This window comes from Nocardioides sp. WG-D5 (genome assembly GCF_054031175.1).
In genome coordinates this window covers 449706-507228 of record NZ_CM132928.1, presented here as the reverse complement: position 1 = coordinate 507228, position 57523 = coordinate 449706, and the positions used below count along the sequence as shown (strand labels likewise).

Annotated in this window: 52 protein-coding genes (2 of these 52 only partly in view); 39 read left to right on the top strand and 13 right to left on the bottom strand. The window is 70.7% G+C overall.

Annotated elements, in window-relative coordinates; translation table 11 throughout:
- The 3 genes from ACWZJV_RS02500 to ACWZJV_RS02490 all read right to left on the bottom strand — a co-directional run.
- Positions 1-283, bottom strand: the 5' portion of a protein-coding gene (locus ACWZJV_RS02500; RefSeq protein WP_457180113.1) for a DEAD/DEAH box helicase. The gene continues 1016 nt to the left of window position 1, outside the view; only the first 283 of its 1299 coding nucleotides appear in the window; the start codon lies at positions 281-283; its stop codon lies off the left edge, out of view.
- Positions 284-415: 132 nt separating this feature from the next.
- Positions 416-1570, bottom strand: coding sequence for a zinc-binding dehydrogenase (locus tag ACWZJV_RS02495; protein ID WP_457180112.1), 1155 nt, complete (start codon positions 1568-1570; stop codon positions 416-418).
- 16 nt (positions 1571-1586) lie between these two features.
- On the bottom strand, positions 1587-2585 hold the full coding sequence (locus ACWZJV_RS02490; RefSeq protein WP_457180111.1) for a hypothetical protein: 999 nt from the start codon (positions 2583-2585) through the stop codon (positions 1587-1589).
- A 238-nt stretch (positions 2586-2823) separates the two neighbouring features.
- Here ACWZJV_RS02490 and thrS point away from each other — a divergent pair, with 238 nt between their 5' ends.
- The 5 genes from thrS (at position 2824) to ACWZJV_RS02465 (ending at position 9580) form a co-directional block, all read left to right on the top strand.
- Positions 2824-4803, top strand: a complete 1980-nt coding sequence (gene thrS, locus ACWZJV_RS02485; protein WP_457180110.1) for a threonine--tRNA ligase — start codon at positions 2824-2826, stop codon at positions 4801-4803.
- Between the two features lie 195 nt (positions 4804-4998).
- Entirely contained in the window at positions 4999-5994 is a 996-nt protein-coding gene (locus ACWZJV_RS02480; RefSeq protein WP_008356931.1) for an AurF N-oxygenase family protein, read from the top strand.
- Positions 5995-6039: 45 nt separating this feature from the next.
- On the top strand, positions 6040-7722 hold the full coding sequence (locus ACWZJV_RS02475; protein WP_457180109.1) for an FAD-dependent oxidoreductase: 1683 nt from the start codon (positions 6040-6042) through the stop codon (positions 7720-7722).
- 40 nt (positions 7723-7762) lie between these two features.
- The gene (locus tag ACWZJV_RS02470; RefSeq protein ID WP_457180108.1) at positions 7763-8470 is read left to right on the top strand and encodes a TetR/AcrR family transcriptional regulator; all 708 of its coding nucleotides are present in this window, start codon (positions 7763-7765) and stop codon (positions 8468-8470) included.
- 57 nt (positions 8471-8527) lie between these two features.
- Complete coding sequence (locus tag ACWZJV_RS02465) at positions 8528-9580, top strand: M36 family metallopeptidase (protein WP_196873851.1); 1053 nt, start codon at positions 8528-8530, stop codon at positions 9578-9580.
- A 31-nt stretch (positions 9581-9611) separates the two neighbouring features.
- On the opposite strand, the gene ACWZJV_RS02460 is transcribed toward ACWZJV_RS02465, so the two are convergent.
- Positions 9612-10274, bottom strand: a complete 663-nt coding sequence (locus ACWZJV_RS02460) for a response regulator (protein WP_457180107.1) — start codon at positions 10272-10274, stop codon at positions 9612-9614.
- Positions 10253-11527: a sensor histidine kinase gene (locus ACWZJV_RS02455; protein ID WP_457180106.1), complete on the bottom strand. Its 1275-nt coding sequence runs from the start codon at positions 11525-11527 to the stop codon at positions 10253-10255. The genes ACWZJV_RS02460 and ACWZJV_RS02455 overlap by 22 nt, the downstream gene beginning before the upstream one ends.
- 110 nt (positions 11528-11637) lie before the next feature.
- On the opposite strand from ACWZJV_RS02455, the gene ACWZJV_RS02450 reads away from it, so the two are divergent.
- From ACWZJV_RS02450 to ACWZJV_RS02440, 3 genes are read left to right on the top strand one after another with little or no spacing between them, the layout of a single operon-like run.
- Positions 11638-12429: an ABC transporter ATP-binding protein gene (locus tag ACWZJV_RS02450; protein WP_457180105.1), complete on the top strand. Its 792-nt coding sequence runs from the start codon at positions 11638-11640 to the stop codon at positions 12427-12429.
- Positions 12426-14309 carry an FtsX-like permease family protein gene (locus ACWZJV_RS02445; protein ID WP_457180104.1) on the top strand — a complete coding sequence of 628 codons (1884 nt, stop codon included), beginning with the start codon at positions 12426-12428 and terminating at the stop codon, positions 14307-14309. The genes ACWZJV_RS02450 and ACWZJV_RS02445 overlap by 4 nt, the downstream gene beginning before the upstream one ends.
- 40 nt (positions 14310-14349) lie before the next feature.
- Complete coding sequence (locus ACWZJV_RS02440) at positions 14350-14895, top strand: HIT family protein (RefSeq protein ID WP_040754967.1); 546 nt, start codon at positions 14350-14352, stop codon at positions 14893-14895.
- A 56-nt stretch (positions 14896-14951) separates the two neighbouring features.
- Here ACWZJV_RS02440 and ACWZJV_RS02435 read toward each other — a convergent pair whose 3' ends face one another.
- The 4 genes from ACWZJV_RS02435 to ACWZJV_RS02420 are packed head-to-tail and all read right to left on the bottom strand — an operon-like array spanning position 14952 to position 19980.
- Positions 14952-16340 (bottom strand): GntP family permease, encoded by a 1389-nt coding sequence (locus ACWZJV_RS02435; protein WP_008356914.1) that lies wholly within the window; start codon positions 16338-16340, stop codon positions 14952-14954.
- A gap of 34 nt (positions 16341-16374) precedes the next feature.
- Positions 16375-17013, bottom strand: a complete 639-nt coding sequence (locus ACWZJV_RS02430) for a bifunctional 4-hydroxy-2-oxoglutarate aldolase/2-dehydro-3-deoxy-phosphogluconate aldolase (RefSeq protein ID WP_457180103.1) — start codon at positions 17011-17013, stop codon at positions 16375-16377.
- A gap of 11 nt (positions 17014-17024) precedes the next feature.
- Positions 17025-18635: an N-acyl-D-amino-acid deacylase family protein gene (locus ACWZJV_RS02425; RefSeq protein WP_457180101.1), complete on the bottom strand. Its 1611-nt coding sequence runs from the start codon at positions 18633-18635 to the stop codon at positions 17025-17027.
- Positions 18636-18648: 13 nt separating this feature from the next.
- Positions 18649-19980, bottom strand: a complete 1332-nt coding sequence (locus tag ACWZJV_RS02420) for an amino acid deaminase (RefSeq protein WP_457180100.1) — start codon at positions 19978-19980, stop codon at positions 18649-18651.
- A gap of 126 nt (positions 19981-20106) precedes the next feature.
- Between ACWZJV_RS02420 and ACWZJV_RS02415 the strand changes: the two genes are divergently transcribed.
- Genes ACWZJV_RS02415 through ACWZJV_RS02405 form a run of 3 tightly spaced genes read left to right on the top strand, consistent with a single transcriptional unit; the run spans position 20107 to position 22312 of the window.
- Positions 20107-21135: a sugar kinase gene (locus ACWZJV_RS02415; protein WP_457180099.1), complete on the top strand. Its 1029-nt coding sequence runs from the start codon at positions 20107-20109 to the stop codon at positions 21133-21135.
- Complete coding sequence (locus ACWZJV_RS02410) at positions 21132-21881, top strand: IclR family transcriptional regulator (protein WP_196873859.1); 750 nt, start codon at positions 21132-21134, stop codon at positions 21879-21881. Before ACWZJV_RS02415 ends, ACWZJV_RS02410 begins: the two co-directional genes overlap by 4 nt.
- A gap of 26 nt (positions 21882-21907) precedes the next feature.
- On the top strand, positions 21908-22312 hold the full coding sequence (locus ACWZJV_RS02405) for a RidA family protein (protein WP_008356904.1): 405 nt from the start codon (positions 21908-21910) through the stop codon (positions 22310-22312).
- Here ACWZJV_RS02405 and ACWZJV_RS02400 read toward each other — a convergent pair.
- Positions 22309-24474, bottom strand: a complete 2166-nt coding sequence (locus ACWZJV_RS02400; RefSeq protein ID WP_457180098.1) for an acyltransferase family protein — start codon at positions 24472-24474, stop codon at positions 22309-22311. The genes ACWZJV_RS02405 and ACWZJV_RS02400 overlap by 4 nt on opposite strands.
- 193 nt (positions 24475-24667) lie before the next feature.
- Between ACWZJV_RS02400 and ACWZJV_RS02395 the strand changes: the two genes are divergently transcribed.
- From ACWZJV_RS02395 to ACWZJV_RS02385, 3 genes are read left to right on the top strand one after another with little or no spacing between them, the layout of a single operon-like run.
- Positions 24668-25789, top strand: a complete 1122-nt coding sequence (locus ACWZJV_RS02395) for a sugar ABC transporter substrate-binding protein (protein ID WP_008356901.1) — start codon at positions 24668-24670, stop codon at positions 25787-25789.
- Positions 25786-26535 (top strand): ATP-binding cassette domain-containing protein, encoded by a 750-nt coding sequence (locus ACWZJV_RS02390; protein ID WP_457180097.1) that lies wholly within the window; start codon positions 25786-25788, stop codon positions 26533-26535. The genes ACWZJV_RS02395 and ACWZJV_RS02390 overlap by 4 nt, the downstream gene beginning before the upstream one ends.
- Positions 26532-27806 (top strand): sugar ABC transporter permease, encoded by a 1275-nt coding sequence (locus tag ACWZJV_RS02385; RefSeq protein WP_196873861.1) that lies wholly within the window; start codon positions 26532-26534, stop codon positions 27804-27806. Before ACWZJV_RS02390 ends, ACWZJV_RS02385 begins: the two co-directional genes overlap by 4 nt.
- A 79-nt stretch (positions 27807-27885) precedes the next feature.
- Here the strand turns inward: ACWZJV_RS02385 and ACWZJV_RS02380 are convergent, their stop codons facing one another.
- Positions 27886-28917, bottom strand: coding sequence for a LacI family DNA-binding transcriptional regulator (locus ACWZJV_RS02380; protein ID WP_008356895.1), 1032 nt, complete (start codon positions 28915-28917; stop codon positions 27886-27888).
- A 159-nt stretch (positions 28918-29076) separates the two neighbouring features.
- Between ACWZJV_RS02380 and ACWZJV_RS02375 the strand changes: the two genes are divergently transcribed.
- From ACWZJV_RS02375 to ACWZJV_RS02360, 4 genes are all read left to right on the top strand, one after another.
- The gene (locus ACWZJV_RS02375) at positions 29077-30366 is read left to right on the top strand and encodes an ABC transporter substrate-binding protein (RefSeq protein ID WP_008356894.1); all 1290 of its coding nucleotides are present in this window, start codon (positions 29077-29079) and stop codon (positions 30364-30366) included.
- 147 nt (positions 30367-30513) lie between these two features.
- Entirely contained in the window at positions 30514-31383 is an 870-nt protein-coding gene (locus ACWZJV_RS02370; protein WP_457180096.1) for a carbohydrate ABC transporter permease, read from the top strand.
- On the top strand, positions 31380-32228 hold the full coding sequence (locus ACWZJV_RS02365; protein WP_196873864.1) for a carbohydrate ABC transporter permease: 849 nt from the start codon (positions 31380-31382) through the stop codon (positions 32226-32228). Before ACWZJV_RS02370 ends, ACWZJV_RS02365 begins: the two co-directional genes overlap by 4 nt.
- A gap of 14 nt (positions 32229-32242) precedes the next feature.
- A complete protein-coding gene (locus tag ACWZJV_RS02360; protein ID WP_457180095.1) occupies positions 32243-34669 on the top strand; it encodes a beta-xylosidase/alpha-l-arabinosidase in 2427 nt (808 codons plus the stop codon).
- Between the two features lie 7 nt (positions 34670-34676).
- On the opposite strand, the gene ACWZJV_RS02355 is transcribed toward ACWZJV_RS02360, so the two are convergent.
- A complete protein-coding gene (locus ACWZJV_RS02355; RefSeq protein WP_457180094.1) occupies positions 34677-35858 on the bottom strand; it encodes an ROK family transcriptional regulator in 1182 nt (393 codons plus the stop codon).
- A gap of 139 nt (positions 35859-35997) precedes the next feature.
- Between ACWZJV_RS02355 and xylA the strand changes: the two genes are divergently transcribed.
- From xylA to ACWZJV_RS02270, 17 genes are all read left to right on the top strand, one after another.
- Complete coding sequence (gene xylA, locus ACWZJV_RS02350; protein WP_457180093.1) at positions 35998-37152, top strand: xylose isomerase; 1155 nt, start codon at positions 35998-36000, stop codon at positions 37150-37152.
- A gap of 10 nt (positions 37153-37162) precedes the next feature.
- Positions 37163-38557 carry a xylulokinase gene (gene xylB, locus ACWZJV_RS02345; protein ID WP_457180092.1) on the top strand — a complete coding sequence of 465 codons (1395 nt, stop codon included), beginning with the start codon at positions 37163-37165 and terminating at the stop codon, positions 38555-38557.
- Positions 38558-38715: 158 nt separating this feature from the next.
- Positions 38716-39336, top strand: coding sequence for a phosphatidylinositol phosphate synthase (gene pgsA, locus ACWZJV_RS02340; RefSeq protein ID WP_008356881.1), 621 nt, complete (start codon positions 38716-38718; stop codon positions 39334-39336).
- Complete coding sequence (locus ACWZJV_RS02335; RefSeq protein WP_457180091.1) at positions 39333-40106, top strand: inositol monophosphatase family protein; 774 nt, start codon at positions 39333-39335, stop codon at positions 40104-40106. The genes pgsA and ACWZJV_RS02335 overlap by 4 nt, the downstream gene beginning before the upstream one ends.
- Before the next feature lie 90 nt (positions 40107-40196).
- Complete coding sequence (gene pdxS, locus ACWZJV_RS02330) at positions 40197-41093, top strand: pyridoxal 5'-phosphate synthase lyase subunit PdxS (RefSeq protein WP_196873869.1); 897 nt, start codon at positions 40197-40199, stop codon at positions 41091-41093.
- Positions 41090-41662 (top strand): pyridoxal 5'-phosphate synthase glutaminase subunit PdxT, encoded by a 573-nt coding sequence (pdxT, locus tag ACWZJV_RS02325; protein ID WP_457180090.1) that lies wholly within the window; start codon positions 41090-41092, stop codon positions 41660-41662. The genes pdxS and pdxT overlap by 4 nt, the downstream gene beginning before the upstream one ends.
- A gap of 107 nt (positions 41663-41769) precedes the next feature.
- Complete coding sequence (locus tag ACWZJV_RS02320; protein WP_008356873.1) at positions 41770-42537, top strand: YebC/PmpR family DNA-binding transcriptional regulator; 768 nt, start codon at positions 41770-41772, stop codon at positions 42535-42537.
- A gap of 116 nt (positions 42538-42653) precedes the next feature.
- Positions 42654-42896, top strand: a complete 243-nt coding sequence (locus ACWZJV_RS02315) for a DUF6458 family protein (protein WP_196873871.1) — start codon at positions 42654-42656, stop codon at positions 42894-42896.
- Positions 42897-43041: 145 nt separating this feature from the next.
- Complete coding sequence (ruvC, locus tag ACWZJV_RS02310; protein ID WP_008356869.1) at positions 43042-43590, top strand: crossover junction endodeoxyribonuclease RuvC; 549 nt, start codon at positions 43042-43044, stop codon at positions 43588-43590.
- Positions 43591-44193, top strand: a complete 603-nt coding sequence (gene ruvA, locus ACWZJV_RS02305) for a Holliday junction branch migration protein RuvA (protein WP_457180089.1) — start codon at positions 43591-43593, stop codon at positions 44191-44193.
- A 6-nt stretch (positions 44194-44199) separates the two neighbouring features.
- Complete coding sequence (gene ruvB / locus ACWZJV_RS02300; protein ID WP_008356866.1) at positions 44200-45282, top strand: Holliday junction branch migration DNA helicase RuvB; 1083 nt, start codon at positions 44200-44202, stop codon at positions 45280-45282.
- A gap of 87 nt (positions 45283-45369) precedes the next feature.
- Positions 45370-45747, top strand: coding sequence for a preprotein translocase subunit YajC (gene yajC / locus ACWZJV_RS02295; RefSeq protein ID WP_457180088.1), 378 nt, complete (start codon positions 45370-45372; stop codon positions 45745-45747).
- 8 nt (positions 45748-45755) lie between these two features.
- The gene (secD, locus tag ACWZJV_RS02290; RefSeq protein WP_457180087.1) at positions 45756-47471 is read left to right on the top strand and encodes a protein translocase subunit SecD; all 1716 of its coding nucleotides are present in this window, start codon (positions 45756-45758) and stop codon (positions 47469-47471) included.
- On the top strand, positions 47471-48709 hold the full coding sequence (secF, locus tag ACWZJV_RS02285; RefSeq protein ID WP_008356860.1) for a protein translocase subunit SecF: 1239 nt from the start codon (positions 47471-47473) through the stop codon (positions 48707-48709). Before secD ends, secF begins: the two co-directional genes overlap by 1 nt.
- Entirely contained in the window at positions 48706-49272 is a 567-nt protein-coding gene (locus tag ACWZJV_RS02280; RefSeq protein WP_196873875.1) for an adenine phosphoribosyltransferase, read from the top strand. Before secF ends, ACWZJV_RS02280 begins: the two co-directional genes overlap by 4 nt.
- Positions 49273-49334: 62 nt before the next feature.
- Complete coding sequence (locus ACWZJV_RS02275) at positions 49335-51650, top strand: RelA/SpoT family protein (RefSeq protein WP_008356856.1); 2316 nt, start codon at positions 49335-49337, stop codon at positions 51648-51650.
- A 131-nt stretch (positions 51651-51781) separates the two neighbouring features.
- Positions 51782-51943: a hypothetical protein gene (locus tag ACWZJV_RS02270; RefSeq protein ID WP_008356855.1), complete on the top strand. Its 162-nt coding sequence runs from the start codon at positions 51782-51784 to the stop codon at positions 51941-51943.
- 79 nt (positions 51944-52022) lie between these two features.
- Here ACWZJV_RS02270 and ACWZJV_RS02265 read toward each other — a convergent pair whose 3' ends face one another.
- Positions 52023-53261, bottom strand: a complete 1239-nt coding sequence (locus ACWZJV_RS02265) for a DUF349 domain-containing protein (protein ID WP_008356854.1) — start codon at positions 53259-53261, stop codon at positions 52023-52025.
- A gap of 187 nt (positions 53262-53448) precedes the next feature.
- Between ACWZJV_RS02265 and ACWZJV_RS02260 the strand changes: the two genes are divergently transcribed.
- The 4 genes from ACWZJV_RS02260 to ACWZJV_RS02245 all read left to right on the top strand — a co-directional run.
- Positions 53449-54144, top strand: coding sequence for an MBL fold metallo-hydrolase (locus ACWZJV_RS02260; protein WP_457180086.1), 696 nt, complete (start codon positions 53449-53451; stop codon positions 54142-54144).
- Positions 54141-55490 carry a histidine--tRNA ligase gene (gene hisS, locus ACWZJV_RS02255; protein WP_457180085.1) on the top strand — a complete coding sequence of 450 codons (1350 nt, stop codon included), beginning with the start codon at positions 54141-54143 and terminating at the stop codon, positions 55488-55490. Before ACWZJV_RS02260 ends, hisS begins: the two co-directional genes overlap by 4 nt.
- Positions 55487-57271, top strand: a complete 1785-nt coding sequence (aspS, locus tag ACWZJV_RS02250; RefSeq protein WP_457180084.1) for an aspartate--tRNA ligase — start codon at positions 55487-55489, stop codon at positions 57269-57271. Before hisS ends, aspS begins: the two co-directional genes overlap by 4 nt.
- A 246-nt stretch (positions 57272-57517) precedes the next feature.
- Positions 57518-57523 carry the 5' portion of an ABC transporter permease gene (locus ACWZJV_RS02245; RefSeq protein WP_008356850.1) on the top strand. The gene runs 1008 nt beyond the window's last position, so 6 of the gene's 1014 nt are visible here — the first part of the coding sequence; its start codon is at positions 57518-57520; its stop codon lies off the right edge, out of view.

Below are 57523 nucleotides of genomic sequence, written 5' to 3'. Positions count from 1 at the left end.
ACTCCTCGATCTGCCGGACCAGCTCACGGGTCGGTGCGAGCACGAGGGCCCGCGGCTTGCCCGCCTTCGCCTTCGGGCCGCCGGCGAGGCGGGCGACGAGCGGAAGCAGGAAGGCGTACGTCTTGCCCGACCCGGTCCGCCCGCGGCCGAGCACGTCGCGGCCGGCGAGCGAGTCCGGCAGGGTCGCTGCCTGGATCGGGGTGGGGGAGGTGATGCCGTGGTGGTCGAGAACGGCGGTCAGGTCTGCGGGCACGCCGAGCGCGCTGAAGCTCTGCTGAGACAAGGAGTCAACTTTTCAAGCGAGGTGTCTCGCCATAGGAAAAGAAGCATCCGAGAGCGGCCGGGGGCAAGACCGGAACGGGCCGCTGGTAAGCAGATACTACCGGTAGGTGACCCGTCTACCAGAATCGTGGGCTCACGCCCACGGGTCGACCAGGATCTTGGCGTGCGTCTCCGGGTCGGCGAGGTCGGCGAAGGCCTGGGCCACGCCGTCGAGCCCGACGGTGCCGGTGTGCAGCGGCGAGGGGTCGACCTTGCCTCCGGCGATCAGCTCGAGCGTGCGCGCGAACTCGGCCGGGTCGTAGCCGAAGACGAACCGCAGGTCGATCTCCTTGTGGATCGCGATCGCGGGCCGGATCGTGTCCGGCTCCATGCAGACCCCGACCACCACGACGCGGGTGTGCAGCGGAGCCGCGGTCATGATCTGCTCCAGCATCCCCGGCACGCCGACGCACTCGAAGACGACCGGACCGGTCGGCGACTGCCCGAGGCGGTCGGCGTTGAGCAGCACCGTCTCCCACGGAAGCAGCGGGATGCGGCGGATGACCTGCATCGCGTCGATCCCGAAGCCCAGGTAGGCGGTCAGCGAGCTCACCGGGCCGCGCTGCTTGTAGGCCTCCCACGGTGAGGACTCGCGCGGGTCGACGACCACGTCGGCCCCGCACTCCACCGCGAGCGCGCGGCGCGCGGGGGAGAGGTCGGAGGCGACCACCGTCTTCACCCCCTGCGCCTTGAGCATGAGGATGACGGCCAGCCCGATCGGGCCACAGCCGATGACCACAGCCGGGCGCCGTGCGGAGACCGCCCCGCGGCGTACGGCATGGAAGGCGACCGCGAGCGGCTCGGTGAAGACCGCCTGGTCGGGGGAGACGCCGTCGGGGACGGGGAAGGTGAACGCCTCCTGGACGACGCAGTACTCCGCGAAGCCGCCGGGGGAGTCGACGTCGAAGCCGACCATGTGGATCGCCCCGTCCGTACGCAGCACCGGCAGCGCCGCCACCGCGGTGCCCGGCTCCCAGCGACCGCGTGTCTCGGGGCCGTAGGCGACGACCTCGCCGAGGATCTCGTGGCCCAGCACGATCTCCTGGTCGGGCGTCATCGCGGTGGTGTAGCCGATCTCGGTGACCACCTTGTTGAGCTCGTCGCTGTGCTCGCGCACGTGCAGGTCGGAGCCGCAGATCCCGGTGCGCAGCACCTTGATCAGCAATTGGCCCGGCCCGGGCTCCGGACGCGGGACCGACCGCACCGACAGCTCGCCTTGGTGGACCACGGTTGCGCGCATCTGGTTCATCGGCGCTGACGCTACCTCACTCCGCGGGCAGCGATCCGGCGGAGCCGATCCGGTGCAGGTGAGCGGTGAGGGAGTGCTGGTGGTCGACGCGCGGCAGCCGGAGCGCGGCGCCGGTGACCAGGTGCAGCGTGATGTCGATGCGGGGATTGGCCTTGCGCTCGTCGACGACACCGGTGTCGATGCTGGTCACGTCCTCCCAGAGGATGACCTCGGTGTGCCGGGCGTACTCCAGGACCAGGCCGCCCTCGTAGAGCCCGAGGTCGACCGCGAGCGGGCGCTGCAGCCCGAGCCAGGTCAGCCGGAACCCGAGGATCAGCCCGGTGAGCGCGACCAGGCCCCCGGCCAGCACGAGCACCGTCGGCAGGTGTGGCCGGGTGGCGATCCAGGCGCCGAGCGCGATGAGTGCCGGGCCGAGGACCAGTCCGACGGGCGTCAGCCACGCTCGCCCGTGCGCGGGGTGGGTGCTCAGCCGGATGCCGAGGTCCTCGATGAGCGTCTCCTCGCCCGGCGTACGCAGCCATGCCCGCCGCGTCGGCAGCACCAGCAGCCCGAGCACGGTGAGCGCGATCCCGCCCCAGAGCACCGGGTCGCGGCCCATCCCGACGATGCGGGCCGGCCACGGGTTGATCGCATGCTCCCCGTAGGCATCGGCGTCGACCACCCACATCCGGAAGGTCGCCTTCGAGGGGTCGGGGTCGCGGCCGATGTCGCGCAGGGTGCCGTGGATGCTCCCGGTGACCTGCTCGCCGTCGCCGCGCCACCGGCCCTGGCAGGAGGTGATCTCGCCGGTGCCGCCGTCGAACTCGCACCGTTCCACCACGCTCACCTCCGCCCACTGCCCGCTGTTCCAGCGGTCGGCGGACTGCTGGGCCACGACGGTGGCCGGGAACAGCATCGCCAGCGTGCCGAGGCCCAGGGTGATCAGGACGGTCGCCACCGACGTACGTCGCTGTAACCGGGTGACCCGGCGAGACGGGTCGATGAGACGGGACTTGGGGCCGGTGGTGGGGAGCACGAGGCCTTTCACATCAAGGAGTGGGATGGACGTCGATCGAGGCGTCGAAAGTGTAGTCGCATGCCCCCACGGGTTCCGGCCGACCGTGCCGGAGCCCCGGAGGCGTACGCAAGAGGCTGCTCTGCGACCGTATCTGACACGGGTTCACCCATTCGCAGTCCGCCGCCGGCGGCGGATACGATCGGGACGCCGCGCGAGCATCGCGGTCCACCCATCACCGGAACCCACAGGAGCATCCGTGTCCGAGATCAAGATCGCCGTACTCACCCCCGACGGGCGCGAGGAACGGACGGTCACTACGGGCACGAAGGCGTGGGAGCTCTTCGCGGACAACTCCGACGTGATCGCCGCGCGCGTGGGCGAGGACCTCAAGGACCTCTCCTACGAGCTGGCCGACGGCGACGAGGTCGAGGGCGTCCTGATCGACTCCAAGGACGGCCACGACATCCTGCGCCACTCGACCGCGCACGTGATGGCGCAGGCGGTGCAGGAGCTCTTCCCGGAGGCCAAGCTCGGCATCGGGCCGCCCGTGACCGACGGCTTCTACTACGACTTCGACGTCGAGACCCCGTTCGTGCCCGAGGACCTGGTCAAGATCGAGTCCCGGATGAAGAAGATCATCAAGGCCAACCAGAAGTTCTCCCGCCGGGTCACCACCGACGACGACGCCCGCGTCGAGCTGGCCGACGAGCCCTACAAGCTCGAGCTGATCGGCCTCAAGGGCTCTGCCGCTGACGCGGCCGAAGGTGCCGACGCCGAGGTCGGCGGCGGCGAGCTGACCATCTACGACAACCTCGACCGCAACGGCGAGATCGCCTGGAAGGACCTCTGCCGCGGCCCGCACCTGCCGACCACCAAGCGGATCCCCGCCTTCAAGCTGATGCGCAGCGCGGCGGCGTACTGGCGAGGCGACGAGAAGAACAAGCAGCTCCAGCGCATCTACGGCACCGCCTGGGAGTCCAAGGAGGCGCTCGACGCCCACCTGGCCCGGATCGAGGAGGCCGAGCGCCGCGACCACCGCAAGCTCGGCCGCGAGCTCGACCTCTACTCCTTCCCCGACGAGCTCGGCTCCGGCCTGCCGGTCTTCCACCCCAAGGGTGGCGTGATCAAGCGGGAGATGGAGGACTACGTACGCCGCCGGCACATCGAGGAGGGCTTCTCCTACGTCGGCACCCCGCACATCTCCAAGGACGGCCTCTTCCACACCTCCGGCCACCTGCCCTACTACGCCGACACGATGTTCCCGCCGATGGAGCTCGAGGGCGCGAAGTACCAGCTCAAGGCCATGTCGTGCCCGATGCACAACCTGATCTACAAGGCCAAGGGCCGCTCCTACCGTGAGCTGCCGCTGCGTCTGTTCGAGTTCGGCACCGTCTACCGCTACGAGAAGTCGGGCGTGGTCCACGGGCTGACCCGCGTGCGCGGCCTGACCCAGGACGACTCCCACTCCTACGTCACCAAGGAGCAGGCGCCGGCCGAGATCAAGCACCTGCTCGACTTCGTGCTCGGCGTCCTGAAGGACTTCGGCCTCGACGACTTCTACCTCGAGCTGTCCACCCGCGACGCGGACAACGCCAAGTTCATCGGCTCCGACGAGCAGTGGGAGACCGCGACGAAGATCCTCGAGGACGTGGCCACCGAGTCCGGCCTCGAGCTGGTCGCCGACCCGGGCGGCGCGGCCTTCTACGGCCCGAAGATCTCCGTCCAGGCCCGCGACGCGATCGGCCGCACCTGGCAGATGTCGACGATCCAGTACGACTTCAACCAGCCCGCCCGCTTCGGGCTGGAGTACCAGGCCGCCGACGGCACCCGGCAGGAGCCGGTGATGATCCACTCGGCCAAGTTCGGCTCGATCGAGCGCTTCCTCGGTGTCCTCGTCGAGCACTACGCCGGCGCCATGCCGCCGTGGCTCGCGCCGGTCCAGGTCGTCGGCATCCCCGTCGCCGACGCGTTCGCCGACTACCTCTACGAGGTGGCCGGCAAGCTGAAGGCCAAGGGCATCCGGGTCGAGGTCGACGAGTCCGACGACCGCTTCCAGAAGAAGATCCGCAACGCCCAGCTGCAGAAGATCCCGTTCATGCTGATCGCCGGTGGCGAGGACGTCGCCCAGGGCGCAGTCAGCTTCCGCTACCGCGACGGCCGCCAGGAGAACGGCATCCCGGTCGACGAGGCGATCGAGCGGATCGTGGCTGCGGTGGAGTCCCACGAGCAGGTCTGACCTGACAGATCCCGAGGGCGGTGCGTGCATGTCACGCACCGCCCTCGCGGCATTTCCGGACGGTCCGGTGAGCGACAGAGAACTACGCGCGACACTAAGTCGCGCGTACTCTTGTTATCGGGACGCGTGTCCGGGTAACGTGGGTCACGTCGTTAGCAGCTCAACGTAGAACTCAACGGTGAAGGAGCGATCGTCATGACCGCCGTTCAGGATGAGAAGTCCACCGGATACGTCCGCCAGGGCAAGCAGGCCTACCTCGACACGCTTCGTACGCTGTCCGAGGCATCGGTCGAGGTGCACTTCGACCCGTTCAAGGACATCGACTGGGACTCCGACGAGCTCGCCGTGCTGCCCGATGACGAGCGCTGGATCCTCAACGACGCCGACGAGATCGGTGCCCACCCGTGGTACAAGGCGCTGCCCAAGCAGCGCCAGATCGAGATCGGGATGTACCGCTGGGCTCAGGTCGCCAAGGTCGGCCTGCAGTTCGAGCAGCTGCTCATCGGCGGCGTCATGAACCACCTGGTGTGGTCCGAGAACAACAACCCGGAGTTCCGCTACGCGACTCACGAGGTGACCGAGGAGACCCACCACACCCAGATGTTCCAGGAGTTCGTCAACCGGGTGAACCCCGACGTGGCGGGCGCACCGACCTACTTCAAGGTCCTGGTGCCGCTCATGGCCTCGGCCGGCGCCTGGTTCCCGGAGGCGTTCTTCACCGGCATCCTGGCCGGCGAGGAGCCGATCGACCACCTGCAGAAGGGCGCGATGCGCTCGGGCGGCAGCCACCCCGCGGCCAACCGGATCATGCAGATCCACATCGCCGAGGAGGCCCGCCACATCGGCTTCGCCCACCAGTACCTCGAGCAGCACGTGCCCGAGCTCGGCCGGGTGAAGAAGACCCTGCTGGCCTACGTCTTCCCAGTCATCATGCGACTGCTCTGCGACGTGATCATGGTCCCGAGCAAGCAGGCCCGCTACGACATGGGCATCCCGGACGAGGTCGCCCGCGAGATCTGGTGGAAGTCCGAGGAGTCCGAGAAGCTGCTGCGTGACCTCTTCGGTGACGTACGCCTCCTCGCCGACAACCTGGGCATCCGCAAGGGTCCGGCCAAGCTGCTGTGGAAGCTGACCGGCATCGACGGGCGCGCCTCGCGCTTCCGTGCCGAGCCGCGCGCGGCCTCCTACTGATCCCTCAGATCCCTTCAGCCCGTGGTCCTAGAACGGTAGTCACCAGTGCCTCACGTCGTCACCCAGTCGTGCTGTGCCGACGCCTCGTGCGTCGTCGCCTGCCCGGTCAACTGCATCCATCCCGCCCCGGGCGAGCCCGGCTTCGGTGAGGCCGAGATGCTCTACGTCGACGCCAAGAGCTGCGTCGACTGCGGAGCCTGCGTCACCGCCTGCCCGGCCGACGCGATCGTGCCGCACACGACGCTGTCGGAGGGGCAGAAGCCGTTCCTGGCCATCAACGCGGAGTACTTCGAGGTCTTCCCGCACAAGGACCGCACCCCGCTCGCCCTGGTCCACCCCCAGCGCCGGCTGGCCCGCACCGGGCCGTTCCGGGTCGCGGTGGTGGGGGCCGGGCCGGCCGGGATGTACGCCGCCGACGAGCTGCTCAAGCACCCCGAGATCACCGTCGACGTCTTCGACCGGCTGCCCACGCCGTACGGCCTGGTCCGGGCCGGCGTCGCGCCCGACCACCAGAACACCAAGCAGGTCGAGAAGCTCTTCGCCCAGATCGAGTCGCAGCCCGGGTTCCGCTACTTCCTCGGCGTCGAGGTCGGCAAGGACGTCTCCCACGCCGAGCTGACCGCCCGCTACGACGCCGTCGTCTACACGGTCGGCGCGGCGAGCGACCGGCCCCTCGGGATCGACGGCGACGACCTGCCCGGCTCGCTCAGCGCCACCGACTTCGTGGGCTGGTACAACGGCCACCCGGACAAGCATGACCTGCCCGTCCACCTCGACGCCGAGTCGATCCCCTCGGGTCGGGTCGTCCTCGTCGGCAACGGCAATGTGGCGCTCGACTGCGCCCGGATCCTCGCCGAGGACCCCGAGCGGCTGGCCGGCACCGACATCGCCGAGGGACCGCTGGCTGTCCTGCGCGACAGCGCGGTGCGGGAGGTCGTCGTCCTCGGGCGCAGGGGGCCCGGGGAGGCGGCCTTCACCGTGCCCGAGCTGGTCGGGCTGATGGGCCACACCGGCGTCAACGTCGTCGTCGACACGGGGGACCTCCCGCTCGAGGAGGCACTGGCCGGGGGTGACACCACCGTCCGGCTGCTGCGCGAGCTCGCCGGCCGCGAGGTGCGTCCGGAGCTGCGTTCGATCGTGCTCCGCTTCCTCAGCTCGCCGGTGCGCGTGCTCGGCGAGGACCGGGTCACCGGCGTCGAGGTCGGCCGCAACCGCCTCGAGCGCGACGCCGACGGCGTCGTCCGGGCCGTGCCCACCGGCGAGACCGAGGTCGTCGAGACCGGCATGCTGCTGCGCGCGGTCGGCTACAAGGGCCTGCCCGTGGCCGACCTTCCCTACGACGCCGCGACCGGCACCGTCCCCAACGAGCGCGGCCGGGTGCTCCCGGGCGTCTACGTCGCGGGCTGGGTCAAGCGCGGCCCGAACGGCTTCATCGGCACCAACAAGACCGATGCCGAGGAGACCGTCGAGCAGCTGCTCGACGACCTCGACGCCGACCGGATCCCGGCGCCCGTGGGCGACACCCGCGAGATCACGGCGATCGTACGCAGCCGCCAGCCCGGCATGGTCGACCTGGCCGGGTGGCAGGCGATCGACCGCGAGGAGAAGCGTCGCGGTGCCGAGTCCGGCCGCCCGCGGGTCAAGATCACCGATGTCGAGGAGATGCGGGGCATCGCGGCGAAGTCGCGGAAACCCCGATACGCTCTGGGGCGTCGCAAGGAGCGCTGAGAAGCTCTCGGCACGATCACGGGATCAGGGGGAGACGCGGGTGGCCGGCGAGAAGCGGGATGGCCGTCAGGACCGGTGGAGCAAGCACAACGAGCAGCGCCGCCAGCAGATCATCGATGCCGCGATCGCGGTGATCGAGGCCGGTGAGCCGGGGGCTGACGTGCAGGTGCAGCAGATCGCGGTGCGCGCCGGGCTGTCCCGTACGGTCATCTACCGCCACTTCGAGGACCGCGCCGACCTCGACCGGGCCGTGCAGCAGGCCATCCTCGACGGCCTCTGGTCCGACCTGATGCCCGGGATCACCCTCGACGGCACCGTGCCGCAGATCATCGAGCGGATCATCGGCACCTACGTGCGCTGGGCCCGGGCGCATCCCGCGCTCCACCTGGCCGCCGACCACGACATCGACGGCGGGGACGACGGCCCCCTCCAGCAGGGGATGGAGCAGCTCGCCGGCCGGCTCTCGACCATCGTCGGCACCGCCGTGATCGCCCTCGGCGGCAACCCCACCGAGGAGGAGGCCGAGGCCCTCGACCCGCTGATCTACGGCCTCGTCGGCGCGGTCTTCGGTGCCGTACGTCGCTGGCTGACCCGCACCGGCGAGCGCCTGCCCGCCGAGACGCTGGAGCGGCTCACCGCCCAGTCCATCTGGTACGTCATCGACGGCCACGCCCGCGGTTTCGGGATCGAGCTTGACCCCGACCTTCCTCTGGAAGAACTCCTGTCCAAGGACATCCTCGCGGTATAACCTCCCGGTATCACCCGGCCGCACGGCCGATAAGTCCAGGAGAAGACCATGCCCCACATGCGCAGACTCTCGATCGCCGTCACCGCAGGCCTGGCGGCCACCGCCGGGCTCGCCGTCCCGCTGAGCACGGCCACCGCGGCCCCCGGAAGCGGCTCCTCCGAGGGCTCCGCCCGCGTCTTCATGGTCAACCCGGTCCAGTCCAGCAACGACCAGGACCTGACCGACCAGAAGGACGCCGCGAGCGCCGTGCCCGAGAGCGCCTACGCCGAGGTGCCGCTGACCCACCTGGACGGCTCGGGCTACCTCCGCGGCGACTACGCGGTCGTCGAGTCGAGCACCGGCACACCGGCGTACTCCACGACCAACACCTACTCCTACGACCGCCACCAGGACCAGTTCGAGCAGGTCATGGGCTACTTCTGGGTGACCCGCGCGCAGACCTACCTGCACACCCTCGGCTTCGGGGAGACGCTCCCGGGCGTCCTGAACGAGCCGTTCTCGGTGAAGATCAACCAGTACGGCGGCGACAACTCCTACCAGACCGACAAGCCCTTCCGGATCCGCCTGGGCAAGGGCGGTGTCGACGACGCCGAGGACGCCGAGGTGATCGTCCACGAGTACGGCCACGCCGTCCACGCCAGCCAGGTGCCGGGCTACGGCAGCAGCCTGGACGCCGGCGCGATCGGGGAGTCCTTCGGCGACTACCTCGCGGTGACCGTCGGCCTGGACGCCGCCGCCGAGTTCGGCTGGCCGGTCGCGGCCGACCCGTCCTGCCCGATGGACTGGGACGCGACCTCCTACACCGACGCGCCCCACTGCATCCGCAGCTTCCACCTCGACCTGACCCTCGAGGACCGCCGCAACCAGGTGCACTACGACGGCCAGATCTGGAGCCAGGCCCTGTGGGAGATCCGCGAGGGCTACCAGGCGCTCGGCCTCACCACGCGGGACTGGGACACGACCCTGATCTACTCGCAGTTCTCCTACGCGCCGGACACCAGCTTCCAGGCCGCGGCCGCGGAGACGTACGCCGCAGCAGCCGCCCGCGACGGCCAGGCGGCCGCCGACCTGGTCCGCGACCGCTTCGCCGCCCGGGGGATCACCTTCTGAGGATCGTCTGGGGCGCGGGCTCGGCCGCGCCCTAGGTGTCGCGGAGGTAGGCGAGCACGGCGGAGACCCGTCGGTCGGTGGCGGGGTCGAGCCGGAGCTTGGCGAAGATGTTGCCGACGTGCTTGCGCACGGCGGCCTCGGAGACGAAGAGCGCGGCCGCGATGCTGCCGTTGGTGCGGCCCTCGGCCATCAGCGCCAGCACCTCGCGCTCGCGCTCGGAGAGGACGTCGAGCGGACCGTCGGGCTGGTGGCGGTTGAGCAGGCCGCGTACGACCTGGGGGTCGACGACCGTCTCACCGCCGGCCACCCGGTCCAGGCTGTCGAGGAAGTCCCGGACGTGGCCGACCCGGTCCTTGAGGAGATAGCCGATCCCGCCGCCACCGGTGGTGTCGAGGAGCTCGGCGAGATAGGCGTCGGCGACATACGCGGAGAGCACCAGGACGGCCAGGTCACGGTGGCGCCGGCGGAGCTCGGCGGCGGCCCGCAGCCCCTCGTCGGTGTGGGTCGGCGGCATCCGGATGTCGGTGATGACCACGTCGGGGCGGGTGTGGTCGGTGAAGGCGAGCAGGGCGTCGGCGTCGCCGACCGCGGCGATGACCTCGTGGCCGGCCCGTTCGAGGATGGCGAGGAGGCCCTCGCGCAGCAGCGCGGCGTCCTCGGCCAGGACGATCCTCAGGGGAGCGCGGTCGGGCACGTCATCCTCACCTCCGTCGGTCCGCCCGGTGGGCTGATGACCTCCAGGTGGCCGTCCAGGGCGGCCAGACGGGTGGCCAGGCCGGCGAGCCCGCCGCCGGGACGCACGACGGCGCCGCCGGCCCCATCATCGCGTACGCCGACCTCCAGCCGGTCACCGGTCAGCTGTCCCTCGACCCGGGCCGAGCGGGCACCGGCATGGCGGACCGCGTTGGTGAGCGCCTCCGCGACCACGAAGTACGCCGCGGCCTCGACCGGCGCCGGCAGCCGGCCGTCCACGCGCAGGTCGACGGAGACCGGCAGCCCGGCGGCGTCGGCGAGCTCGTGGACGGCCGCGGTGAGCCCGTGGTCGACCAGCACCCGCGGATGGATCCCACGGACGGTGGCGCGGAGCTCGGCCAGCGCCGTCTCCGCCTGGGCGTGGGCCTGCCGGACGAGGTCGAGCCCGGCGCCCTCGGGCACCTCCAGCTCGGCCAGCCCGAGCGTCATGGTCAGCGCGACCAGCCGCTGCTGGGCACCGTCGTGGAGGTCGCGCTCGATCCGGCTGCGTTCGGTCTCGAAGGCGTCGACCAGGTCGACACGGGAGCGGCGCAGGTCGGCGACGGCCGCGGCCAGCCGGGTCTGGGCCGGTTCGAGCAGGAGCCGCGCCAGGCTGGCCTGGGCGGCGGCGAGGAGGGTGGCGGCGTACAGGCCGGCGATGAGCAGCACGAGCCCCGGGGCCACCGCGATCCAGGCCTCCGTGGGCGTGCTGAGCTGCCAGGGGCCGACGGCGATGGGAGCGTCGAGCCGGACCAGCACCGGAGCGAGCACGAGCACACCCGGGATGGTGATGATCAGGTTGAGCACGACGGCGTCGACCAGCCACAGCACGGTGGCGAGCAGGACGGTGTAGCCGACCTCGGGGCCGGAGATCCGCAGCCGGCGCAGTGCCCGGAGCCGGTCGCTCCAGGGGATCGGCGCGGACCGATCGGCCGGTCCTGGACCGACCTCGGGGAGGACCAGGCGGAGGCGTACCCGTTCCACGTCGGCGACGAGCGCGGCGAGCAGCGGGATCCCGGCCAGGACGAGCACCCCGACGACGAGGATCAGGGTGAGCACGCCGATGCCGGTCAGCACGAACAGCAGGACGGCGACGACGAGACCGACCACGGCACCGGAGGCCAGGTAGGCGAGGGCGCGCCAGGGCCAGCTGGAGGCGAGCAGCCGCCAGGGGGAGGAGCGCAGCGCCGCCCAGACGTCGGCCGGAGGTCTCATGACTCCGAAGCCTAGGCACTCCTCATCCCACCGCGGGGTAGCGCACGCGCTACCTCGTCGTGGCGTCCGCGCCCGTGTGCGCGAAGCGTGGGCGGCGTTGGCTGGAGGACATGACCGCCACCATCCCGGCCGCAGTCCACGCGCCCCGGCCGCCCGGCCCTCCCGCCGTCGTCCTCGACGACGTCACCCGCACCTACCGATCCCGCTCCGGCAAGGTCGACGCCCTGCGGGGCGTGAGCCATGCCTTCGCCGCCGAGACGTTCACCGCGATCATGGGGCCGTCCGGATCGGGCAAGTCCACGCTGATGCAGATCGCCGCCGGCCTCGACCGGCCCACCCGGGGCAGCGTCCGGGTCGCCGGGACGGTCCTGGCCGGCCTGAACCGGACGACGCTGACGAAGCTGCGGCGCGAGGTGATGGGCTTCGTGTTCCAGCAGTACAACCTGCTCGACGCGCTCACCGCCTACGACAACGTCGCCCTGCCCGCTCGTCTCGCCGGGCGGCGTCCGGATCGCGCCGAGGTGATCGGGGCCCTCGAGCAGGTCGGCCTGCACGGGCTCGCCCGGCGGCGGCCGCCGGAGCTCTCCGGCGGCCAGCAGCAGCGCGTCGCGATCGCGCGTGCACTGCACTCCCGGCCCGCGGTGCTCTTCGCCGACGAGCCGACCGGTGCGCTGGACCGCCACGCCGGGCGCGAGGTGCTCGAGCTGCTGCGCGGTCTGGTCGACGCGCCGGGGATCCGCGGGCCGGCGCAGACCATCGTGATGGTCACCCACGACCCGCTCGCCGCCTCGTACGCCGACAGCGTGCTGTTCCTCGCCGACGGCCGGGTGGTCGGGCAGATGGAGCGCAGCGACCCGGTCCGGATCGGTGCGCGGATGGCCGAGCTCGAGGCCGCCCGATGAGTGTCCTCGTGATGGTCTCGCACAGCCTGAAGACCCTGCGCCAGTCCTGGCCGCCGTACGCCGGGGCCGCCGTCGCCCTCGCCGGCGGGATCGGCCTGATCACCCTCGCCACCAACATGCTGGGAGCCCTCGGCACCGTCACCGACGGGCTGGACCAGCAGACCCGCACGCAGATCGACGACCTCGGGTCGCTGTTCGGCATCATGGCCGGCATCTCGCTCTTCCTGGCGCTCTTCGTGGTCTCCTCGACCTTCGGGTTCGTGGTGGCCACCCGGCGCCGCGAGCTCGGCCTGCTCCGGCTGCTCGGCGCGACGCCACGCCAGGTGCGGACGCTGCTGCTCGGTGAGGCGGTCGCGGTCGCGGCCGTGGGCACGGTCGCCGGCTGCCTGCTCGGCACCGCCGTGACGATGCCGGTGCTGCGCGTCCTGCACCTGGCCGGCGTCACCCCGGTCCTGCTCGGGATGCCGAGCCAGGGAGCCGGGTGGGCGATCGCCGCCTCCTGCGGGGTCGGGGTCGCGCTGGTCGGGGCCTGGCGCGCGGGCGCCCGCGCCGGACGTACGCAGCCGGTCGAGGCGCTGCGGGACGCGGTCCTCGAGCGCCGACGGCCCACGGTGGCCCAAGGGCTGGTCGCGCTCACCGCGGCCGGCGCGCTGGTCGCCACCGCCTGGTTCGCCCACGGGATGCCGCTGCTCTTCGCCCTGCTCGTGGGCATGTTCCTCCCGATCGTCGCCGTGATCGGCGCGAACGCCGTGGGCGGCCTGCTCTACACCGAGCTCGCGGCCGTCGCCGGTGCCGCGGTGGCGCGACGGGACCCCGCGGCCCACCTGGCCCGCGACCTCGCCCGCACCAGCGGCCGGATGACCGCCGCGGTGGCGGCGCCGGTGGTGGCCATCATGGCGGTGGCCGGCTCGATGGTGCTCGCCGTCGGCGCGACCGCCGACTGGAGCGAGGGCGCCGACCGGGCCGCGCTCAGGTCGGAGCTGGTCGTCGAGCAGACCAATCATCCCGAGCGGATCCAGGACGTGCCCGGGGTGGGGGTGAGCGACGTACGCCGCACCGCGACGGTCGGGTTCTGGGACGGTCGCACCGAGGTCGAGGTCGTCGACGTCGCCGGTGCAGCCGCCACCCGGAGCCTGCAGGCGAGGCAGGGGAGCCTCGCCGACCTGCACGGCCGGGCGATCGCCGTCACCGCCTCCTACGTCACCGACCTCGGTGGCCGGGTGGGCCGGACGTACCGGATGCGCGTCGGCGGCCGCAAGGTCGACGTGCGTCTGGTCGCCGTGGTCCCCGACGCCCCGAACCTGTGGGCCGACGTCATCGTGCCCGACGACCTGCCCGGCATCGGCAAGGTCGCCCGCGACACCGGAACGGTCTTCGTGCGCACCGACGCCGGCGCGGACGTCGCCGGGACGGCACGCTCGATCCGGGACACCGGCGCGCAGGTGAGCACCGCCGCCGAGTGGGTCGGCGCCGTCTCCGCCGAGGCCCGCGCCACGAACACGGTCGTGCTGTGGGTGATGCTCGGCCCGGCCGGGGTCTACGCCGCGATCGCGGCCGTCAACGCGGTCCTGATCGGGATGAGCCAGCGCCGCCGCCAGACCGCCACCGCCCGGCTCCTCGGTGCCACCCCGGCTCAGGTGCGCCGGACCACGCTCTGGGAGACGGTGTTCACCGGCGCCGGGGCCCTGCTGGTCGGCGGCGCGATCGCCGGGTTCACCGGCTGGCTGGTGCGCCAGGCGGTCGTACGCGACGTGCCGGATGCGCCGCTGACGGTGCCCTGGCAGGCCCTGTCCGGGATCACCGCGGCCTGCCTGGTCGTGCTGCTTGCCGCCGCCGTCGCCGGGGCGTACGCACTGCGGGGCGGGGAAGCGCCCGACTGACCTTTCCAGGGGATTAAGTAGTGTTTGCCGCGTGACAGAGATGGACGGCGTACTCACCCAGGACGGCATCGGCGAGGGCGACGGGCTGGAGCGGCTGTGGACCCCCTACCGGATGGCCTACATCCGCGGGGAGAACAAGCCCAGCGACCCCTCGGAGACGAAGTGCCCGTTCTGCCGGGTGCCGACGCTCGAGGATGCCGAGGGCCTGGTGGTCCACCGCGGCGAGACCTGCTTCGTGGTGCTCAACCTCTACCCGTACGCCCCGGGCCACATGATGGTGTGCCCCTACCGTCACGTCGCCGGCTACGTCGAGACCACCGACGAGGAGGCCGCCGAGATGGCGGTGCTGACCAAGCAGGCCGTACGCACCCTCGCCGGCGTCTCGCAGGCCGAGGGCTTCAACATCGGCATGAACCAGGGCACCGCCGGTGGCGCGGGCATCGCCGCCCACCTGCACCAGCACATCGTGCCCCGCTGGGTCGGCGACCAGAACTTCATGCCGATCATCGGCCGCACCAAGACCTTGCCCCAGCTGCTCACCGACACCCGCGAGCTGCTCGCGAAGGCGTGGGCCGAGAACGCGTAGCGAGGAGGTGCGAAGGGCCGGGAGCGGGTGCTCCCGGCCCTTCGTGACGCAGTGGGTCAGACGATCGCCCAGGCCACGGCGGCGGCCGCGAAGCCGGTGACCGAGAGCACCGTCTCCAGCACGGTCCAGGTCGCCAGCGTCTGCTTCACGCTGAGGTTGAAGTAGCGCGAGACGATCCAGAAGCCGCCGTCGTTGACGTGGCTGAGGATGATCGAGCCGGCGGCGATCGCGACCGCGATCACAGCGAGCTCGGGCTGTGAGTAGCCCGAGGCGAGCGTCGGACCGACGATGCCGCCGGTGGTCACGATCGCCACGGTCGCGGAGCCCTGGGCGATCCGGAGACCGCAGGAGATCACGTAGGCCAGCAGCAGGACCGGCAGACCGGCGTCGGCGAGCACCTCGGCGAGGGCGGCACCCACCCCGGTCGCGGAGATGACGGAGCCGAAGAAGGCACCGGCGCCGACGACGAGCAGGATCATGCCGACCGGTCGCAGCGAGGCGCCGGTGAACTCGGAGATCTCGTCGAGCTTCATGCCGCGCCGGATGCCGAGCAGCCAGAAGGCCAGCAGCACCGCGATGGTGAGCGCGATCGCCGGGTTGCCCAGGAAGGTGAGCACGCTGAGCAGCCGGCCCGGGTCGAGCAGCATCGTGCCGAAGGTCGCGCCGAGGATCAGGATCAGCGGCACGGCGATGACGGCGAGGACGAGGGCGAGCGAGACCGGGGCGACGGGCGTCGGGTCCTCCTCGGCCTCGGTCTCCGCGACCAGGAACTCCTCGGGCACCGAGACCTGGACCCGCGGGGCGATCCAGATCGGGAACAGGATGCCGGCCGCCGCGAACGCGGGCAGGCCGCACAGCAGGCCCATGATGATCAGCCAGCCGAGGTCGACGCCGAGGAGACCGCCCAGGGCCGTCGGGCCGGGGTGGGGCGGCAGGAAGGCGTGCGTCATCGACAGACCCGCCAGCACCGGGAGGGCGTAGAGGACCAGCGAGCGACCGCCGCGGTGGGCGGCGACGTACACCAGCGGGGCGAGCACGAAGATGCCGATGTCGAAGAAGACCGGGATGCCGAAGATCAGGCCGACCAGGCCCATCGCGATCGGGGTGCCGCGCTCACCGAAGATACCGATCAGCTTCGACGCCAGGACGTCGGCTCCGCCGGACCGCTCCAGGAGCGATCCGAGCACGGTGCCGAGACCGATGATCAGCGCGATGTGGCCCAGTACGCCGCCGAAGCCGGTCTCGATGAGCGACTCCTTCGACGCGAGGGCGGTGCCGACCATCTGCTCGACGGACAGCCCGGCCGCGACGGCCAGACCGATGCCGCTGATGAAGAGTGCGATGAAGGGTTCGAGCTTGACCTTGATGATCAAGAAGAGCAGCACGGCGATCGCCGCTGCGCAGAGCAGCAACAGGCCGGGCGTGCTTGTCTGGAGCCAGTGCATGGCTGTTCTCCTGTCGGGTCAGGTGGGGGACGGGTCAGCGCAGCGCTGCGCGGAACCGGGCGGCGTTGGTGGTGATCTGCTCCCACCGGGCCTCGTCGACGTCGGCGGGCTTGACCACCGACGTCCCGGCGGTCACGGCGATGGCGCCGGCCCGCAGGAACTCCGCGGCGTTGTCGTCGTCGACTCCGCCGGAAGGGATCAGGGCGACCTCGGGGAACGGGCCCCGCAGGTCGGAGAAGTAGCGCGGGCCGACGGCCCGGGCCGGGAAGATCTTGACCGCGTCGGCGCCCAGTGCGGTCGCGGTGAGGACCTCGGTCGGGGTGAGCGCGCCGAGCACGACGGCCGCCCCGTGGGCGTGAGCCTCGGCGACGATCTCCGCGGCCTCGGCCGGGAGGCCGGGCGTGACCAGGAACCGGGCGCCGGCGGTGAGCGCGGCGCGGGCCTGGTCGGCGGTCAGCACCGTCCCGGCGCCGATGACGATGTCGTCGTCCGCACGCGCGGCGACGTCGGCGAGCAGGTCGGTCAGGCCCGGTGTCGTGTAGGTCAGCTCGACGGTCCGGATGCCGCCGGCGGCCAGCGCGTGGCAGAGCGCGACCGGATCGTCGAGCCGGGAGGCGCGTACGACGACCAGCGCCTGGTCGGCGCGGAGGGTGTCGATCACGGGGTTGCTCATCGGGCTCTCGTTCATCGGGGTCGGGTTCCTTCGTCGGTGCGGCGCAGGGCGCGTCCGGGCAGCGCGTCGGTGCGGTGGCCGTCCTCGATGACGGCGGTGCCGTTGACCAGCACCCAGTCGATGCCGTGCGCCTGCTGCCGCGGCTCCTCGAACGTGGCGGTGTCCTGCACGGTGTCGGGGTCGAGGAGCACCAGGTCGGCGGCGTACCCCTCCTTCACGAGGCCGCGATCCGTGAGCCGCAGCCTCGCCGCCGGGCGGCCGGTCAGGTGGTGGATGCAGTCGACGAGGTCGAGCACGCCGAGGTCGCGTACGTAGCGGGCCAGGTAGCGGGGGAAGGTGCCCCACGCGCGCGGGTGCGGGCGCTCGCCGACGAGGATCGCGTCGCTGCCGCCGCAGTGGGTGCGGTGACGCATGATCGTCTGCACGTTCTCCTCGTGGCCGACGTGCTGGAGGATCGTGGTGGCCATCCGGTCACGGACGAGGAGGTCGAAGAAGACGTCGGTGGCCACCTGGCCGGACTCCTCGGCGATCTCGGCGACGGTGCGGCCGACGTGGCGCGACAGCTCGGGGTTGCGTACGCCGCTGATCTGGATCGTGCGCCAGTCGGTCACGCAGCCGTGGCAGCCGTCGGTGCCGACGTGGTCGAGCTCGTGGGCGATCCGGGCCCGGTCGGCCGGGTCGGCGATCCGGGCCATCAGGGCGTCGGGGCCGCCGGAGGTCGACCAGCTGGGCAGCACCGCGCTGAGCGTGGTGGCGCCGGGGAGGTAGGGGTAGGTGTCGAGGGTGATGTCGACGCCCTCGGCCAGGCCGGCCTCGATGAGGTCGACGAGCTCACCGGCCCGCCCGCGGTTGGGCTCGAAGTTCATGGTCGCGTGGGTCAGGTGCAGGGCGCACCCGGAGGTGCGGGCGACGGCGATCATCTCGGCGTACGCGTCGAGGGCCCCGGCCCCGTAGGACCGGTGGTGGGGGCTGTAGTAGCCGCCCGCCTCGGCGACGACCCGGCACAGGGTGGCGAGCTCGTCGTCGTCGGCGAACATGCTCGGCGGGTAGGTCAGGCCGCTGCTCATCCCGACCGCGCCCTCCTCGAGGCCGACCCGGAGCAGCCGGGCCATCTCGGCGATCTCGGCGGAGGTCGCGGGCCGGTCGTCCGGGCCGACCACCATCAGCCGCAGCGTCCCCTGCGGCACCAGGTACGCCGCGTTGCACGCGATCCCGCGGTCGAGCCGGTCCAGGTAGCCGGCCACGGTGTCCCAGTCGAAGTCGAAGTCGTCCGGCTCGCCGTTCCAGCCCGCGATCTGCCGGCGCAGGTGGTCGCGTGCGGCCGGGTCGGCGGGCGCGAAGGAGAGACCGTCCTGCCCGACGACCTCGAGCGTGACGCCCTGGCTCACCTTCGCGGTGTGGTCCGGGTTGACCAGGATCTGCAGGTCGGAGTGGGCGTGCATGTCGATGAACCCCGGCGTCAGCGTCCGGCCGGCGGCGTCGACGGTGCGGCGCGCGGCCGGCGCCGAACCGTCGGTGTGGATGCCGGTGATCCGGCCCGCGTCGATGCTGACGTGGGCGTGGAAGGCCGGGGCGCCGGTTCCGTCGATGACGGTCGCGTCCCGGATGAGCAGGTCGGTCATGGTCGGTCCTCTCTCAGAACCAGGTGCGCATGAGGTCGACGACGACCGGGTCGTCGGCGTCGGCGTCGTCGAGGACCGGGATGAGGCCCCACTTGTCGAAGGCGGTGCAGGGGTGCGAGAGCCCGAGGCGGAGCTCGTCGCCGATCTCGACGGGCGCCTCGGCGGCGGGGTCCCAGCGGAGGAAGCCGTGCTGGTCGTTGAGCGCGGTCACCTCGACGCCGGTCAGGGGTGTCGCGGGGGAGCCGGTGGTCCGGGCACGCAGGAGCTGAGCCTCGGGGAGGCCCTCGTCGAACGGTAGGTCGCGCTTGCCGGCGTCGAACAGCGCGAGCCCCGGCTCCGGCTGGGAGCTGATCCGCACCCATCCGTGCAGGGCGCTGCGCAGGCCGGGGCCGCTGGTGCGGGGTGCGTTCCCCAGCGGCGAGATGCCGCGGTAGAAGCCGTCGTCGTGGGTGATGTAGGCGCCGCTGCGCAGCACCACCCGCGCTTCCTCGCCCGTCACGAGCGGGGCGAGCGCGTCGGCCACCTGCTCGAAGTAGGCGCTGCCCCCGGCACTCACGACCGGGGTGCGGTCCGTGGGGAGCAGGTGGGAGATCCGCCGGTGCAGGGAGACCAGGCTGTCGACGTACGCACGGACGACGCCGAGCGCGGCCGCGTCCGTGGTGTGCGCCAGAGCGCCCTCGTAACCGGTGACGCCGGCGAGCTGCAGGTGAGGTGAGGCGGCGATCGCCTCGGCCACGGCGACCGCGGTCGCCTCGTCGCGGGCGCCGGTGCGACCGCCCGTGGCGCCGCGCTCGACGAGGACGCCGAGCGGTCGGCGCGGCCCGGCCGCGGCGACATGGGCCGCGAGCGCGTCGTGCATCAGGGCGACCGTCCGCGGCGAGTCGGCCCAGACGAGCACCTCGAGATCGGGGTCCTCGGTGAGCTGGTCGGCGATCCAGCGCAGCGTCAGCGGGGAGACGATCGCGTTGGCCACGATCACCCGGGAGACACCGAAGGCGCGGGCGACCGCGAGCTGGGGGAGGTTGGCGACGGTGATCGCCCACGCGCCGGTGGCGACCTGCTCGGCCCACAGCTGGGGAGCCATCGTGGTCTTGCCGTGCGGCGCGAGGGCGATGCCGCGGTCGGCGCACCATGCCGCCAGCACGTCGCGGTTGTGGCTCATCGCGACCCGGGAGAGGGAGAGCACGGGCGTGGGCAGCTGCGAGAGCCGGGGCGCCTCGTCGAGCACCTCGGCGACCGTGCGTCCCCAGAGTGCGGGCGGGATCGCCTTGTGGCGCCAGTCGACCCGCTCGTCGCGCAGTGCGGCGACGGCGGTCGTGTCGATGTGGGCTGCCGGGTGATCCATGGCCCGTCCTTCCTTGCGTTGCACATTATGCAACAGCGATTGCGTAATCTGATTTGATAGTTGTAGCATCGGTCACAGCGGTCGTCAACGGGCCGGAGGTGAAGCAACAGGGGAGGAGCTCCATCGGTGGGCAGCAGCGGAGAGGTGCGAGCGGTCTGTCTCGGGGAGGCGATGGTCGTCCTGCGTCCGGAGGGCGACCGGCCGCTGGCCGAGGCGGCGACGTTGCGTCGCTCGGTCGGGGGAGCGGAGGCCAATGTGGCCGGAGCACTGGCGGCGCTCGGCGTGCCGACCGCCTGGGTGTCCAGGCTCGGCCGGGACCCGTTCGGCGACGTCGTGAGCGACGACCTGGCCGCGCGCGGCGTGGACGTCTTGGCCGAGCGCGACCCCGAGCGGCCCACGGGGCTCTACGTGAAGGAGCCCGCCCCTGACGGCAGCCGGATGCACTACTACCGCGCCGGTTCCGCGGCCGCCGCCATGGACGCGGACCTGCTCGACGGGCCCGGGGTCGCGCAGGCGCTGGCGTCGGCGGAGGTCGTGCACACCTCCGGCATCACCGCCGGCATCCTCGAGGAGGGGTCGGCGCTGGTCGCCCGCCTGCTGGCGCTGCGCGAGGAGCTCGGCTTCCGGCTCAGCGTCGACCTCAACTGGCGACCGGCCCTGTGGGCCGGGCGGGACGTCGCCCCCTTGGTGGACCTGCTCCGCGCGGCCGACGTGGTGCTGCTCGGCGCCGACGAGGCGCGCGCGGCCCTCGGCGTGGACACCCCTCACGAGCTGCGCGAGCTCCTCGGCGACCGCCCGCGGCTCGTGATCAAGGCCGACTCGCACGCGGCCGGTGAGCACGACCCGGACGGGAGTGCCACCGAGGTCCCCGCGCTCCGGGTCGACGTGGTGGAGCCCGTCGGTGCCGGCGATGGCTTCGCCGCGGGCTACCTGGCGGCGCTCGTCGACGGGATCGGGCCGGTCGGTCGGCTGCGTCAGGGCCACCTGGTCGCAGCGGGCGTGCTCGCCGCGACCGGCGACCATGCCGACCCGCCGGCCGCCGACGTACGTGCGCGGCTGCTCGGCTGCTCCGAGGACGAGTGGGCGGCGACCCGGGTGAGCGCCGCCGGCATCGACTCCCCGGCGCTCGAGAACCCTACGGAGGTGGCCCGATGAGCCAGAGTCTCTCCCGCGCGCTCCAGATCCTCATCGAGCTCGGTGAGGGCGAGCGGTCCCTCGACCAGGTGGCCGCCAGCCTCGGCGTCCACAAGACCACCGCGATGCGGCTGCTGCACACGTTGGAGGCGGACCGTTTCGTACGCCGCGACGACCGCCAGCGCTATCACCTCGGCTCGCGGCTGTTCGCGCTCGGCACGATGGCCCTCGCCCAGCACGCGATCCGCGACGTGGCCCAACCGCACCTGACCCGCCTCGCGGCGGAGACGGGCGGCCAGGCTGTCCACCTGGCTGCGTACGAGAACGGGACGGCGATCTATCTCGCCAAGGTCGAGAGCACGCACTCGGTGCGGATGTACTCCCGCGTGGGACTGCCCGCCGCCCTGCACGCCACCGCCGTCGGCAAGGTGCTCGTCGCCGGCCTGCCGCCGGGGGAGCAGGACGCCGTGATCGCGGGCATCGACTTCCGCCCGTTCACGAGCCGCACCATCGCCGACGCCGCGGGCTACCGCGAGGTGCTCGCCCGCACGCGCGAGCAGGGCTGGGCCGAGGACGCCGCCGAGCACGAGGACTTCATCAACTGCGTCGGGGCGCCCGTACGCGACGAGGCCGGGCGGGTCATCGCCGCGGTCTCCGTCTCCGTGCCCGACGTCATCCTGCCCCGCGAGGGGGTGCGTGCCCTGGTGCCGCAACTCCTCGCGGCCACCGAAGCGATCTCCGCCGACTGGGCCGGCCGGAGCTCATGAGAACACCCCGAGAGGAAACCCAACCCATGTCCGACATCCGCATCTCCACCGACCAGGCCCCCGCCCCCGCGCACACGTTCTCCCAGGGCGTCGTCCGCGGCGGGATGATCCAGGTCTCCGGCCAGGGTCCGGTCGACCCCGTCACCAACGAATACCTGTTCCCCGGTGACGTGAAGGGTCAGACCGTGCGCACCCTGCAGAACGTGGAGGCGATCCTGGCCGCCGCCGGTGCGGGGTTCGAGGACGTGCTGATGCTCCGGGTCTACCTCACGACCCGCGACGACTTCGCCGCGATGAACGAGGCCTACGGTGAGTTCATCGGCTCGCGGGTCGCCGAGGGCGGCATCCTCCCGTGCCGAACCACCGTGATGACCGGTCTGCCGCGCGAGGAGATGCTGGTCGAGATCGACGCCCTCGCCGTGGCGCGCTAACCGATGACCCCGGCCAGCTCCCGGCCCAGGTAGGGAGCCAGCGTGCGGGCGTAGCGCGAGGTGATGTGGTTGCCGTCGCGGTAGACGATGACGTTGCCGATCACCGCCGGGCAGATCCTGTCCTCGCAGAAGAGGTGGGTCATGTCGATCAGGTGCGCGTTCGGGTCGCGGGCGACCGCGTCGCGGTGCGGGTCCCTGACGACCACGTCCGTGCGCGGCCGCGCGCACGCCTCGCCGGCCGTCTCGGGGGAGTGCCTCTGGATGCAGCCCAGCGTGGTGCGGAGATAGGCGGCGTTGTCGGGCTCGAACATCGGGTTGTCGACGAGCGCGATCACCGGGACGTCCTTCGAGGGCCGGTGGCTCCACGCCTCGACCAGGCCGTTGACCGTGGACTCGTAGGGTGTCTCGCCGGCCAGCGGCTGCGTCGTCTTGCGGGCGGAGTGGGTGACGATGATCGCGTCGAGGTCCTTCTGCTCGGGTGCGCGCAGGTAGCTCTCGAGCTGCCGGTTCCACTCCGCGCAGGCGGGGCGGTTGTCGGCGATGTTCTGGCCGAGCGGGCGGGCGTTCCAGTGGCAGGCGGCTCGCGAGGCGACGTCGATGCGCCAGTTGCGCTGCTTGCCGATCAGGTCGAGGGCGCCCACCGGCGCGACGGCATGGGAGTCGCCGACCATCAGCAGGCGCTTCTGGTAGCCCTCGACGGCGCCGTTCGGGCAGGCGCTGAACCGCACCGGCCGCTCCTCGAAGGACCAGCACTGGCCGCGGTTGTCGTCGTCCGCGCCGATGGTGGCCACCGCGGGGATCAGCGCGCCGCGCAGGTCGGGGTTGCGGCACTCCCCGCCCGCGGAGGTCGCCGCCATCGCGGCGGCGCCCAGGCACTCGGTCGTGAAGGGGTCGGCGGTGGCGAGCCGTGCCGCCGCCGCGATCGCCCTGTCCTCGGAGTAGCTGATCGCGGCCAGGCCGCTCCACCCGGCGCCGACGGCGACCGCGAGAGCGGCCACGGTGGCGACCAGGGCCCGTGGCCCGCCGGGCCTGATGACGTACGTCTGGACCTGGCGGGTCACCAGGCGGTTGGTCGCCCACGCCAGCACGGTCGAGACGACCAGCACTCCCGCGGCCGAGACCAGGGTGAGACGCTCGGCGCCGGTGTAGTAGAGCCACGCGATGAGCAGCGGCCAGTGCCACAGGTAGAGCTCGTAGGAGATGTCGGCGACGAACCGCAGCGGCCGGGTCTCCAGCAGTCGCCGCGGGCCGCGCGCGGACGAGGTCGAGCCGACCATGACCAGCAGCGCGCCGGTGACCGGCCACAGCGCCGCCGGGCCCGGGAAGCGGTCCGCGCCGTCCATCACGAAACCGCAGGTCACGACCAGGGTGAGGCCGGTCCATGCGGCGTACGGCTTGATCTTCTCGGGCAGGCTCAGGCGACGCAGCGCGAGCGCGGTCAGGGCGCCGGCGGCGATCTCCCAGAAGCGGGTGATGGAGTTGAAGTACGCAGCCGCCTGGTCGGCTCCGGAGACCTTGATGGCGTAGAGGAAGGAGACCGCGAACGCGGCCGCGGTCAGCACGAACAGCGCCCGCGCCAGGCCGATCCGGCCCCGTAGCACGAAGGCGAGCCCGACGACCACGAGCGGCCAGAGCAGGAAGAACTGTCCCTGCACCGCGAGCGACCAGAAGTGCTGCACCGGCGTCGAGGACGGTCCCGCCGCGCCGTAGGAGAGCTGGCTGACGATGAGCTCCCAGTTGAGCAGGTAGGTCGCGGCCGCGATGATCTCGCGCGTGGTCTGCGTCCACAGCGTCTGCGGGATGAAGGCGACCATCAGCGCGGCCGTCGCGGCCAGCACGATCAGCGCCGGCGCGGCGAGCCGCGCGAACGTACGTCCGTAGTGCTCGGCCAGCCGCACGTTGCCACGCTCGGCCTTGCCCACCAGCGACCGGGTGGCGAGGAAGCCGGAGATCACCAGGAAGACGTCGATCCCGCCCGAGACCCGGCCGTTGCCGAAGAGGTGGAACGCGACCACGAGCGCCAGTGCGATGCCACGCAGGCCGTGGATCTCGCTGATGTGCCCGGCGGAGGTCCGCGTCGAGGTCTGCCCAGATTTGGGGCTCTTGGGTTCGAGGTCTGCCCCAGCGGCCGGAGGAGTGGGGAAATCCGAAATGGCGGTCACGTGTCGCTGTTTCTAGTGGGGCGTCGGTGGGCGGGAGCCGTCGCACCATAACGGGCGGTGGTGACGTGTTGGCGTACGGGCGTTGTCATTCCGCCGTCGAGATCTCCTCGAAACCGTTTCACATCGCCGCCGGAGGAGATAGGTTGCACCCCGACGTGACTTAGATCACACCCAGGACTGAGGAGTTCGGACGATGAACACGCACAAGATCGGCCGCCTGATGGCGGTCGCAGCGGTCGCGACCCTGTCGACCGCATCGCTCGTGGCATGTGGCGGCTCGGATGACGACGGCGGCGACTCGGGCGGCTCGGGCGGCACCGACGTCGGGGTGATCCTCCCCGACGCCACCACGTCTCCCCGGTGGGAGTCCCAGGACCGGCCCAACCTCGAGAAGGCGTTCACCGACGCCGGCCTCAAGGCCACGATCCAGAACGCCCAGGGCGACACGGCCAAGTTCGGTCAGCTCTGCGATAGCATGATCAACGAGGGCGTCAAGGTCATCATCATCACCAACCTCGACTCCGAGTCGGGCGCGGCCTGCCTGAAGAAGGCTGCCGACGCCGGAGTGACGAGCATCGACTACGACCGGCTGACGCTCAACGGTGGCGCTTCCTACTACGTCTCCTTCGACAACGTGAAGGTCGGCGAGCTGATGGGCGCGGGCCTCGACGAGTGCATCACCGCCGCGGGCAAGAAGGGCGGCAACATCGTCTACGTCAACGGTGCGGCCACCGACAACAACGCGGCGCTGTTCAAGTCGGGCTACGAGAAGGCGCTCAAGGCGAAGATCGACGACGGCACCTACAAGCTCGTCGGCGACCAGTCGGGCGAGTGGGACGCCACCAAGGCCGGTCAGGTCTTCGACCAGATGTACACCGCCAACGGCGGCAAGATCGACGGCGTGGTCTCGGCCAACGACACCATGGCCGGCGGCATCATCGCCCGGCTGAAGGCCAACAAGGTCCAGGGCAAGATCCCGGTGACCGGCCAGGACGCCTCGGTCGAGGGTCTGCAGAACATCCTTCAGGGCTTCCAGTGCGGCACCGTCTACAAGAACACCGCGCTCGAGGCCAAGGCCGCCGCCGACCTGGCGATCGCGCTGATCGAGGGTGACGAGGACGCGGCCTCGGCGCTGGCCACCGGGTCCGTGGAGGACACCGAGGCCGGCAAGGACGTGCCCTCGGTGCTCGCCGAGCCCGTCTGGGTCACCAAGGAGTCGGTCGGAACCGTCATCAAGGACGGTCAGGCCGATGCCGCCGAGGTGTGCGCCGGCCCGATCGCGGACCTGTGCACCGAGAACGGCGTGCCTCAGTGAGTCCGCTGCTGGAGCTGCACGGCGTCGAGAAGTCCTTCGGCGCCGTGCAGGTCCTGCGCGGCGTGGACCTCTCGGTGCAGGCGGGCAAGGTGACGGCGCTCGTCGGTGACAACGGCGCCGGCAAGAGCACCCTGGTGAAGGGGATGGCCGGGATCCATCTCTTCGACGCCGGCGACTACCTCTTCGAGGGTGAGCCGGTGAAGGTGACCAGTCCGAAGGACGCCGCCGCGCTCGGGATCGAGGTCGTCTACCAGGACCTTGCGTTGTGCGACAACCTCGACGTGGTCCACAACATGTTCCTCGGCCGGGAGATGAAGCGCTTCCGGCTGGTCGACGAGGACACCATGGAGCAGCGGGCTCGCGAGACGCTCGACGGTCTCTCGGTGCGTACGCTCAAGTCGGTGCGTACGCCGGTGGCCTCCCTCTCCGGTGGCCAGCGTCAGACCGTGGCGATCGCCCGGGCGGTGCTGTGGAACTCCAAGCTGGTCATCCTCGACGAGCCGACCGCGGCGCTCGGGGTGGCGCAGACCGAGCAGGTGCTGCGGCTGGTGCGGCGCCTGGCCGACCGCGGCCTCGGCGTCGTGCTGATCAGCCACAACCTCAACGACGTCTTCGAGGTCGCCGACGACATCGCGGTCCTGCACCTGGGGCGCATGGTCGGCCAGATCGAGGCCGCCTCGACCACGCGCGGGCGGGTCGTGGAGGCGATCACCACAGGTGTTGTTCCACAAGGAGGTGCGGCATGAGTGCGGACGTGGACGACCGGCCGGTGACCGATCCGGCGTCACCCGACCCGATGCCCGACAACTCGCTGGCCGGGATCCTCCGCGCCTACCTGGCCAAGCTCAGGGGCGGCGAGGTCGGCTCGCTGCCGGCGGTGCTGGGTCTGGTCGCGCTGGTCGTGGTCTTCTCCGCGCTGCGTCCGGAGCAGTTCACCAACTCGTTCAACTTCGCCAACCTGATCGGCCAGTCGGCGGGTGTGACCGTGCTCGCGATGGGTCTCGTCTTCGTGCTGCTGCTGGGCGAGATCGACCTCTCGGCAGGGTTCGCGGGCGGCACCTGTGCCGGCGTGCTCGGGGTGTTCCTGACCCGGCAGGAGTGGCCGCTGCTGCCGGCCCTGGTCGCGGCGCTGCTCGCCGGCGCCGTGATCGGCCTGCTCATCGGGCTGCTGGTGGCCAGGCTCGGCATCCCGTCGTTCGTGGTCACCCTGGCCGCGTTCCTCGGGCTGCAGGGGGTGCTGCTGACGATGATCGGCGAGGGCGGGACGATTCCCTACCGCAACGACTTCATCAACGGCCTCAACAACTCCAACCTCCCGGTCTGGCTCGGCTGGACGCTCGGCATCATCTGCATCGTGGGCTATGCGGCCTCGACGTACGTCACCGACGCCCGGCGCCGCGCCAAGAACCTCACGGTGCAGCCGATCCTGCTGTGGGCGCTCAAGACCGGGCTGCTGACGGTCGTGGTGCTCGCGGTGGTCGGCTATCTCTCGGTCGAGCGCAGCCGCAACCCGGCGCTGACCTCGCTCAAGGGGGTGCCGGTCTCGCTGCTGGTGATCGTCGGCCTGCTGATCGTGCTCACCTTCATGCTGACCCGCACCGCCTGGGGCCGGCACGTCTACGCGGTCGGCGGCAACGCCGAGGCGGCGCGGAGGGCCGGGATCAACGTGTTCCGGGTGCGCCTGTCGTGCTTCATCCTCTGCTCCACGATGGCGGCGATGGCCGGCATCATGATCGCCAGCCGCACCAACTCGGTGAACCCGAACACCGGTGGCGAGACGACCCTGCTGTACGCCGTGGGCGCCGCCGTCATCGGCGGCACCTCGCTCTTCGGCGGCAAGGGCCGGGTCATCGACGCCGTCATCGGCGGCACCGTGGTCGCGGTCATCGACAACGGGATGGGCCTGCTCGACCAGCCCCAGGGCACCGTCTGGATGGTCACCGGCCTGGTCCTCCTGGTCGCGGCCAGCGTCGACGCGCTCTCCAGGCGCCGGGCCTCGGCTACGGGGCACGTGTAGCCGGCCTCGCCGAGACTGCAGAAGTGGCGGACGAGACGACAGTTTCGTCCGCCACTTCTACATTCTCGACCCGCCAGAACTACGGTTTCGGGGGCGCGGTGCTGCTGCGCACGACCAGCTCGGCGGGCAACCGCAGGTGGCGCTCGGTCTGCTTGCCCTCGAGCAGCTCGAGCAGGAGCTCGAGCGCGGCTCGGCCCATCTCGTGGAGCGGCTGGGCGACGGTGGTGAGCGGGGGAGTGGCGTCGCGGGCCTCGGGTACGTTGTCGAAGCCGATCACGGAGAGGTCCTCGGGCACCCGCAGGCCGAGGGAGCCGGCGACCTCGATGACCTTGATGGCCGAGATGTCGTTGGCGGCGAAGATGGCGGTGGGCCGCTCGCCGGCGGGGAGCGAGAGCAGCTCGCGAGCCGGTGCCTCGGCGACCTCGGGGTGGTAGCCGCCCACCCGGATCAGGTCGGCGGAGACGCTCAGGCCGGCGTCGTAGAGCGCCTCGCGGTACCCCTGCTCGCGCAGCGCGGCGGAACGCAGGTCGGGGCGCCCGCCGAGGAAGCCGATGCGCTGGTGGCCGAGCCCGATCAGGTGGTCGACGGCGAGCCGGGCGCCGGTGATGTTGTCGGCGTCGACGGTCATCGGGCCGTCGGGGCCGGTGTGGGGGTCGATCGCGACCACCGGGATCGTGGTCTCGTCGGTGATGATCATCGAGGGCGTCACCACGATCGCCCCGTCGATCAGGGTGTGGCCGAGGCGGGAGAGCGAGCGCCGCTCCCAGCCGGTGTGGTTGTGGGCGCCGCTGCGGCCGGCATGCGCCAGGAGCTCGTAGCCCGTGCCGTCGAGGGCGGCCGAGATGCCCTTGAGCAGCTCGGCGGAGTAGGGCTCGAACTCGGCCACGAGCACGCCGATCACGCCCGTCGACTTGCGGCGCAGGCTGGAGGCGATCAAGGACGACTGGTAGCCGAGCTGGTCGATGACCGCGAGGACCTTCTCGGCCGTCGCCTCGCTGACCCCGTAGCGCTCGTTGATCACCTTCGAGACCGTGGCCACCGAGACACCCGCCTCCCGGGCCACGTCCGTGATCGTCACCCGTCGGGGGCGGGGCTGGTCGAGCGTACTCATGCCCCTGACAGTAGCCCACTCGGGGGATTGTCGATAACCATCTACGAAAACGTTATCGACAACGATTGACATCGATGCCTGACAACCGCCATGCTCGACCCGACAATGTGGCGGCAGTCACATGACCCCATCCAGAGCTGTGACGAAGAAGGTCCAAAGATGTCGAGGAAGACACAGGCGCTCGCCGCGCTGTGCGCCGGATTGATGATTGCCGCCACCGGTTGTGGCGGCTCGGGCGACTCCGGTGGCGACGACAACACCATCACGTGGTGGCACAACTCCAACAACGACCCCGGAAAGGGGTACTACGAGCAGGTCGCGAAGGACTTCGAGAAGGCCAACCCCGGCGTCAAGGTCAAGGTCGAGGCCTTCGCGCACGAGGACATGCTCACCAAGCTCGACGCCGCGTTCCAGAGCGGTGACCCCGAGCAGATCCCGGACGTCTACATGGAGCGTGGCGGCGGCGAGCTCGCCGACCACGTCGAGGCGGGTCTGACCAAGGACCTGTCCGAGGACGCGGCCGACGAGATCGACATGATCGGCGGCTCGGTCGCCGGCTGGCAGGTCGAGGACAAGACGTACGCACTGCCGTTCTCCATCGGCGTGGTCGGCTTCTGGTACAACAAGGAGCTCTTCGCCAAGGCCGGCATCACCGCCGCGCCGACGACGCTGGAGGACTTCTACGACGCCGTCGACAAGCTCAAGGCCGCGAAGATCCAGCCGGTCTCCGTCGGCGCCAAGGATGCCTGGCCGGCCGCGCACTACTACTACTGGACCGCGGTCCGGGAGTGCTCCGAGGACGTCCTGACCTCGGCGGTCAAGAGCCTCGACTTCTCCGACCCCTGCTTCGAGAAGGCCGGCGACGACCTGGTCGACATCGTCGCCCACAAGCCCTTCAACAACGGCTTCCTCTCCACCGGTGCCCAGGAGGGCCCGACCTCGGCCTCCGGCCTCCTCGCGACCGGCAAGGTCGCCATGGAGCTCGCCGGTCACTGGGAGCCCGGCGTGATGCAGGGCATCACCGAGGACAAGAAGGGCCTGGGGGACAAGACCGGCTGGTTCGCCTTCCCGCAGATCGAGGGCGGCCAGGGTGACCCGGGCGCGCAGATGGGCGGCGGTGACGCCTGGGCCGTCTCCGAGGGTGCCCCCGACGCCTCGGTCGACTTCGTCAAGTACCTCCTCTCCACCGACGTCCAGACGGGCTTCGCGGAGAACGGGATGGGCCTGCCGACGAACCCCGACGCGACCGGCGCGCTGACCGACCCGGCCCTGGCCGATCTGATCAAGGTGCGCGACAGCGCTCCCTACGTCCAGCTCTACTTCGACACCGCCTTCGGTCAGGCCGTCGGCGGAGCGATGAACGACGCGATCGTCAACGTGTTCGCCGGCAAGGGCACGGGGGCGGACATCGTCACCGCCACCCAGGAAGCCGCGGACAAGGAAAAGTGAGCTGAGCCTGTGACACACGACGTGACCGAAGCCGCTCCCGCGGCGTCAGGGCACGCCACATCGGACGCCCGGCGTACAGGTGCTGTACGCCGGGCACCCGGCGGTCCCGGAAGGACCGGACTTCGTGGTGACGCCTGGCGCAAGCGCTTGGAGATCCTTGTCTTCGTAACCCCTGCGCTGGCGCTCATCGCGCTCTTCGTCGCCTGGCCCATCGTCACCGCGGTGCGCTTCTCGGTCTACGACTGGAAGGGCTTCGGCGACCTGACCGACTTCGTCGGCCTCGAGAACTACGTCGAGGTCCTCGGCGACGAGGTCTTCCGCAGCGCGGTCGGCCACAACATGGTGATCGTGGTCGGCTCGATCCTGCTCCAGCTCCCGCTGGGCGTGGCCATCGCCCTCCTGCTCAACCGCAAGATGCGCGGCCAGGGCCTGCTGCGCACGATCATCTTCGTGCCGTACGTGCTGGCCGAGGTCATCGCCGCGGTCGTCTGGCTCCAGCTGCTGCAGCCGCAGTACGGCTTCATCGACGCCTTCACCGCGCAGATCGGCCTCACCCCGCCCGAGCAGGGCTGGCTCGGCACCCCGGAGTACGCCCTGTGGATCGTGCTCCTCGTGCTGACCTGGAAGTACCTCGGCCTCGCCGTGCTGCTCTTCCTGGCCGGCATGCAGGGCGTCTCCGAGGAGCTCCACGAGGCCGCCCAGCTCGACGGCGCCTCCTGGTGGCAGACGCAGTGGCGGATCACGATCCCGCTGCTGGGACCCACCATGCGTACCTGGGCCTTCTTGTCGATGATCGGCTCGATCCAGTGCTTCGACATGATCTGGGTGCTCACCCAGGGCGGTCCCGCGGACGCGACGGCCACCATGGCGACGTACCTCATCGACGAGGGAACCAAGCGCCACAACTACGGCATCGCAGGTGCCGCCTCGGTGATCCTGTTCGTGATCGCCTTCGCGATGGCCCTCGCCTACCAGGTCCTGATCCTGCGCCGCGACACCAAGGAGGACACGGTATGAGCGTCACGGCCGATCTCACCCCACGCCGCCGTAGCGGCGGCAACCTGTGGGTCTACCTGATCGCGCTGATCGTGGTCGCGATCACCGTCGGCCCGGTGCTCTACGGGGCGCTCGGCGGCTTCCGCACCAACGCCCAGCTCGCCGACAAGCCTGCCGGGCTGCCCGACCCGTGGGTGTGGAGCAACTACGCCGGGGTGCTGAGCAACCCCTCGTTCTGGCAGTACGCCCTCAACTCGACGATGATCGCGATCATCACCACGGTGGTGACCGTCGTGTTCGGGCTGATGGCGGCGTACCCCCTGGCTCGCTACCAGTTCCGCGGGCGCGAGGCGCTGTTCATGGTCTTCGTCCTCGGCCTGCTGTTCCCGGCGGCCGTGGCGATCATCCCGCTGTTCATCATCATCACCCGCAACCTGCACATGGCGAACACCTGGTGGGGCGTGGCCCTGCCGCAGGCGGCGTTCGCGCTGCCGATGACGGTGGTGATCCTGCGGCCGTTCCTGATGGCGCTGCCCAAGGAGCTCGAGGAGGCGGCGCTGATGGACGGCGCCGGCCGGATCGGCGTCTTCTGGCGCATCCTGATGCCGCTGTCGGCACCCGGGATGATCACCGTCGGGGTGCTGGCGTTCGTGACCTCCTGGAACGCCTACCTGCTCCCGCTGCTGCTGCTCCAGGACAAGATGCGCACCCTCCCGCTCGGCGTCGCCGACTTCTCGACCGAGCACTCCGCCGACACCGCCGGCGTCCTCGCCTTCACCACCCTCGCGATGATCCCCGCCCTCGTGCTCTTCCTCGCCTTCCAGCGCCGCCTCGTCAGCGGCCTGCAGGGCGCGGTCAAGGGCTAGAACGGACACCTCCTGTGACTGAACCAACGACCGAACCGACTCTGCCTGCCTGGCCCCAGGTCTCCGAGCGCGTACGCGACCTGCACGCGCAGATGACCTTGGAGGAGAAGCTCGCCCAGATCGTGGGCTACTGGCTCGACCGCGGCGGCGACGTCGTGGCGCCGATGGCCAACGAGATGACGCGCGACATCGACGGCGACGGCCGGCGTCTCTCGGAGATCACCGCCCACGGCCTGGGCCACTACACCCGGGTGTACGGCACCCGGCCGGTCGATCCGGCCGAGCGCGCCGCGTGGCTGTGGGAGGAGCAGAGACGCCTGGTCTCGCAGACCCGGCTGGGGATCCCGGCCCTGGTCCACGAGGAGTGTCTGACCGGCCTGGCCGCCTGGCAGGCCGCGACCTTCCCGACGCCGCTGGCCTGGGGCGCGAGCTTCGATCCCGAGGCCGTCGAGGAGATGGCCCAGATGATCGGTGCGGACATGCGTGCGCTCGGTGTGCACCAGGGGCTCGCCCCGGTGCTCGACGTGATCCGCGACGCGCGCTGGGGCCGCTGCGAGGAGGCCATCGGCGAGGATCCCTATCTCGTCGGGACGGTCGCGACGGCGTACGTCCGGGGGCTGCAGTCCGCCGGCGTGCATGCCACGCTGAAGCACTTCGTCGGCTACTCGGGCTCGCGGGCCGGCCGCAACCACGCGCCCGTCTCCGCGGGTCCTCGCGAGATCGCCGACATCTTCTTGCCGCCGTTCGAGATGGCGGTGCTCGACGGTGGCGCGAGATCGGTGATGGCGTCGTACAACGACATCGACGGGGTGCCGCAGCACTCCTCGGTCGACCACCTCACCACCCTGCTGCGCGAGACCTGGGGCTTCGACGGGGTCGTCGTCGCCGACTACTTCGGGGTGGCGTTCCTCGCGGTGATGCACGCGATCGCCGCCGACCGCGGGCGAGCCGCGGCGCTGGCCCTGGAGGCCGGTGTCGACGTGGAGCTGCCCAGCGGGGATGCCTATCTCGAGCCGCTCGCGGCGCTGATCCGCTCCGGGGAGGTCTCCGAGTCGCTCGTCGACCGGGCCGTGCTCCGGGCGCTGGCGCAGAAGGAGGAGCTCGGCCTGCTGGACGAGTCGTTCGGGGCGGGTCTGGAGAAGGGCGCACCGGAGTCGATCGACCTGGACTCCCCGGCCCACCGCGCGCTGGCGCGCCGGCTGGCCGAGGAGTCGGTGGTGCTGCTCAGCAACGACGGTGTCCTTCCGCTGGCGGCTGGCGCCGGCAAGGTGGCCGTCATCGGTCCCAACGCCGACCGGCCCGAGGCGCTGATGGGCTGCTACTCCTTCGTCAACCACGTGATGGCGAGCTACCCCGAGGAGCCGCTCGGCATCGAGCTGCCGACGATCGCCGAGGCGATCCGGGCCGAGCTCGGAGACGCCGCGCTCGGCGGCGCCGCGCTCGAGGTCGTCGCCGGATGCGACGTCGAGGGCACGGACCGCTCCGGCTTCCCGGCGGCCGTCTCGGCGGCTGCCGAGGCCGATGTCGCGGTCGTCGTCGTGGGTGACCAGGCCGGGCTCTTCGGCCGCGGCACCGTGGGGGAGGGCAACGACTCCGAGTCGCTCGAGCTCCCCGGGGTCCAGCGCGAGCTGGTCACCGAGATCGTCGCGACCGGGACCCCGGTCGTGCTCGTGGTCGTCACCGGCAGGCCGTACGCCATCGGCTGGGCGCTCGAGGACGAGGCGCGTCCCGCGGCCGTGCTGCAGGCGTTCTTCCCCGGCGAGGAGGGCGGGGCGGCGCTGGCCCGCATCATCTCGGGTGCGGTCAACCCGTCGGGCCGGCTGCCGGTCTCGCTGCCGCGCGTCTCCGGCACCCAGCCCTACAGCTACCTGCAGCCCCTCCTGGGTGGTCCGTCGGAGGTCACCGCCACCGACCCGACGCCGGCGCGCCCCTTCGGCTTCGGCCTCTCCTACACCACCTTCGGTCACAGCGGGCTCTCGGCCGACCGCACGGTCACGGCCGGTGGCACCTTCGAGGTGGAGGTGACCGTCACCAACCTCGGCGACGTCGCCGGTGTGGACGTGGTCCAGCTCTACGGCCGAGACCTGCTGGCCTCGGTGGTCCGCCCGGTCTCGCAGCTGCTCGGCTACCAGCGGGTCGCGCTGGAGCCGGGGGAGTCGGTGGTGGTGCGCTTCGAGGTGCCCACGACGCGGCTGGCGTTCACCGACCGCAGCCTCACCCGTGTCGTCGAGCCTGGCGACGTCGAGGTCTGGGTGGCCGCCTCGGCCGGCGAGAAGGTCGCGACGGCGGTCGCCGAGGGCATCGCCGAGCTCTCCGAGGTCGAGGCCGCCTCGGCCGCCGTCGAGTCGGGCAGCGACAAGGTGCTGGTCACCATCACCGGCGAGACCCACCGGGTCGGCACGGCCGACCGGCGGATCACGACGGCGACGGTCTCCCGCTAGCGGTGGGTCAGGGGCGGCGGGCCAGGTAGGCCGCGGGATCGTCGATCACGCGGCGTACGACCGTGCCGGCCGCCCCGCGCACGGCCGCGTCGCTGCCGAGGCCGGAGACGAGCAGCGGCGGCGGCTCGGCGGCACCGGTGTGGCGAGCGATCGAGGCCTCGGTCGCGGTGGCGAGCCAGGGCGCGAGGGTGGCGAACGCGCCGCCGAGCACGATCGCGGCGGGGTCGAGGAGGGTGAGCACCGAGGCGAGGGCGACCCCGAGGTGGCGGCCGGCGTCGGTGACCGCGTCCAGAGCGGCCCGGTCGCCGGCCTCGCAGGCCCGGGTGAGGTCGGCCATCGTCGCCACCTGCGCCCGGGCGAGGATCTCCTGCTGCCCGGCCATCCGTTCCAGGCAGCCGTGGCCACCGCAGGCGCAGCGCGGTCCGTCCGGGGCGACGACGACATGGCCGAGCTCGCCGGCACCGGCGTGCGCCCCGCGGAAGACCTCGCCGCCGACCACGATGCCGCCACCGATGCCGATCTCACCGGAGACGTGCACGAAGTCGCGCAGGGGCCCGCCCTCGTGCTCGTGATCGCCGGACCACATCTCGCCGAGAGCCGCGAGGTTGGCCTCGTTCTCCAGCTCGACGTCGAGCCCGGTCGCCTCGCCGACCGCGTCCGCGAGGTCGACCCGCGGCCAGCGCAGGTTGGGCGTGCGCACGACGGTGCCGTCGACGGCCAGGCCGGGCACTGCCACGCAGGCCCCTGCCAGGGGCAGACCCTGGGCGGCCGCGCTGCCGGCGGCGGTGCGGGCCACCTCGACGAGGTCGGCGACGACCTCGTCGACCTCGCGGTCGCGGTTGTCGCGGCGTACGACATGGTGGTAGCGCGGAGCGCCGGTCAGGTCGGTCACCATGGCGGCCAGGTAGTCGACGTTGATCTCCAGGCCGAGACCGGCGGTGCCGCCGGGAGCCAGGCTGAGCGCCGTGGCGGGCCGGCCACGCTCGGTCGCGGCAGGGCCGCTCTCGCCGATCAGGCCGGCGGAGATCAGATCGGCCACGAGCCCGGAGACCGACGACTTGGTCAGTCCGGTGCGCGCCGCGACCCGGGCCCGGGAGACCGGTCCCGTGCGGGCGACCTCGCCGAGCACGAGCGCGAGGTTGCTCGCCCGCATCCCGGCATGTTGGGCTGGCTCGCTTCGGACCGTCATGGATGGGATTAGACCAAGTTCTGAACTTGAGGTCAACCGATCGACTTTTCCGCTGGGAACCGGTTGACAATGTGACGAGCATCGCGTTTCATCGGAGTTACATAGTCCGAGTCGTGAACTAAAGTGAGGAAGCAAGGCTATGACGGAGTACACCCCCACCCCGGACGACAAGTTCACCTTCGGTCTGTGGACCGTGGGCTGGAACGGCCAGGACGTCTTCGGGTCGGCGAGCCGGCCGCACCTCGACGTCGCGCACTCGGTCCACAAGCTGGCCGAGCTGGGCGCCTACGGCATCACCTTCCACGACAACGACGTCTTCGCGATCGACGCGAGCGACGCCGAGCGCCAGGCGGAGATCGACAAGCTGAAGGCGGCGCTGGACGAGACCGGCCTCAAGGTGCCGATGGCCACGACCAACCTCTTCGGCCACCCCGTCTTCCGCGACGGCGGGTTCACCTCCAATGACCGCGAGGTGCGCCGCTACGCGATCGCCAAGGTCGCGCGCAACATCGACCTCGCCGCGGAGCTCGGGGCCATGACGTACGTCATGTGGGGCGGGCGTGAGGGCGCGGAGTCGCACGCCGCGAAGGACATCGCGGCGGCGCTGGACCGATACCGCGAGGCGGTCAACCTGCTCGGCGACTACGTGACCGAGAAGGGCTACGACATCCGGTTCGCCATCGAGCCGAAGCCCAACGAGCCGCGCGGCGACATCCTGCTGCCGACCATCGGCCACGCGCTCGCCTTCATCAACAGCCTCGACCGCCCCGAGATGGTCGGGCTCAACCCGGAGGTCGGCCACGAGGAGATGGCCGGGCTCAACTTCGCCTCCGGCGTCGCCCAGGCGCTGTGGCACGGCAAGCTCTTCCACATCGACCTCAACGGCCAGCACGGACCGCGCTTCGACCAGGACCTCCGCTTCGGCGCCGGCAACCTGCGCGGTGCGTTCAACCTGGTCGACCTGCTGGAGACCAAGGGCTACGAGGGCCCGCGCCACTTCGACTTCAAGCCGCCGCGCACCGAGGACGAGGACGGCGTGTGGGCCTCGGCCGCGGGCTGCATGCGCAACTACCTGGTGCTGCGTGAGCGGGCCAAGGCGTTCCGGGCGGACCCGGAGGTCAAGGCAGCGCTCGAGGCCTCGCAGGTCGAGGAGCTGTCCGTGCCGACGCTGGCCGAGGGCGAGACGCTCGAGGACATCCGCAACGTGACCTACGACATCGAGAAGCTGGACCACGGCTACAGCTTCGAGCACCTCGACCAGCTGGCCATGGACCACCTGCTCGGGCTTCGTTAGGTTGCCGGGCATGCCGCTCGTCGCCGGGGTCGACTCCTCGACCCAGTCCTGCAAGGTCGTCGTCCGCGACGCGGAGACCGGGGCGCTGGTGCGCTCCGGCTCCGCGCCCCACCCCGAGGGGACGGAGGTGGACCCGGCGGCGTGGTGGACCGCGCTCGAGGCGGCCGCCGAAGCCGCCGGCGGGCTCGACGACGTCGCCGCGGTCTCCGTCGGCGGTCAGCAGCACGGGATGGTCTGCCTGGACGAGGCCGGAGAGGTCGTACGTCCCGCGCTGCTGTGGAACGACACCCGCTCCGCCGCCGCGGCCACCGCGCTCAACACCGAGCTCGGTGCCGCGGCCTGGGCCGACGCCGTCGGCTCCGTCCAGGTGGCCAGCTTCACCGCCACCAAGCTGCGCTGGCTCGCCGAGCACGAGCCGGAGTCGGCGGCTCGGGTGGCGGCGGTGTGTCTGCCCCATGACTGGCTGACCTGGAAGCTCGCCGGTGCGCCGGGGTTGGAGGCGCTGCGTACGGACCGGAGCGACGCCAGCGGCACCGGCTACTACTCCGCGGTGACCGGCGAATACCGTCGCGACCTGCTCAAACGAGCTCTCGGGCGTGACGACGTCGTGCTGCCGGAGGTGCTCGCTCCGACGGCGTCGGCCGGGCACACCTCCTCCGGAGCCCTCCTCGGTCCGGGCTGCGGCGACAACGCCGGCGCGGCCCTGGGCGTGGGTGCCCGGCCCGGCGACGTGGTCGTCTCGATCGGCACCTCCGGGGTCGCCTGCGCGGTCTCGGAGACGCCGACCTCGGACGCCTCGGGGGCCGTCGCGGGCTTCGCCGACGCCACCGGTCGCTACCTGCCGCTGGTCGCCACCCTCAACGCCGCCCGGGTCCTCGACGCGACGACCCGGCTGCTCGGGGTCAGTCACGAGGAGCTGTCCCGGCTGGCGCTCTCGGCGCCCTCGGGCTCCGGCGGCCTCGTCCTGGTGCCCTACCTCGAGGGCGAGCGCACCCCCGACCGGCCCTCGGCCCGTGGCGTCATCCACGGACTGACCCTCGCCACCGCCGAGCCTGCCTACCTGGCACGCGCGGCCGTCGAGGGCCTGCTCTGCGGTCTCGCCGACGGCATCGACGCGCTCAAGGCTCAGGGCGTCGCCGTCAATCGCGTCCTCCTCGTCGGCGGCGGTGCCCGCTCCGAGGCCGTACGCCGCCTCGCCCCCGTCGTCCTCGGCCACCCCGTCCTCGTCCCCGAGCCGGGGGAGTACGTCGCCGACGGCGCCGCCCGGCAGGCCGCCTGGACCCTCGCCGGCGGCGAGGAGCCGCCGTCGTGGGAGCTCGCCGGGACCGAGACGTACGAGGCCGACCCCGACCCCGCCGTCCGCTCCCGCTACGCCGAGGTCCGCGATCTGACCGAAGGCGTGTAGCCGAGGCGTCACCCCGGTCGGCCGAGGCGTCACGCCCTGACCTCTCGGCCGACCGGACCGACGCCTCGCCCGACGTGAGTGACGCCTCGGCAGAATGTGGGTGACGTTTCGGCGCGCGGCGCTGACGCCTCGGCGGGATCCGATAGCGTGGCCGCGCCATGTTGGATCACATCAAAGGCTTCGTCCAGGGAGTCGTCCTCGCGCCCATCGTCCGGCTGTTCATCGCACTGAAGATCAGCCCTGACGCCGTCACACTCGTCGGCACCCTCGGAGTGGCGGTCGGCGCGCTCGCGTTCTACCCGCGCGGCGAGCTCCTGGCCGGCACCATCTTCATCACCTGCTTCGTGTTCAGCGACCTGATCGACGGGGCGATGGCGCGTGCCGTCGGCCGCACGAGCAAGTTCGGCGCCTTCTGGGACTCCACCCTCGACCGGATCGGCGACGGCGCGGTCTTCGGCGGCCTGGCGCTCTACTTCGCCGGCCCGGGCGACTCCGACCTCTACCTCGCACTGACCCTGTGGTGCGTGGTGATGGGCGCGGTCACCTCCTACGCCCGCGCCCGCGCGGAGTCGCTGGGCTTCACCGCCAACGTCGGCATCGCCGAGCGCGCCGACCGGCTCGTCCTGGTCCTGGTGCTGACCGGCTTCGCCGGCATCTTCGACCTCGACCTCCTCATCTACATCGCGCTGTGGATCCTCGCGGTCGCCTCGACGGTCACCGTCGGACAGCGCGTGTGGACCGTCCGCAGGCAGGCTCTCGCCGAGGAGGCCGCCTCGTGACCGCGCCGAGCGCGGCCGACGTACGCCTGGCCACCGAGCTCGTCCGTGGCGCCGGCGCTCTCGCCGCCAAGATGCGCAGCGCGGGCATCGGCGACTCGATCGAGACCAAGACCTCGGTCTCCGACCTGGTCACCGCGGCCGACAAGGCCGCCGAGAAGGCGATCGTCGACCGGCTCGCGTCCGAGCACCCCGGCGACGGCGTGCTGGGCGAGGAGGGCTCGGCCCGCGAGTCGACCACGGGCCGGGTGTGGACCATCGACCCGGTCGACGGCACCTACAACTTTGTCCGCGGGCTCGACTGGTGGTGCTCGGCGCTGGCGCTGACCGACGGGGACGATCTGGTCCTGGGCGCCGTCTACTCGCCGGCCGAGGACGCCGTCTACGTGGGTGGACCCGAGCTGCCCACCACCCGCAACGGGGTCCGGCTCGACGCGGTGCTCGACACGCCGCTCGCCCTGGCCTGCCTGACGACCTATCTCCACCCGGCCAAGCTGAGGCACCCCGTCGGCGAGGCCTACGTCCGCGTCGCGAGCCAGGCCGCCTCCATCCGGATCCTCGGCTCCGGGTCGATGGACCTCACCGCCATCGCCCAGGGCAAGCTCCACCTCTTTCTCCAGCACTCCGTCCCCGACTGGGACCGCCTCCCCGGAGCGGCCCTCATCCTCGGCGCCGGCGGCACCACGGCCCAGGTCGAGGCGGGCGGTGTCCTCTGGTCCCTGGCCGGCGCCCCGGCCGCGGTCGCCGAAGCCGTCGAAGCACTGGCCTCCTGAGTGGCCTCCTAGCAGTCCACTTTGGGAACAGTGGCCTGACCAGGCCTTTCCGAGGGTGGCGTACGTCCGATCCCGACCTACGATCGCACCATGGCAACAAGCACGAATGAGACGGGAACCTCGCGCGTCAAGCGCGGGATGGCGGAGATGCTCAAGGGCGGCGTGATCATGGACGTGGTCACCCCCGAGCAGGCGAAGATCGCCGAGGACGCCGGGGCGGTGGCGGTGATGGCGCTCGAGCGCGTCCCCGCCGACATCCGCGCCCAGGGCGGCGTGAGCCGCATGTCCGACCCCGACATGATCGACGGCATCATCGAGGCCGTCTCCATCCCGGTCATGGCCAAGGCCCGCATCGGCCACTTCGCCGAGGCGCAGGTGCTGCAGTCCCTGGGCGTCGACTACATCGACGAGTCCGAGGTGCTGACCCCGGCCGACTACGAGAACCACATCGACAAGTGGGCCTACACCGTGCCGTTCGTGTGCGGTGCGACCAACCTCGGCGAGGCCCTGCGTCGCATCACCGAGGGCGCGGCGATGATCCGCTCCAAGGGCGAGGCCGGCACCGGCGACGTCTCCAACGCGGTCACCCACATGCGTACGATCCGCCGCGAGATCCGCCGCCTCGGCGCGCTCGCCGACGACGAGCTCTACGTGGCGGCCAAGGAGCTCCAGGCCCCCTACGAGCTCGTCAAGGAGGTCGCCGAGAACGGCAAGCTCCCGGTGGTCCTGTTCACCGCCGGCGGCATCGCGACCCCGGCCGACGCCGCGATGATGATGCAGCTCGGCGCCGAGGGCGTCTTCGTCGGCTCTGGCATCTTCAAGTCCGGCAACCCGGCCCAGCGCGCCGAGGCGATCGTCAAGGCGACCACCTTCCACGACGACCCCGACGTCGTCGCCAAGGTCTCGCGTGGTCTCGGCGAGGCGATGGTCGGCATCAACGTCGACGAGCCGGCCCGGTCGATCCAGTTCGCGGAGCGCGGCTGGTGACCACGGTCGGCGTACTCGCCCTCCAGGGCGACGTCCGCGAGCACCTCGCCGCCCTCGACCGGCTGGGGGTGAAGGGCACCTCCGTGCGGCGGAGGGAGGAGCTCGACGCGTGCGACGCCCTCGTCATCCCCGGCGGTGAGTCGACGGCGATGTGGCGACTTGCCCGTACGTTCGAGCTGCTCGACCCGCTGCGCGACCGTGTCCGCACCGGGATGTCGGCGCTCGGCACCTGCGCGGGCATGGTGCTCCTGGCCGACCGCCTCCTCGACGGGGCGGCAGGCCAGGAGACCATCGGCGGGCTCGACATGACGGTGCGGCGTAACGCCTTCGGGCGGCAGACCGATTCGTTCGAGACCGACCTGGAGGTCACCGGCCTCGACGGAACGGTCCACGGCGTCTTCATCCGGGCACCCTGGGTCGAGGAGATCGGTGAGGGCGTCGAGGTGCTGGCGAGCGTCGAGGGTCACCCCGTCGCCGTACGCCAGAACCAGCTGATGGCCACCAGCTTCCACCCCGAGGTCAACGCCGACGACCGCCTGCACCGGCTGTTCCTGGACACCTGCTGCTGACGGTGCCGCACGCCACGTAGTTAGAATGGGCACCTGCTGCCCTGTGACGACTCCGGTGGCGGCTCGACAAGCAGAGACGACGACGTGGGGCAAAGGACGGTTCAACGATGAGCGGCCACTCAAAGTGGGCAACGACCAAGCACAAGAAGGCGGCGATCGACGCCAAGCGCGGCAAGCTCTTCGCCAAGCTCATCAAGACGATCGAGATCGCGGCCAAGACCGGCGGTCCGGACCCGGCCGGAAACCCGACCCTCTACGACGCGATCCAGAAGGCCAAGAAGCAGTCGGTCCCCAACGACAACATCGACCGCGCGGTCAAGCGCGGCGGTGGGCTCGACGGCGGCGGCGTCAGCTACGACACGATCATGTACGAGGTCTACGGCCCCCAGGGTGTCGCCCTCCTCATCGAGTGTCTGACCGACAACCGCAACCGGGCGGCCATGGAGGTCCGCACCGCGGTCACCCGCAACGGCGGCACCATGGCCGACCCGGGCTCGGTCTCGCGCCTCTTCGACCGCAAGGGCGTCGTCGTGGTGGCCAAGGCCCAGGAGGGGAAGACGATCACCGAGGACGACCTGCTCGAGGCCACCCTCGACGCGGGTGCCGAGGACGTCAACGACCTCGGTGAGTCCTTCGAGATCGTCTCCGACCCCAGCGACGTGGTCGCGGTCCGCACCGCGCTCCAGGACGCCGGGATCGACTACGACTCCGCCGAGGTCCAGTTCGTCGCGAGCATGGACATCCCGGTCGCCGACGCCTCGTCCGCCGAGAAGGTCTTCAAGCTCATCGACGCCGTCGACGACCTCGACGACGTGCAGAACGTCTTCTCCAACGCCGACATCCCCGACGAGGTCATGGAGACCGTCGACGCCTGATCGCTCCGCTGATCGGGCTGCGAGCTGGGCCGTACGGCTCATTCTCGGGCCGGATGCTGGGTATCCGGAAGGTCACGAACCGCCACGAGGCCGGTTCGCACCGGAAGGAGTACACGATGGGATACGGCGTAGGGGCTATTCTGCTCGTCGTCGGACTTGTCCTGGCGTTGGCTGTGCATGTCTCGGTCAGTGGGGTCGATCTGACCCTGGTCGGCTGGATCCTGGCCGCTGTCGGAGCCGTGGTGCTGATCCTGACCGCTGTGACCCTGAACACCGGAGGTCGGTCACGCACGGTCGCGAGGCGGAGGCATGCCGACGGCACGGAGACCGTCGAGGAGCGACGCACCGACACTCTGTGAGCCCGGAGCCTCGACCTCGGACCTCCGGGCACGTCACATCCTCCTGAATGAGGGTGTCGCGGGCCCGGAGGCAGCAGCCGACCGGTAGTCTGCGAACAGACGTTCGACACCCGGCCGGCTCGGTCGTTGTGGAAGAGGTGCTCCAGTGCGCGTGCTTGGGATCGACCCCGGCCTGACCCGGTGCGGGATGGGCGTGGTCGACGGCTCGCTCGGCCGGCCGCTGTCGATGGTGGACGTCGGAGTGATCCGTACGTCCGCAGACCTGCCCGTCTGGGAGCGGCTGGTGAGTATCGAGAAGGGGATCGACGCCTGGATCGAGGAGCACCGGCCCGACGCGGTCGCGATCGAGCGGATCTTCGCGCGCTCGAACGTCTCCACGATCATGGGTACGGCCCAGGCCAGCGGTCTCGCCATGGTCTGTGCCGCCCGGCGCGGTCTCCCGGTCGCCCTGCACACCCCGTCCGAGGTCAAGGCCGCGGTCTCCGGCAACGGCCGTGCCGACAAGGCCCAGGTGACCGCGATGGTGACCCGGATCCTGCGGCTCCCGACCCCGCCGAAGCCCGCCGACGCCGCCGACGCGCTCGCGCTGGCCATCACCCACCAGTGGCGCGGAGGCGCCCAGAACCGCATCGAAGCCGCGGTGGCCGCGGCAGGGCGGCGCTCAACAGATGTGCTCAACAGAAGGGTCCCGTAGATGATCGCGTCCGTGCGCGGCAAGGTCGCCGCCGTCAGTCTCTCCACCGCTGTCGTCGAGGTCGGCGGCATCGGCATCGAGCTGCTCTGCACGCCCAACACCCTGGCGACGCTCCGCACCGGCGAGGAGGCGCACCTGCCGACGAGCCTGGTCGTGCGCGAGGACTCGCTGACCCTCTTCGGCTTCACCGACACCGATGAGCGCACGCTCTTCGAGCTTCTCCAGACCGCCTCCGGCGTCGGCCCGAAGCTCGCCCAGGCGATGCTCGCGGTGCTCTCGCCCGACGGCATCCGGCTGGCCATCTCGACCGAGGACGCCAAGACCCTCACCAAGGTCCCCGGCATCGGTCAGAAGGGCGCCCAGCGGGTGATCCTGGAGCTCAAGGACCGGATCGGCGCGCCCGCGGGCAGCGCCTCGGCCCCGGCGGCGGTCCAGCAGGGCGCGGCGCCGTGGCGTGACCAGGTCACCGAGGCCCTCATCGGCCTGGGCTACAACGCCCGGGACGCCGACAAGGCGGTCACCGCCATCGAGCCGGAGGCCGGCGACCAGGCCAACATCTCGCTGCTGCTGCGGGCGGCCCTGCGCACCCTTTCGAAGGCATAGGCACTCATGCACGAGGACGACCTGACCGCAGCCGAGGAGGACTACTTCTCCTCGCTGACGATCGCCGAGGCCGATGGGGACGACCGGGCGGTCGAGGCCGCGCTGCGCCCCAAGAGCCTCGACGAGCTGATCGGCCAGCAGCGCGTCCGCGAGCAGCTCAGTCTCGTCCTGGAGGCGGCGAGGCAGCGCGAGCGGGCCCCTGACCACGTACTCCTGTCCGGGCCGCCGGGACTCGGCAAGACCACGCTCGCGATGATCATCGCCGCCGAGATGTCGGCACCCCTGCGGATCACCAGCGGACCCGCGATCACCCACGCCGGGGATCTGGCCGCGATCCTGAGCGGGCTCAACGAGGGCGAGGTGCTCTTCGTCGACGAGATCCACCGGATGAGCCGCCCCGCCGAGGAGATGCTCTACCTGGCGATGGAGGACTTCCGGGTCGACGTCGTCATCGGCAAGGGCCCGGGTGCGACCGCGATCCCGATCGACCTGCCGCCGTTCACGCTGGTCGGCGCGACGACCCGCGCCGGGCTCCTCCCCGGCCCGCTGCGGGACAGGTTCGGCTTCACCGGCCATCTGGAGCTCTACGACCCGGCGGACCTCGAGCTGATCGTGCGCCGCTCCGCGGGCCTGCTCGAGGTCACCCTCCGCGACGACGGCGCCGCCGAGATCGCCGGCCGCTCCCGCGGCACCCCACGCATCGCCAACCGCCTGCTGCGCCGCGTACGCGACTATGCCCAGGTCAAGGCGGACGGCACGGTCACCCAGCAGGTCGCCCAGAAGGCCCTGGACCTCTACGAGGTCGACCCGCTCGGCCTGGACCGCCTCGACCTGGCCGTCCTCGACGCCCTGTGCCGCCGCTTCGGCGGCGGCCCGGTGGGCATCTCCACGCTCGCCGTCGCGGTGGGGGAGGAGCGCGAGACGGTCGAGGAGGTCGCCGAGCCGTTCCTGGTGCGCAGCGGCTTCCTGGCCCGTACGCCGCGGGGCCGTGTCGCGACCCCGGCAGCATGGGAGCACCTCGGGCTGCCGGTCCCGGCCAGCGCCGAGGCAGCGGCATGGTCGAGGGACACGCTCTGGGATGAGGCCTGATTCACAGTCCCAACCAGGTGCCTGGTTAGACTTGCACGTCGCCGTGCGCCTGCCGGCCACCACTCAGACTGTCGGAGCCGAACCCCCGTGGAATTCCTTCCTTTCATCGTCATCATCGTCCTGTTCTACTTCCTGTTGATCAGGCCGCAGCAGAAGCGTGCGAAGGAGGCTCGAGAGCTCCAGCTCAACCTCCAGCCGGGTGACCGGGTGATGCTGACCGCCGGGCTCTTCGGCACCGTGACCGAGGTCGAGGAGACCACCACCAACATCAAGGTCGAGATCGCCGACGGCGTCGTCATCCAGGTCGTGCGCCAGGCGGTGGCCCAGAAGGTCACCGAGGCGCCCGCCGAGGACTCCGACGAGTCCGACGACGAGTCCGGCGAGAAGACCGAGGTCGAGGCTGCGGCCGACGAGACCTCTGCCGATGCCGAGAACGTCATCGTGGACCTCGACAAGAAGGACTGACCGAACTCATGGCACGCAAGACCGCGCGCCCAGGGCGGACACTCGCACTGCTCTTCCTGGCGATCGCGATCATGTTCGGCGGCATCGCGTTCGCCGGCACCTGGAAGCCCGAGCTGGGCCTCGACCTCCGTGGCGGCACCGAGATCTCGATGACCGCCGAGAACTCCGAGGGCGGCTCCGTCCCGAAGGAGAGCCTCGACGAGGCGAAGGCGATCATCGACCAGCGCGTCAACGGCTCCGGCATCACCGGCGGCCGGGTGACCACCGAGGGCAACGACGTCATCAAGGTCTCGATCCCCGGCACCGGCAAGGTGCAGCAGGAGACCGCCGAGCGCGTTCGCCAGACCGCGAAGCTCCGCTTCCGCCTGGTCGCCTGCAGCCCGCAGAAGCAGTGCGGCGCGGGCGCCGACGCCGGCGGCTCGATGATCGAGGACCCGTCGACCGGCACCGTCCCGGGCACCTCCCCGCGGGCGCCGTTCGGCGGCGAGACCGCCAGCCCCACCGAGACCGCGAGCGCCTCCGACAAGGCCTCGGACAAGGCCTCCGAGAAGCCGTCCGAGGGCGCCAGCCCGTCGGCCTCGGCGAGCGCGAAGCCCGAGAAGCAGAACGACAACGCGGTCGTCAAGGTCGACGACGCGGTCGACTTCATGCGCAACGTGCCGCAGGAGTGGGCGACCGCCTACAACTCCTTCAGCTGCCCCGCCCCGGGTGCCGAGCCGGCCGAGGACATCCCCGGCAAGCCGCTGCTGACCTGTGACAACGACGGCGTCCCCTACCTGCTGACCCCGGCGGTCATCGAGGGCACCGAGATCGACGAGGCCTCCTACGGCATCCCGCAGCAGCAGGCCAACTACGTCGTGACGCTCGACTTCAAGTCCAAGGGCAACAAGGTCTTCGCCGACACCACCGGCGCGATCGCCGGCACCGGCGAGCAGTTCGCGATCGTCCTGGACGCCAAGGTCATCTCCGCCCCGACCGCCGACTCGCGGATCAGCGGCGGCGCCCAGATCAGCGGAGACTTCACCCAGGAGTCCGCCGCGTCGCTGGCCAACAACCTGAAGTACGGCTCGCTGCCGCTCGACTTCCCCGACGACGGCATCCAGACCCGGGTCATCGGCCCGAGCCTGGCCGGCAACCAGCTCACCGCCGGACTCTGGGCCGGTCTGATCGGCCTGATCCTCGTGGTGATCTTCTCGGTCCTCTACTACCGCGCGATGAGCATCGTGGTGATCGGGTCGCTGATCGTGGCGGGTGCCGGGACGTACGGGATGATCCTGCTGCTCAGCGAGACCGCCGGCGTCACCCTGGACCTTCCGGGTGTGGCCGGTCTGATCGTCGGTATCGGCATCACCGCCGACTCCTTCATCATCCTCTACGAGAGGATGCGTGACGACATGCGTGAGGGCCGCTCGATGCGGGTGGCCGTCGACACCGCCTGGGTCCGGGCCCGCAACACCTGTCTGGCCTCCGACGGCGTCTCGTTCCTGGCCGCGTTCGTGCTCTACGTGTTCGCGACCAACGAGGTCAAGGGCTTCGCCTTCATGCTCGGCCTGACCACGCTCATCGACGTGCTGGTGTTCTTCTGGTTCACCCACCCGATGACCAAGCTGATGGCCGGCTGGGGCTTCTTCAACAAGGGCCACGTGCTCTCCGGCATGGACAAGCGCGCTATCGGCACCGTCGACGCCCCCAAGGGCACCACTCTGGTCGGAGGCAAGGCCTGATGAGCAAGTTCTCCTTCTCGCGGCTCGGCAAGGAGCTCTACACCGGCGAGAAGTCCTTCGACTTCGTCGGCCGCCGGATGGTCTGGTACGCCGCCTCCGGTGTCGTGCTCGTCGCGGTCGTCCTCGGTGTCTGGCTCCAGGGCATCAACCTCGGCATCGACTTCACCGGCGGCACGCGCTACACCGTGACCGTCGCGCAGGCCGACCAGAAGCTGGCCGACGACCTGCGTACGGCGGTGGGTGACACCGCGGTCGAGGCCGCCGACGGCGCCACCGTGCGCACCTCCGGCAGCAAGTCGATCGTGATCGAGACCAAGGCGATCGCCGACAACTCCAAGGCCGACGACTCGATCATGGAGGCGATCACCAAGACCGCCGACGTGGCCGAGGACGACGTCAGCCGCACCGGCATCGGCCCCAGCTGGGGTCAGCGGGTGGCCTCCAAGGCGGGCCTCGCGCTGGGCATCTTCCTGGTCGGCGTGGTCCTGTTCATCTGGATCTACTTCAGGGAATGGAAGATGTCGGTCGCGGCCGTCGTCGCCCTGGCCCACGACGTGGTGATCACGGTCGGCGTCTACGCGATCGTCGGCTTCGAGGTGACCCCGGCGACGGTCACCGGCTTCCTGACCATCCTCGGCTACTCGCTCTACGACACCGTGGTGGTCTTCGACAAGGTCAAGGAGAACACCCGCAACCTGTCGCAGAAGAAGCAGACCTACGCCTCGGCGGCCAACCTGGCGATCAACCAGACGCTGGTCCGCTCGGTGAACACCTCGATCATCGGTCTGCTGCCGGTCGTCGCGATCCTCTACGTCAGCACCGTCCAGCTCGGCACCTCCTCGCTCAAGGACATCTCGCTGGTCCTCTTCGTCGGTATGGCCGTCGGCACCTACTCCTCGATCTTCATCGCCACCCCGCTGCTGGTGCACCTGAAGTCGAAGGAGAAGGACGTCGTCGACGCCGAGAAGCGGGCCGCCGCGCGGATGAAGGAAGCCGACAAGTACGCCGCGGTGCCGGTCTTCGACGAGGGCATGGCGGTCGCCGATGGCGAGCCGGACGAGCTCCGCGAGTCCTCCTCCGAGGACCTGCACGAGGCCGGCGTCAGCCGGGGCACCAGCCCCAACAGCTCCGCGCTCGGGCGAGGGCGCAACGTACCCTCCTCCCACCGCGAGGTGAGCGACAGCGGCGCCGCCGGGCGCCCGCAGCCCAAGCGCGAGTCGAGGTCGAAGCGCAAGTGACTGTCTCCGAGACGGCCGCCAGCGGCCGGTCGCTCGAGGAAACCCTCGAGCGGCTGGTCGCCGACGTCCCCGACTTCCCGGAGCCGGGGGTCGGTTTCAAGGACATCACCCCGCTGCTGGCCGACCACGCCGGCTTCAGCCAGGTGGTCGAGGCGCTCGCCGCACCGGCGCGCGACGCCGACGGCACCGTGACCGTCACCAAGGTGCTCGGCATGGAGTCGCGAGGCTTCATCCTCGGCGCTCCCGCGGCCCTGCACCTCGGCGTCGGCTTCGTGCCCGTCCGCAAGGCCGGCAAGCTCCCGCGCGAGACCCACGCGGTCTCCTACTCGCTGGAGTACGGCGAGGCCACCCTGGAGATCCACACCGACGCGGTCGCCCCGGGGGAGCGGGTGCTGGTCATCGACGACGTGCTCGCGACCGGTGGCACCGCGGCCGCGACGATCGAGCTCGTCGAGCGTTGCGGCGGCGTCGTCGCGGGCGTCTCGGTGCTGCTCGAGCTCGGCTTCCTCGACCCGCGCAGCAAGCTGCCGGACACTCCGGTGCACTCGCTGTTGGTCAGTTGACAGGTCCATCATGCAGGTGCCGTCCTAGCCAATGCTCCGGGTGCGGCCGGTAGACTCGCTACATGGCAGAGGATCGCATCGTCGCGCAGCCTCGTGCGCACAACATCGAGGCGCGGGAGAGCAGTGGCCCGGCCCCGTCGGGTCGTAGCGTGCGTGCGCGTCTGGCCCGGATCGGTGGTCGTGGCGCGCCGGGCAATCCTGTGCTGGAGCCGTTGTTCCGGGCGGTCAGGTCCAACCACCCCAAGGCCGATCTGGCGCTTCTGGAGCGGGCCTACGTCACCGCCGAGCGTCTCCACGGCACCCAGATGCGCAAGAGCGGTGATCCCTACATCACCCACCCGCTGGCGGTGACCACGATCCTCGCCGAGCTCGGCATGACCGAGCCGACCCTCGTCGCGGCCCTGCTGCACGACACCGTCGAGGACACGCCCTACACGCTCAAGGAGCTCACCCGCGACTTCGGCGAGGAGGTCGCCCACCTCGTCGACGGCGTCACCAAGCTCGACAAGGTCACCTACGGCGACTCGGCGCAGGCCGAGACGATCCGCAAGATGGTCGTGGCGATGTCCCGGGACATCCGGGTGCTGGTGATCAAGCTGGCCGACCGCCTGCACAACATGCGTACGCTGCGCTACGTCCCGCAGAAGTCGCAGGAGCGCAGCGCGCGCGAGACCCTCGACATCTACGCGCCGCTGGCCCACCGGCTCGGTATGAACACCATCAAGTTCGAGCTCGAGGACCTCGCCTTCGCGACCCTCTACCCGAAGATGTACGACGAGCTCGTCCGCCTGGTCGCCGACCGCAACCCGTCGCGGGAGAAGTTCCTGGCCCAGGTCATCGACCAGGTCGAGCGCGACCTGCACGATGCGCGGATCAAGGCGACCGTCACCGGGCGACCGAAGCACTACTACTCGATCTACCAGAAGATGATCGTCGGAGGTAAGGACTTCTCCGACATCAACGACCTGGTCGGCATCCGGATCCTGGTCGAGGACGAGCGCGACTGCTACTCCGTCCTCGGCATCCTGCACTCGCGGTGGAACCCCGTCCTCGGGCGGTTCAAGGACTACATCGCGATGCCGAAGTTCAACATGTACCAGTCGCTGCACACCACCGTGATCGGCCCGCAGGGCAAGCCGGTCGAGCTGCAGATCCGCACCTTCGCCATGCACCGCCGCGCCGAGTTCGGTGTCGCCGCGCACTGGAAATACAAGGAGGACGGTCGCAACGGTGTCGACACCGACCGGCCGATGGACAACGACATGAGCTGGGTCAAGCAGCTCATGGACTGGCAGTCCGAGGTCAACGACCCCGGCGAGTTCCTGGAGTCGCTCCGCTTCGAGATGAAGCGCACCGAGGTCTACGTCTTCACGCCCAAGGGCGACGTGATCGCGCTGCCCGCCGACGCGACCCCGGTCGACTTCGCCTACGCCGTGCACACCGAGGTCGGCAACAAGACCATCGGCGCCCGCGTCAACGGCCGGCTGGTGCCGCTGGAGTCGACCCTGGAGAGCGGCGACGTCGTCGAGGTCTTCACCTCCAAGTCGCCCAACGCCGGTCCGTCGAAGGACTGGACCTCCTTCGTCAAGTCCAACCGGGCCAAGGCGAAGATCCGGCAGTGGTACACCCGCGAGCGCCGCGACGAGGCCATCGAGAAGGGCCAGGACGCGATCGCCCGGCTCATGCGCAAGGAGGGCCTGCCCCTCAAGCGGCTGATGTCGCGCGAGTCGCTCATGCTCGCCGCTGACCACTTCGACCTCGCCGACGTCGAGGCGCTCTACGCCGCGGTCGGTGAGAGCCACCTCTCCGCCCAGGCGGTCGTACGCCGCGTCATCGAGGACCACGGCGGAGACGACGGCGCCGCCGAGGACCTCGCCGAGGCCATCAACGTCGGCCGCCGTCGCCACGGCAAGGTCTCCGCCACCAACTCCGACGCCGGGGTGATCGTCAAGGGATCCCCGGACGTCTGGGTCAAGCTCGCCAAGTGCTGCACCCCGGTGCCCGGCGACGACATCCTCGGCTTCGTCACCAAGGGCGGGGGAGTCTCGGTCCACCGCACCGACTGCACCAACGCCGCCGAGCTCCGCTCCCACCCCGAGCGGCTGCTCGAGGTCGAGTGGGGCTCCACCTCCAACTCGGTCTTCCTGGTCAACATCCAGGTCGAGGCCCTGGACCGGGCCCGGCTCCTGTCGGACATCACGATGGCGCTCTCCGACGCCCACGTGAACATCCTCAGCGCCCAGCTCACCACCACCCGCGACCGCGTCGCGAAGTCCCGTTTCTCCTTCGAGATGGCCGACTCCAAGCACCTCGACACCGTCTTGAAGCAGGTACGCACCGTCCCCGGCGTCTTCGACGCCTACCGCGTCACCCAGTAGCCACCCGGCTCATCTGCTCACCCCGCGGAGTCGAGTCGGCACGAATGTCTCAACAAGGGGACATTTCGGCCCGCGCGGTCGTTATAAGGTAAAGACGCGTCGACTCGGGCGCCCTAGGGATGGAGCACACCGTGTTCATGTGGATTCTCATCATCGTCGGCGTAGTCCTGATCATCGGCTTGGCGTCGATATCGCTCGGCATGGCTCCCAAGGGAGTCGACCCCGAGGACGTACGCAACATCAAGCGCAACAATTCAGGTAAGGGCGACTACTTCGGCGGCGCCAGCATGTAGAAACTCGCCGAGCCTTCTGGTCAAGATGAGCCGACTCGGCGCTTCTGCTCGAGACAGATGCGCCGAGTCGGCGTGAGGATCAGGAGAAGTCGGCGCTGGCGCGCTTGGCCATCTCCAGGAACTGACGACGCGACTCGAGGTTCTCCTCGAGGCTCTTGACCTTCCGGGCGTCACCCGAGGCCTGGGCCTTGTCGAGGTCCTTCTCGACCTGCGCGATGGCTTCCTCGAGCTTGGCGATCATGTCGTCGGCACGAGCGGACTTCTCCGGGTCGGACTTGCGCCACTGGTCGTCCTCGGCGGACTTGATGGCCTGCTCGACCTTGCGCATCGCGCCCTCGAGCTCCTTGATGCGGTCGCGCGGGACCTTGCCGGCCTCGTCCCAGCGGTCGGCGATGTCGCGGAAGGAGCGCTTGACGCCGTCGAGGTCGTCGCCCTTCTCCAGCAGCGGGAGCAGCTCCTGCGCCTCGGCGAGCAGCCCCTCCTTGACCACGGCGTTCTGCGCGAACTCGGCGTCGAGCGCTGCGTTGGCGGCGTCGCGGGCACCGAAGAAGACGTCCTGGGCGGCCCGGAACTGCTTCCAGAGCTTGTCGTCGACGTCCTTGGGCGCAGGCCCGGCGGCCTTCCAGTCGCGCATCAGGTCGCGGTAGCGGCCGGCGGTGGGGCCCCAGTCGGTGGAGGAGGAGAGCTGCTCGGCCTCGGCGATGATCCGCTCCTTGATCACCTTGGCGTCCTCGCGGCGAGCGTTGAGCTCGGCGAAGTGGGCCTTGCGCCGGCGCGTGTAGGCCGTACGCGCGGTCGAGAAGCGCCGCCACAGCGCGTCGTCGGAGGAACGGTCGATGCGGGGGAGCGCCTTCCACTGGTCGAGCAGCTCCCGCAGCCGGTTGGCGCCGTTGCGCCAGTCGTTGCTCTGGGCCAGCTTCTCGGCCTCGGTGACGAGGGCCTCCTTGGCGACCTTCGCCTCGGCCGCCTTCGCGGCCCGCTCGGCCTTTCGGGCCTCGCGCTGGGTGGCGATGACCGGGGCCAGCGCCTCCAGCCGCGCCACCAGCGAGGCCAGGTCGCCGACCGCGTTGGCATCGGTCACCTTCTCGACGACGGTCTTGACCGCCGCGGTCGCCTCGTCGGGCGACGTCTTGCCCGCATGCACCCGCCGCTCGAGCTGCTCGACCTCGAAGGCGAGCTGGTCGAACCGGTTGGTGAAGAAGGCAAGCGCCTCCTCTGGCGTGCCTTCCGGGTATTGCCCCACGGAACGCTCGCCCTCTGCGGTCTTCACGTAGACCGTTCCGTCTTCCTCGACCCGACCCCACTGCTCGCTGGTCACAATGTCCCTACTCTTCGCATGAGGCGCTAACCTCTATGAAATCTCCCCCGCCGGACACCGTGCTCGTCACAGTCCCGGTCGGCTCAACTTGCAGGTCCCCGCGGTGTCCCGACACACCTCGGGATGCCCATCGTAGTCAGACGCCACGATGCGGCGCTGCACTGTACCGCTGGATAGGGTGTTTCTCGTGTTGATCGCAGGCTTTCCCGCCGGTCCGTGGGGCACCAACTGCTACGTCGCCGCCACCGGTCCGGGCACCGAGTGCGTCGTGATCGACCCCGGGAAGGACGCCGCGAAGGGCATCGAGGAGATCGTCCGCGAGCAGCGCCTCAAGCCGGTCGCCGTGCTCCTCACCCACGGCCACGTCGACCACATGTGGTCCGTGACCCCGGTGAGCAGGACGTACGACTCCACCGCCTGGATCCACCCCAACGACCGGCACCTCCTGGCCGATCCGCTCCAGGGCATCTCGCCGGAGTCGGCGCAGATGCTGCTCGGCATGCCGGCGGGGACCTACGACTTCGTGGAGCCCGACGACGTCCGCGAGCTGAGCGACGGGCAGGCCATCGACCTGGCCGGGATGAGCTTCCTGATCGACCATACGCCCGGGCATACCGAGGGGTCGGTCACCTTCCGGACTCCTTACCCCGACCACGCCGAGGTCAGTGACGTGATGTTCTCCGGCGACCTGCTCTTCGCGGGCAGCATCGGGCGTACGGACCTCCCCGGCGGTGACCACGCCACGATGCTGCAGTCCTTGACGACCAAGGTGCTGCCCCTCGCCGACGACATCGTGGTGCTCCCCGGCCATGGCGAGCAGACCTCCATCGGGCGCGAGCGCGCCACCAACCCGTTTCTCCAGGACCTGATCACCACACCATGAACAAGCCAACACCGCTCTCCGGCTTCCCGGAGTTCCTGCCCAGCCAGCGCGTCGTCGAACGCGAGGTCATCGAGACCCTGAGCCGCACCTTCGAGCTGCACGGCTTCGGCAACATCGAGACCCGCGCCGTCGAGCCGATGGACCAGCTGCTGCGCAAGGGCGACACCTCCAAGGAGGTCTACGTCCTCAAGCGGCTCCAGGAGCAGGACGAGTCCCGCGACAAGGGGATGGGGCTCCACTTCGACCTCACCGTCCCCTTCGCCCGTTACGTCCTGGAGAACGCCGGCAAGCTGGAGTTCCCCTTCCGCCGCTACCAGATCCAGAAGGTCTGGCGCGGAGAGCGCCCGCAGGAGGGCCGCTTCCGCGAGTTCGCGCAGGCCGACATCGACATCGTCGGGCGGGACACGCTGCCGTTCCACCACGACGTCGAGGTCGCCCGGGTCATGCTCGAGGCGCTCGGCAAGCTGACCTTCCTGCCCGGGTTCACGCTCCAGGTCAACAACCGCAAGCTGATCCAGGGCTTCTACGCCGGCCTCGGCGCCCCCGACGTCGAGGAGACCATGCGGCTCATCGACAAGCTCGACAAGATGCCCGCCGAGGAGGTCGGCAAGCTGCTGGTCTCCGAGGCCGGGCTGAGCGACGAGCAGGCCGCCAAGTGCCTCGAGCTCGCCACGATCACCGCCACCGACGACTCCTTCGTGGAGAAGGTGCGTGGCCTCGGTGTCGAGAGCGAGCTGCTCGACGAGGGCCTCTCCGAGCTGGCCACGCTGATCAACGCCACCGCGCCGCTGAACACCGAGTCCGTACGCGTCGTGGCCGACCTGAGCATCGCCCGAGGCCTGGACTACTACACCGGCACCGTCTTCGAGACCCGCCTGGACGGCTACGAGAGCCTGGGCAGCATCTGCTCCGGTGGGCGTTACGACGCGCTCGCCAGCGACGGCAGGACGACCTACCCGGGCGTCGGGATCTCGCTCGGCGTCAGCCGCGTCCTCGTCCCGCTGGTGCAGAAGGGTGTGCTCGACGGGGACCGCAAGGTCCCGAGCACCGTGCTGGTCGCGGTCGCCGACGAGGAGAGCCGTGCGAGCGCCGATGAGGCGGCCCAGGCGCTGCGCGCCCACAATGTTGCCTGCGAGGTCTCGCCCAACGCCGCCAAGTTCGGCAAGCAGATCCGCTTCGCGGAGCGCCGCGGTATCCCGTACGTCCTCTTCGCCACCGAAGGCGGCTACGAGATCAAGGACATCCGCACCGGCGACCAGGTCCCGGCCGACCCGGCGACCTGGACGCCCCAGAACGAGAGCGACCTGAAGCCCCAGGTCGTCGCGAACAACGAGGAGAAGAAGTGATCCGCACCCACGACGCCGGCACCCTGCGTGCCGAGCACGTCGGCCAGACCGTGACCCTCGCCGGCTGGGTAGGCCGCCGACGCGATCACGGCGGGGTCGCGTTCCTCGATCTGCGTGAGGCCAGCGGCGTGGTCCAGGTCGTCGTCCGCGACGAGGAGATCGCCCACGCCCTCCGCAACGAATACTGCATCAAGGTCACCGGCGAGGTCGTCGCGCGCACCGAGGAGAACCGCAACCCCAACCTCGCCACCGGCGAGATCGAGGTCGTCGCCAAGGACCTCGAGGTCCTCTCCGCCGCCGCACCTCTCCCGTTCCCGATCGACGACCACGTCGAGGTCGGCGAGGACGTGCGCTACAAGCACCGCTACCTCGACCTGCGCCGCACCGCGCCGGGCAACGCCATCCGCCTGCGCTCGAAGGCCAACAAGGCTGCCCGCGACGTGCTCGCTGCCCACGACTTCGTCGAGATCGAGACCCCGACGCTGACCCGCAGCACGCCGGAGGGCGCTCGTGACTTCCTCGTCCCGGCGCGTCTGCAGCCGGGCTCGTGGTACGCGCTGCCGCAGTCCCCGCAGCTGTTCAAGCAGCTGCTCATGGTCGGTGGCATGGAGCGCTACTACCAGCTCGCCCGTGCCTACCGCGACGAGGACTTCCGCGCCGACCGCCAGCCGGAGTTCACCCAGCTCGACATCGAGATGAGCTTCGTCGAGCAGGACGACGTGATCGCGCTCGGCGAGGAGATTGTCGCCGCGCTGTGGAAGCTGATCGGCTACGACGTGCCGCTCCCGCTGCCGCGGATGACCTACGCCGACGCGATGGCGAAGTACGGCTCCGACAAGCCCGACCTGCGCTTCGGCATCGAGATCACCGAGTGCACCGACTACTTCTCCGAGACGACGTTCCGCGTCTTCCAGGCGCCCTACGTCGGTGCCGTGGTGATGCCGGGCGGTGCGAGCCAGCCGCGGCGCCAGCTCGACGGCTGGCAGGACTGGGCCAAGCAGCGCGGGGCCAAGGGCCTGGCGTACGTCCTGGTCCAGGAGGACGGCTCGCTGACCGGCCCCGTCGCCAAGAACCTCTCCGAGACCGAGGCCGCCGGCCTGGCCGCTCACGTCGGCGCCAACCCCGGCGACTGCATCTTCTTCGCCGCCGGTGCCCCCAAGTCGAGCCGCTCGCTGCTCGGTGCCGCCCGCCTGGAGATCGGCAACCGCCTCGACCTCCGCAAGGACGGCGAGTGGAGCTTCCTGTGGGTCGTCGACGCGCCGCTGCTCGAGCCTGCCTCCGAGGCGGTCGAGTCCGGTGACGTCGCGGTCGGCGCGGGGGAGTGGACCGCGGTCCACCACGCGTTCACCAGCCCGCAGGACGTGGAGAGCTTCGACAAGGACCCGGGCAACGCCATCGCCTGGGCCTACGACATCGTCTGCAACGGCAACGAGATCGGCGGTGGGTCGATCCGTATCCACCGCGAGGACGTCCAGAAGCGGGTCTTCGACCTGATGGGGATCGGCGAGGGGGCGGCCGAGGAGAAGTTCGGCTTCCTGCTCGAGGCCTTCAAGTTCGGCGCCCCGCCCCACGGCGGCATCGCGTTCGGCTGGGACCGCGTCGTCGCCCTGCTGGCCGGCACCGACTCGATCCGCGACGTCATCGCCTTCCCGAAGACGGGTGCCGGTTACGACCCGCTCACCGCCGCCCCGGCGCCGATCACCCCGGAGCAGCGCAAGGAGGCCGGTGTCGACGCGAAGCCTGCGGCTCCGGCCGCCGCCGAGGGCGAATCGGCGAACTGAGGCCACCTCAGGCAAATCCAACAGAGTCTCCGGGACCGATCCGTCGGTCCCGGAGACTCTTGCCGTTCGGTGGGGATTGGCGAGAAGGCGTCCCGATCTGGCGTATCACTGGATGAAATCGGATCGTTACCGGTCAGGGGTCCATCCGGGCAAAGGGATCACATAGAGTTCCATCCGGCGGCCGCGAGGCCCCCATGTTGTACGCGCGGTTCTCGGCCCGCTTCCTGACGACTAGACAGAGGAACCATGACC

Excerpts from the sequence above, each read along its gene's own strand:
- ACWZJV_RS02430 (WP_457180103.1), bottom strand. The coding sequence starts at position 17,013 with ATGAGCAACCCCGTGATCGACACCCTCCGCGCCGACCAGGCGCTGGTC.
- ACWZJV_RS02385 (WP_196873861.1), top strand. The coding sequence starts at position 26,532 with ATGAGTGCGGACGTGGACGACCGGCCGGTGACCGATCCGGCGTCACCC.
- pgsA (WP_008356881.1), top strand. The coding sequence starts at position 38,716 with ATGTTGGATCACATCAAAGGCTTCGTCCAGGGAGTCGTCCTCGCGCCC.
- ACWZJV_RS02380 (WP_008356895.1), bottom strand. The coding sequence starts at position 28,917 with ATGAGTACGCTCGACCAGCCCCGCCCCCGACGGGTGACGATCACGGAC.
- ruvB (WP_008356866.1), top strand. The coding sequence starts at position 44,200 with ATGCACGAGGACGACCTGACCGCAGCCGAGGAGGACTACTTCTCCTCG.
- ACWZJV_RS02465 (WP_196873851.1), top strand. The coding sequence starts at position 8,528 with ATGCGCAGACTCTCGATCGCCGTCACCGCAGGCCTGGCGGCCACCGCC.
- ACWZJV_RS02375 (WP_008356894.1), top strand. The coding sequence starts at position 29,077 with ATGTCGAGGAAGACACAGGCGCTCGCCGCGCTGTGCGCCGGATTGATG.
- ACWZJV_RS02320 (WP_008356873.1), top strand. The coding sequence starts at position 41,770 with ATGAGCGGCCACTCAAAGTGGGCAACGACCAAGCACAAGAAGGCGGCG.
- ACWZJV_RS02435 (WP_008356914.1), bottom strand. The coding sequence starts at position 16,340 with ATGCACTGGCTCCAGACAAGCACGCCCGGCCTGTTGCTGCTCTGCGCA.
- secD (WP_457180087.1), top strand. The coding sequence starts at position 45,756 with ATGGCACGCAAGACCGCGCGCCCAGGGCGGACACTCGCACTGCTCTTC.
- ACWZJV_RS02410 (WP_196873859.1), top strand. The coding sequence starts at position 21,132 with ATGAGCCAGAGTCTCTCCCGCGCGCTCCAGATCCTCATCGAGCTCGGT.
- ACWZJV_RS02425 (WP_457180101.1), bottom strand. The coding sequence starts at position 18,635 with ATGACCGACCTGCTCATCCGGGACGCGACCGTCATCGACGGAACCGGC.
- secF (WP_008356860.1), top strand. The coding sequence starts at position 47,471 with ATGAGCAAGTTCTCCTTCTCGCGGCTCGGCAAGGAGCTCTACACCGGC.
- xylA (WP_457180093.1), top strand. The coding sequence starts at position 35,998 with ATGACGGAGTACACCCCCACCCCGGACGACAAGTTCACCTTCGGTCTG.
- ACWZJV_RS02450 (WP_457180105.1), top strand. The coding sequence starts at position 11,638 with ATGACCGCCACCATCCCGGCCGCAGTCCACGCGCCCCGGCCGCCCGGC.
- pdxS (WP_196873869.1), top strand. The coding sequence starts at position 40,197 with ATGGCAACAAGCACGAATGAGACGGGAACCTCGCGCGTCAAGCGCGGG.
- ACWZJV_RS02440 (WP_040754967.1), top strand. The coding sequence starts at position 14,350 with ATGGACGGCGTACTCACCCAGGACGGCATCGGCGAGGGCGACGGGCTG.
- ACWZJV_RS02445 (WP_457180104.1), top strand. The coding sequence starts at position 12,426 with ATGAGTGTCCTCGTGATGGTCTCGCACAGCCTGAAGACCCTGCGCCAG.
- ACWZJV_RS02395 (WP_008356901.1), top strand. The coding sequence starts at position 24,668 with ATGAACACGCACAAGATCGGCCGCCTGATGGCGGTCGCAGCGGTCGCG.
- hisS (WP_457180085.1), top strand. The coding sequence starts at position 54,141 with ATGAACAAGCCAACACCGCTCTCCGGCTTCCCGGAGTTCCTGCCCAGC.
- ACWZJV_RS02275 (WP_008356856.1), top strand. The coding sequence starts at position 49,335 with ATGGCAGAGGATCGCATCGTCGCGCAGCCTCGTGCGCACAACATCGAG.
- ACWZJV_RS02455 (WP_457180106.1), bottom strand. The coding sequence starts at position 11,527 with ATGAGACCTCCGGCCGACGTCTGGGCGGCGCTGCGCTCCTCCCCCTGG.
- ACWZJV_RS02420 (WP_457180100.1), bottom strand. The coding sequence starts at position 19,980 with ATGGATCACCCGGCAGCCCACATCGACACGACCGCCGTCGCCGCACTG.
- ACWZJV_RS02480 (WP_008356931.1), top strand. The coding sequence starts at position 4,999 with ATGACCGCCGTTCAGGATGAGAAGTCCACCGGATACGTCCGCCAGGGC.
- xylB (WP_457180092.1), top strand. The coding sequence starts at position 37,163 with ATGCCGCTCGTCGCCGGGGTCGACTCCTCGACCCAGTCCTGCAAGGTC.
- ACWZJV_RS02405 (WP_008356904.1), top strand. The coding sequence starts at position 21,908 with ATGTCCGACATCCGCATCTCCACCGACCAGGCCCCCGCCCCCGCGCAC.
- ACWZJV_RS02355 (WP_457180094.1), bottom strand. The coding sequence starts at position 35,858 with ATGACGGTCCGAAGCGAGCCAGCCCAACATGCCGGGATGCGGGCGAGC.
- ACWZJV_RS02315 (WP_196873871.1), top strand. The coding sequence starts at position 42,654 with ATGGGATACGGCGTAGGGGCTATTCTGCTCGTCGTCGGACTTGTCCTG.
- ACWZJV_RS02495 (WP_457180112.1), bottom strand. The coding sequence starts at position 1,570 with ATGAACCAGATGCGCGCAACCGTGGTCCACCAAGGCGAGCTGTCGGTG.
- ACWZJV_RS02365 (WP_196873864.1), top strand. The coding sequence starts at position 31,380 with ATGAGCGTCACGGCCGATCTCACCCCACGCCGCCGTAGCGGCGGCAAC.
- ruvA (WP_457180089.1), top strand. The coding sequence starts at position 43,591 with ATGATCGCGTCCGTGCGCGGCAAGGTCGCCGCCGTCAGTCTCTCCACC.